This window comes from Micromonospora sp. DH13, from assembly GCF_020873825.1.
Taxonomy (GTDB): Bacteria; Actinomycetota; Actinomycetes; order Mycobacteriales; family Micromonosporaceae; genus Micromonospora; species Micromonospora haikouensis.
Window position 1 is genome coordinate 55,193 of record NZ_JAHWGR010000032.1, and the last position, 48,149, is coordinate 103,341.

Consider the following 48,149-nt stretch of genomic DNA (forward strand, 5'->3'; position numbering starts at 1 on the left):
CGAGAGTGCTCGTTCGGACACTCTGCGTGGCTTTACTTGTCTCTTGCGGAGTGGGGTACGCATGGTCGGGCACGGGGGCATACGCCTGTTGGCTGGTCCGGGGCGGCTGGTCGCGGTGGCCGTGGCGGCATCGTTGGCGGCGGGAGTGCTGTCCGGTGCTCCGGCGTCGGCGAGGCCCCTCGACGACGGCGGGCAGGCGAAGCTGCCCCCGGTGTCCCCCGGCCGTTCGGTCACCGGCGTGAAGCCGTTGCCGACGCGCTTCGTGTCACCGCCTGACGACGCGAGGTCCACCCATCGCCCGTCACGGACGGCGTGGCCGAAGGCCGCTTCAGCGCGGGTGGACCTGAGCGTGCCGGCGGCAGCCGGGGTACGAACGGCGGCGAAGGCGCGGGCGGCGGGGACGCCCGTGTGGGCGCAGCCGGTCGCCGAGGGTGGCCGGCACGCCGGCCCCCGCCGGCTCGACGTGCGCGTCGCGGATCGGGCCACGGCGGAGGCCGCCGGGGTCGACGGCATGCTGCTCACGGTCACCCCCTCGCCCGCAGCCGCCCCCGGGAGGGTGCGGGTCGGCGTGGACTATGCCGGCTTCGCCGAGGCGTACGGCGGGAACTACGGCTCGCGGCTGAGGCTGGTGCGCCTGCCCGCATGCGCCCTGACCACACCGGCGGCGGCCGGGTGCCGCACGGTGACGCCGCTGCCCTCGACCAACGACGTCACCGCCGAGACCGTTTCGGCCGAGATCCCGCTTGTGGGCACCGCAGCCGCCGGCCCGACGACCGTGCTGGCGGCGGTCGCGACCGCCGGGGACGAGGGCGGGGCGGGCGGCACCTACGCCGCGACCGACCTGTCGCCGTCCCAGTCCTGGAGCGCGGGCGGCAGCACCGGCTCGTTCAGCTACACCTACCCCGTGACGGTGCCGCCGACCCGCTCCAAGCTGGTGCCGAAGGTGGCCCTGTCGTACGACTCGGGCGCCGTCGACGGGCAGACCTCCTCGACCAACGCCCAGGCGTCGTGGGTCGGCGACGGCTGGACGACGCCGCGGTCGTACGTCGAGCAGACCTTCGTCTCCTGCAAGGACGACCCGGGTGGCAGCCCCTCCCCGGTCGAGACCCACGACCGCTGCTACGCCGGCCCCATCCTGACGATCGCGCTGAACGGTTCGTCGAGCGCCCTGATCTGGGACGCCACCAAGCAGGTGTGGAAGCTCCAGAACGACACCGGGGCCAAGGTCACCCGGGTGACCAACTCCGGCAACGGCAGCGGCACGCACGATGCCGACTACTGGCGGGTCACCGAGCGCGACGGCACCGTCTACGAGTTCGGCCGCAACCGCCTGCCCGGCTGGAGCTCCGGGAAGCCGGAGACGAAGTCGGTCGACACCGTCCCGGTCTACTCCCCGCACTCGGGCGACCCCTGCTACGACCCGGCCGGCTTCTCCTCCTCGGTCTGCACCATGGCGTACCGCTGGAACCTCGACCACGTCACCGACGTCCACGGCAACGCGATGGCCCACTACTACGACCAGGCCACCAACCGCTACGGCCGCAACATGGGCGCCACCGACGTCAGCTACGTCCGGGACAGCCACCTCGCCCGGATCGACTACGGCTTCCGCGACGGCTCGGCGTACGGCACGGTGCCGAACCGGGTCGTCTTCGCCACCGGAGACCGGTGTCTCGCCGGCACCTGCCAGCCGCTGAACTCGGCGAACAAGGCGAACTGGCCGGACGTACCCTTCGACCTGGTCTGCAACGCCGGCACCGACTGCCCGGCGTGGAGCCCGTCGTTCTTCTCCACCGTCCGGTTGACCTCCATCGAGACCCAGCAGTACGACACCGCCACCTCGACGTACCAGAAGGTCGACTCGTACGCGCTCGCGCACACCATGCCGGCGACCGGTGACGGCACGTCCCCGACGCTCTGGCTGTCCTCCATCACCCGCACCGGGCACGACACCACCTCCGGCGGATCCACCGCGCCCGTCGCGCTGCCGTCGGTGTCGTTCAGTGGCATCAAGCTGGCCAACCGCGTCGACGTCACCGGTGGCCTGCCGAGCTTCTACCGGCAGCGGATCTCGGCGATCACCACCGAGACCGGCTCGGTCGTCTCACCCAGCTACGAGCTGCCGCTGCCCTGCACCGCCCCCGTCACCACCAGCCCCGCCGCGAACACCAGGTCCTGCTACCCGATCCACTGGACCCCCGACGGGTACACCGACCAGATCCGGGACTGGTTCCACCGGTACGCCGTCACCCGGGTCACCGCCACGGACCCCACCGGCGGGGCCCCTGCCACGTCCACCAGCTACGAGTACGTCGGCGGCGCCGCGTGGCACTACGACGACAACGAGGTGGTCAAGGCCAAGTACCGCACGTACGGCCAGTTCCGCGGCTACGGCAAGGTCAGGGTGCGTGGCGGCGACGGGGTCAACGACCGCCGGACGTTGTCCGAGACGACCTACCACCGCGGCATGAGCCGCAACAACAACACCACGGTCGTCAACCTCACCGACTCCGCCGGCGGCGTCCACGAGGACGTCGACCAGCTCGCCGGCCGGGAGCTGGAGACCACCAGCCACGTCGGCGACGGCGGCCCCGTCGACAGCTCGACGGTCACCTCCTACTGGGTGTCCGAGGCGACCGCGACCCGCACGCGTACCGGACTGTCCCCGTTGACCGCGACGTTCGCCGCGCCCGCGCGGGTCTGGCGGCGGCAGGCGGTCACCACCGGCGGCGCGACGACCTGGCGGTACAGCGCGACCGACAACTCGTACGACGCGTCGACCAGCTCGGCCACCTTCGGGTTGCTGAGGCACACCTACGACCACACGGTCCCGGCGAGCGCCGCCTACGACCGGTGCACCACCACGTCGTACGCGGCCCCGAACACCGGCCTCAACCTCGTTGGGCTGACCAGCGAAACCGAGACGGTGGCGGTGGCCTGCGGCGGCTACGCCCAGGGCCCGTCGGCGTCGTCGCCGGGCAGCATGAACACGCTGACCGCCCCGACCACGGTCAACCGGCCTGCGCAGGTCGTCTCGCATGTCCGGACGTACTACGACGACCCGGCCTTCGCCACGACGTTCCCGCAGGCCGCCGCGCCCACCAGGGGCACCGTCACCATGGTCCGCAAGGCGTCCGGCTGGGCCTCCGGCGCGTACACCTACCAGACGACCGACCGCGCGGAGTTCGACGCGTACGGCCGGGCCACCGGCACCTGGGACGGCAACGGCCACAAGAGCACGGTCGCCTACACGGACAACGCCGTCGGACTCACCACCGGCCTGACCGTGACGAACGCGGAGGGCCACGCCACCACCAGCGTCGTCACGCCGATGCGGAACCTGACCACCAGCAGCACCGACGCGAACAACGTGGTGACCCGCACGCAGTACGACGCGCTGGGCCGCCGCACGTCCGTCTGGCTCGCCTCCCGGGCCACCAGCAGCTCGGCCCACCTCAAGCACACCTACACGGTGTCGAAGACCGGCCCGTCGGCGACCACCACCCAGACGCTGAACAACAGCGGTGGCTACCAGAAGACGACCACCATCTACGACGCCCTGCACCGGGTGCGGCAGGTCCAGGCGGACACCCCGCAGGGCGGGCGCATGGTCACCGACACGTTCTACGACAGCCGGGGCTGGGTGCGGGCCACGTACAACGGCTGGTGGGATGCCGCCACCACGCCGGACACCACCCCGGTGTACGCCGACAACCTGCTGAAGAAGGCGCTGAACCAGACCTTCAACACGTACGACGGACTCGGCCGGGTGATCCTGGCCGAGGCGGCCCGCGACGGCGTGATCAGGTCGGCGACCCGGACCGTGTACAACGGGGACCGGACGACGGTCGTCCCGCCGACGGGCGGCACCACCACCACGGTGGTGACGGACCCGATGGGCCGGACGCAGCAGCAACTCCAGTACACCTCGGCACCGACCCTGACCAGCCCGGCCGACCCGTTCACCGGGAGCTACCAGCTCACCGGCGGCACCACCGTCGCCACCGGCTACGGCTACGACGCGGGCGGCAACCAGTCCACCCTGACCGACCCGGCCGGCAACGTCTGGACCCGCCAGCACAACCTGCTCGGGCAGGTGGTGAGCCGGGACGACCCGGACGCCGGCACCAGCACGACGCGCTACGACGGCGTCGGGAACACCGTCGAGACGACCGACTCCCGGGGCAGGACGACGTCCTTCACGTACGACAAGATCAATCGCAGGACGGGCAGCTACGCCGCCGCCCTCTCGGCGCAGGCGACCGGCAACCGGCTCGCCGCCTGGGTGTACGACAACGACAACGCCGCCGAGCCGACGATGGCCAACCCGGTCGGCAAGCTGACCACGAAGATCGCCTTCCGCGGCGGCGCCGAGTACCGGACCCAGTGGACGGGCTTCAACGCGTTCGGCTCGTCGACCGGCGAGAAGATCGTCATTCCGGCGGTGGAGGGGCTGCTCGGCAACACCTACGGCTACACCCACAGCTACCACAGCTCGACGGGCAAGCCGCTCGGCGACACCTACCAGGCCCGGGGCGGCCTGCCCGCCGAGACGGCCATCCACGGCTACAGCGGCGTCCTCGACCTGCCCAGCACCCTAGGTGGCCTGGCCACCTACGCCAGCTCCACGGAATACGACGCGTGGGGCCGCGTCACCCGGGGCGTCCAGGGTCCCCCGACGAGCGCCGCGTCGCTCGTCAACACCTACGACGACCACAACGGCCGGCTGCTCCAGCAGAAGGTCACCAGGACCACGACCACGACCACCGACGTCGGCAGGCAGGACTACGCGTACGACCTGTTCGGGAACATCGTCAAGAACGTCGACACCCGCCACCTGCCGGGCACCGCCGCCGAGACCGAGTGCTACCGGTACGACGCGCTGCGGCGGCTCACGAAGGCGTGGACCGCGACCGACGACTGCGCCGCGACACCGGCGACCGGCAACCGCGCGACGGTCGGCAGCGGCATCGGCGCGACCAGCGCCTACTGGACCGAGTGGGAGATCGACCCGCTCGGCAACCGCACCAAGGAGACCCGGTACTCGCCGACCGGCGGCGCCGACACCGTCACCACCTACGCGTACGACGGCAACGGCGGCGGGCAGCCGCACACGCTGACGGGCACGACCACCAGCGGCGGGCTCACCGGCAGCACGTCGTACGCGTACGACAGCGCGGGGAACATGACCACGCGCCAGGCCGGGCAGGGCACCCAGAGCCTCACCTGGGACGACGCGGGCGAGCTGGCCTCGGTGACCGGCGGCACGGACGGGGACAGCTCGTTCCTGTACGACGCCGACGGCAACCTGCTCATCCAGCGGGACCCGGGCTCCACCACGCTCTACCTGGCCGGCGAGCAGATCACCCTGAACACCGGCACCCAGGCGCTGAGCGGCATCCGCTACCACGCCCTGCCCAGCGGCGCGGTGGCCTACCGGACGGGCAGCGGCACCGCGTACGGCTTCGTCCTGCCCGACCACCAGGGCACGCCCAGCCTGTACCTCAACAACACCGCGCAGGTGCCGACCTGGCGGCAGTACACCCCGTACGGCGCGCCGCGCGGCGCGACGGTGACGGCCCCCGACAATCGGGGGTTCCTCAACCAGCCGCTGAACCCGAACACGGGCCTGACCCAGGTCGGCGCCCGCAACTACGACCCGACGATCGGCCGGTTCGTCTCGCTCGACCCGCTCCAGGACCTGGCCGACCCGCAGCAGTGGAACGGCTACTCGTACGCCAACAACACCCCGGTCACCTCCAGCGATCCGTCGGGGTTGATCCCGGACGACTGCAGGTACTTCGACTGCTACGGGTACGACCCGAGCAAGGGCTGCCCGCACGGCTGCGGTTCGACGGACAACGTCACGTGGGGCGAGGAGAACGGTAAGGGAAGCTCCAAGCCCAACAAGGAGAACCACCCGAGGGACCTCGGCTACGGCATCCAAGTGCCGGAGAGCGTGCCGTTCGAGGAGTTCATGCGCCGCTGGCGCGAGCAGCGCGCGAATTGGTTCGCCACCATGAGCCAGGGCAACAACAAGGACTGGATGACGGCGGACACGGCCCGGCTCGCCATGAACATCTGCAGCGAGATGGGCAGACCGGGCGGATGCCAGCAGTGGATCGAGGAACTTTTCTGGTACGAGCATTTCCGGTGGGGCGCTGAGAATCTGCCCGGCGAAGAGCGGTTGATTCCTGGCATACCCGGCATGGGTGCGGGTGGCAAGGGGACCGGCGGCCGGGGCGTCAGGTCAGGCGGCGCGTGCAGCTTCGGTGGTGACACCGAGGTCCTGATGGCCGACGGCAGCACCAAGAAGCTCCAGGAGGTCCAGGCCGGCGACGAGGTGACGGCGGCCGACCCGGAGACGGGCGAGCAGGGTCCTCGCATTGTCACCCACGTATGGGTGCACGAGGACGACCTCGTCGACCTTCAGATCGAGGACGCCCTCGTCACCACCACGGAGGACCACCCGTTCTGGAACCACACGGACCGTGAATGGCAGCGCGCCGACGAACTCGACCGGGGTGACCTGACGCTCGGCCCTGACGGCAGGGCCCGCTCGGTCGGCGGACTCAAGCAGTACTCGGTGAACAGGGCTCTTGCTTACAACCTCACCGTCGACGGTGTCCACACGTACCATGTGATGGCTGGCGACACGCCGGTGCTGGTGCACAACACGAACGGCTGTGCTCCGGCGATGCTGGATGATGCTTCCGAGGCGTACGTTCGGGGCAAGCATATGCCGGGAGGATCGCAGGTCACGCGGGACAAGAGCATATTCGACGCTGATGTTGATTTGGATGGTCTCGTCGATCGTGCCAACGGCTGTGCTTGTCGTGGGCCCAACGCAAGTGGCTTTTATGAGCGGGATGTAAATGCGGGCAGAGTTATTGGTCGCACCTCGTTGAATGCTGGTGGGGTGCCTACGAGTTGGTACCGCCTCGTCCAGGACAAGTATGGTGGCGTAATCACCATGCATCCAATCCCTGCTCCTCGCTAGCGCATGTCGTAGAATGGGGACGCAAGTGGCTCCTAGCTGCGGCTACGCACAGGGGGGCACTTCCGTTCGATCTAGTTGTGGCGTGGATAAGAGGGGCTGGCTTCGATGGGCTTAGCAGTCTTCCTTGAGGATCAGATTCATAGGCGAACGTATTGTGGATCGGCGGCTGGGGAATCCCTTGAGAGGGTAATCGAAGGCTGCAGGGATAGCTCGCTCCTGGCGAACGTCCACCCATATGGCGACACGATGTTTAACACGATCCAGCTGCGTCAGCTGAAGGCTGAATTAGATGCGCGGGCCGATCCTCGCCCTGACCTTGAAGCCGATGTATCGACGCTAAAGGCGATTTTCGATCAGGCGATCAAGTCCAGGGGATACGTTTGGATTTCGGGCGACTGACTCTTCCGCCGAAGTTAACGGTAGGCACGAGTGTCCCACCTGTGGTGACAGTGCTGGTGCTCGACGTTCATGATCGACCGCTGTGCGGGCTAGCTCGGGCACCTGCGACACTGAAGCGCTCCCAGTGCGGGGCCCCGGTCCGCGTCCGGAAGCGGCCCCGGGGCCCCCGCCCGGTGGCTCCGGTGGCGCCGCCGGGGCCACCGGGTGCCTTGATCGACTCCATGTCGGCGACATGGCGGGGTCAGGGGTGCCCGGATACCGCAATGTCGCCGACATGGCGTAAGCCCAACCGGACGCCGGCCCCAGGCGGCCCCGACCGGTCCCGGGCGGGGCGAGAACGGCAGGCCACGGTCGGGGGAAACCCGTCTCCGGCGTGATCAACATGCGCGAAGGGATCGCGCCGGTCACAGCCGTCCCGCTACCGTACTGGTAACACGCGCGTAGCCCGTCCTGGCGGGAGGATCCCGTCCGGCGGCACGCGCCGGGGCATGGGATGGGGCGGTGGGCCATGACCGGTTCGCAGTCCGACGGCAGGCTGTCGGAGGTCAGGTTCCTCACCGTCGCCGAGGTGGCGACGGTGATGCGGGTGTCGAAGATGACGGTCTACCGGCTGGTGCACAGCGGTGAGCTGACCGCCGTGCGGGTCGGCCGGTCGTTCCGGGTGCCCGAGCACGCGGTGCACGAGTATCTCCGGGGTGCGTTCCAGGAGACCGCCTGATCCGCCTGCCGCTGTTCCGCCACCCGCCGAGGACACGGGGCGCCGCCCCGCACACGACACGGAGCGCCGCCCCGCAAAGGGCACCGAGTGCGACGTAACGGGCATCGACGGGGGCGCGTTGGTCCTGCTGAGCCTCTCCCGCTACCCTGGACCGGACCGTGACCGCACACCGGTGCGCCCGCCGCACGCCAGCTGGTCCGGCCCGTTGTCCGCAAGCGGCCCTCGACGCCACCACGTGGTGTCATCCGGTCCGCCCCGCACGTTGCATCGAAAGGCTGTCGTCGTATGGGCTCGGTGGTCAAGAAGCGCCGCAAGCGCATGGCTAAGAAGAAGCACCGCAAGCTGCTGCGCAAGACCCGCGTCCAGCGTCGCCGTCTCGGCAAGTGACCGGGGCCGGGCCCACCGTGGCCCGGCACCCCGTGTCGCTTGCCAACAGTCGACCCTCGGAGGCTCAGGTGATCAGGCCGCGGTTGCCCCGGCTCGATCCCATCTGCCGGGGTAGGTGCACGACGTGACCCCCGGTGGCACCCCAGGTGCCCCGGGGGTGGTCGTCGTCACCGGGGTCAACCGATACCTCGGTGCGCACGTCGCCGCCCGGCTCGCCGCCGACTCCCGCATCGAGCGGGTGATCGGCGTCGACCCGAGCGCCCCCAACCCCGAGGTGGCCGGCCTGCTCGACCGGGTCGAGCGCATCCGGCTCGACCTCGGCTCGCTCGGCGGCCTCCTCGCCGACCTCGACGTCGACGCCGTGGTGCACCTCGCCCTCGTCACCGCCCCCGATTCGCAGCAGGGCGGCCGGTCGGCGATGAAGGAACAGAACGTCATCGGCACCATGCAGCTGCTCGCCGCCTGCCAGCGGGCGCCCCGGCTGCGCAAGCTCGTCGTCCGCTCGTCGACCGCCGCGTACGGGGCGTCGTTCCGGGACCCGGCCGTCTTCACCGAGGAGACCGAGCCGCGCGAGGTGCCGCGCGGCGGTTTCGGCCGCGACATCCTCGACATCGAGGGGTACGTTCGCGGCTTCCGCCGCCGCCGGCCCGACGTCACCGCCACGGTGCTGCGCTTCGCCCCGTTCATCGGCTCCACCGCCGACACCACGCTCACCAGGTATTTCTCCCAGCCGTTCGTCCCCACCGTCTTCGGGCGCGACCCCCGGTTGCAGTTCGTGCACTTCGACGACGCGCTGGAGGTGCTGCACCGGTCGGTCGCCGAGGAGCACCCGGGCACGTTCAACGTCGCCGGGCCGGGTGTGCTGTCGCTGTCCCAGGCGATCAGGCGGGCCGGGCGGGTCGGGGTGCCGGTGTTCGAGCCGGGCCTGTCCGGGGCCGTCGCGCTGGCCCGCAGCCTCGGCTTCGGCCGGTACGGCCTGGACCAGGTCGACCTTTTCGTGCACGGTCGGGTCGTGGACACCTCCGCCCTCGAACGCGAGTACGGCTTCGCGCCCCGCTCGACCGCCGCCGCGTTCGACGACTTCATCCGCGCCCACCAGGGCGGCGTGGTGGTCACCCGGGAACAGTTGGCCGCCGCCGAGCGGGCCGTCCTCGACGGCATCCGCCAGGTGCGCGCGGTTGCGCGGGAGCGGTCGTGACCCCGCCGGACGAGGAGCGCGGGCGCGCCGGAGCCAACGGCCGGTACGACGTACCGCTGGTGGTGGCCGGTCCGGGCGCGGAGCCGGCGCGGCGCAACGGCCATCACCCTGCCCCGGGGCCCGCCGCTGACCCCGCCAGTGGCCCGGCGGACCCGCAGCCGACCCGGCGGGACCAGCCGGCGGAGCGGGAGCTGCCCGAGGCGGCGGAGCGGGAGCTGCCGGGGTCGGCGGCGCGGGCCCCACGGGACGCGGCGGTGCCGGACCAGCCCGGCGACGTGTGGGACCGGCGGGTCGCGTCGGGTCTGGCGTTCCTGCGTCGGCGGCTCTCCGGCGACTACCAGGTGGACGAGTTCGGGTTCGACCCGGAGCTGACCGAGTCCGTCTTCCACCCGATGCTGCGGCTGCTCTACCGGGACTGGTTCCGCACGGAGGTGACCGGGCTGGAGCACGTGCCGGCCGACGGTGCCGGCCTGGTGGTCGGCAACCACTCCGGCACGGTGGCGCTGGACGCGCTGATCCTCTCCGCCGCCCTGCACGACCAGCACCCGGCCCACCGCTACCTGCGGCTGCTCGGCGCGGATCTGGTGTTCCGGATGCCGGTGGTGTCCGAGATCGCCCGCAAGACCGGCGGTACGGTCGCCTGCAACCCCGACGCCGAGCGGCTGCTCCGCTCCGGCGAGGTCGTCGGCGTCTTCCCCGAGGGGTTCAAGGGCGTCGGGAAGCTCTACTCCGACCGCTACAAGCTGCAACGCTTCGGCCGGGGCGGGTTCGTCTCGGCGGCGCTGCGCACCGGCACCCCGATCGTGCCGGTGGCGATCGTCGGCGGCGAGGAGATCTATCCGATGCTCGCCGACATCAAGCCCCTCGCCCGGCTGCTCAAGCTGCCATACTTCCCGGTCACGCCGACGTTCCCGTGGTTGGGCCCGCTCGGGATGGTGCCGCTGCCCAGCAAGTGGCTCATCGAGTTCTGCCCGCCGATCCCGACCGCGCACCTGACCGACTCGGCCGATGACCCGCTGGTCGTGTTCAACCTCGCCGACCAGGTGCGGGAGACCATCCAGCAGACCCTCTACAGCCTGCTGGAACGCCGCCCGGACCCGTTCGGCCCCTGACCCGCCGGCATCCGTCGCGCCCCACCGGGCGCGGGGCGGCGGGTCGTCAGCGGAGGCGGCGGCGCTTCTGCAGCGCCATCCCGGCGCCGACCGCGCCCGCGAGCAGCCCGGCCGCTGCCGTCGACGGCACCGCGATCTTCACGGCCCGCCGGCCGGTGCGGAAGTCGCGTACCTCCCAGCCCCGCCGCCGGGCCTGCCGCAGCAGGGCGCCGTCCGGGTTGACGGCCACCGCCCGGCCCACGGCTGACAGCATCGGCAGGTCGTTGGCGGAGTCGCTGTAGGCGGAGCAGCGTGCCAGGTCCAGCCCCTCGACGGCGGCGAGCTGGGTAACCGCCTCTGCCTTGGCCGGCCCGTGCATCAGGTCGCCCACCAACCGTCCCGTGTACGCCCCGTCGACCACCTCGGCGACCGTGCCGATCGCCCCGGTCAGCCCCAGCCGGGACGCGATCACCCGGCCGATCTCGACCGGCGCGGCGCTGACCAGCCAGACCCGCTCCCCGGCGTCCAGGTGGCGCTGCGCCAGCCGGCGGGTGCCGGCCCAGATCCGGGGGGCCATCAGCTCGTCGAAGATCTCCTCGGCCAGCCGCTCCACGTCGTCGACCCGCCAGCCCTCGATGAACGCGAGCGCCGCCTCCTTCGCCTGTGACATGTCCCCGGCGTGCTCGGTGGCGAGCACCCGGAAGCGCAACTGCTGCCAGGCGAACCGGGCCAGGTCCCCGGTGGTGAAGTAGTTGCGGGCGGCGAGCCCGCGGGCGAACCAGTAGATCGAGGCGCCCTGCATCATCGTGTTGTCCACGTCGAAGAAGGCCGCGGCGGTCGGATCGGGGGCAACCGGGGTGGCGGGCGCGGCGTCGGTCTCGGCCCAGCCGGCGGTGTGACCGCGTCGGTCGGTGCTGACCGTCATCCTGCCGTTGCGGGCCACCCGACCTCCCTCGCTCGACGACCCCGACGAGTGCCTCCCCGCGAGCGTAGCCGGGCGTCCTGGTCGCCCCACCTGCCACGGCGAGAACTGTGGCGCGCGCTGCTCGGTAAGGAAGGGCACCTTGTTAACGCATAACGGTGTAGAGGGGCCCCTTCCTAACAGCAGGCGACGCTGGGAACGCAGCGGGAGCAGGAAGTAGGAAGCAGGAAAGCCGCGAAGCGGGAGATCGGGCGCTCAGCGGTCGCCGGGGCAGGCCGTCGGCGTCGGGCCGAGCGCGTCGCTGCCGGCGGGCGCGGGCAACTCGCACTCGATGGCGGCGCGCAGCCCGTCGGAGCGCTTGCGGATCGCGTCGAGCAGGGCGATCGACTCGCGGACCCGGTCCCGCTCCGCGCGGCTGGCCCCGTCGAGCAGGTCACCGACCGCGCGGCGCTGCCCCGTGACGAAGGCGTTCACCGAGTCCAGACCCGCCGGGTCGGAGCGCTGCGCAGCCGTGGTGGTGAGCAGGCGTACGCCCTGACGGGTGTCCGAGTCCATGTCGTCGAGGACGGCGTCGAACCCGAGCCGGTCCCCGCGCAGCGCGGCGGCCTCGCCGAGCCGGGTGCGGGCGAAGTCGAGGAAGAGCTGGCCGCGGCTGAGATCCGAGCTGGCCAGGGCGAGCTGGGCGCGCTCGGTCGAGCGCTTCATCCCGTAGAGGGCGTCGCCGGGCACGGCGTTCTCACTGGCGGCGGAGATGCCGGAGACGGCGATCGCGCCGGCGGTCACGCCGATGAGAATGGCACCCCGGGCCCGGGCCCGGCGGGCGGTCACGGCCGGCAGGAACGGGCCGCGTGGGCCGGCGCCGACGGTGCCGCGCTGACCGAGTCCGCCCCGTCGGGCGGCCGGCGCGGCCTCCGGGGCGCTGGCACCGGCCCCGACGCCCTCCCGCTCGGCGGCGGCGACGAGCATCGCCCGCAGGCCGGTGCGGAAGTCGGGGTCCACCGCGACGGGCGGAGGGTCGGCGTTGAGCTGCCGGCCGACCGCGACGAGCGCGGCGAGATGATCGTCGGCCCGGGACCGGACGTGGTGACGTCGGCCGCCGTTGGCTTCGTCGAGAAGCTGCGCGAAGCGCTCGGCGCGCCGGCGGGAGAAGAGGTTGCTGGTCACCGCAGGCACCTCCTCTCGCTGGTGGCGGCCGGTCGGTCGGCCGCTGTCGGCACCAGCGACCGGCGGCAGCGTGCACCCAGGACGAAGCTTGTGGCGGCTGCGCTGTCCGGACCGTCGGGCCCGGGAATGCCGGAGAACCACCGGTCGCACCGGGAGAAACGCTCCGCCCCGGGCACGGGTTACGGGGCCGACGGGAGCGAAATCACGAAGAGTGATGGCCATCACGCCGCCGCGGTCGGCGCTCCCGTCCGCGCCGCGCGCCCCGGCTGGCGTACGGGCGTGAACCGCCGTCGGGGCCGGACCCCTCGCGGACGCCGCCGGCCGGGCGGTCGGCCTCGCGCGGGGGAGGACGAACCGCCGGGCGGGGTGGCACGCGGGGTGGGACGGGCGGGGCGAGGCGGAAGGGCGCAGCCGGTGGCGGCGGTCAGGGCTGGAAGCCGTCCGGCAGCAGCCGGGCCAGCGCGCGGACCGCGCGGTACTGCAACGCCTTGATCGCGCCCTCGTTCTTGCCCATCGCCCGCGCCGTCTCCGCCACCGAGAAGCCCTGGAGGAACCGCAGCACGATGCACTCCTGCTGTTCCGGGTTGAGCTGCTTGACGGCGGTGAGCAGGGCGACGTTGGTGATGTGTTCGACGACCGCCGCCTCCGGGCTGCCCTCGGGGCCGCGGTCCTCCCGGTCGGCGTCCAGCACGTCGCCGGTGGTGACCTCCAGCCGGTACCGGCCGGACTTGAAGTGGTCGGCGACCAGGTTCCGGGCGATGGTGACCAACCACGCGCCGAGGTCCCGGCCCTGCCAGGTGAAGCTGCCGATGCGCTTGAGGGCCCGCAGGAAGGTGTCGGAGGTGAGGTCCTCGGCGAGCTGCCGGTTGCCCACCCGGAAGTAGACGAACCGGAAGACGGTGTCGACGTACCGGTCGTAGATCAGCCCGAACGCCTCGGCCTCGCCGGCCTGGGCGCGTTCGACCAGCTTCCAGACCTCGGTGGCCGGGTCGGACGGGTCGGGGCGGCTCGGGAAGCCCGTCGGCGTGCCGCCGCCCGGGGGCCCGGGGGGCGGCGGGGGCGGACCGGCCGGCACCGCCGGCAGCACCGCCGTCTCGCCGGCCGACGGATCGGTCACCGGCGGCGTGTCGCCACTGCGCCGGCCCTGCGCCGGCATGGTCGGCCGGGCGGGTGACGCGACCCGTCCGCCGTTGCCCCCCGGCGTCGCCGGACGGGGCAGCGCCTCGTTGTGATGGGACCGGTTGCGTAACCGTCTGGATGCCCCGTCGCCGCGTACGGCGAGGCTGGACCCGTCGTCCGCGGGGCTCCGGCCGACGCCCAGCCGTTCGTTGAGGACGGCACGGGCCGCCGCGGCCAGCCCGACCGGTCGTTGCGCGTAGCCGAAACTGGTCACCGTGCCTCCCCAATCGGGGTCGCCGCGGACCGCTGGGGCGCCCCGGCGCGGGCGCGGCCGGGGCCGTCGGTCAGGGCTCGTCCGGGACGTGCCGACGGGCGGCAGATCCCCTTGAGGTACGGGTCCAATGCGCTCACAGGCACGGGGGGCCTCCTCGGGCTGAGGGGTGTCGACTCACGGCAAATGGGGTGAGTCGACCCGAGTGATAATAGGGCCAACGTCACCCGCGCGTGGCAAGTCCGTTACACAGAGCAGAAGTATTTGCTTCCCGGTCGCACCGGTGCCGGACCGGTTGTCCGTCGGGGGAGGTTGACTTTCGCGCGTCGGGCTGGTTAGGGATAACCCCAGCTCAGCGCCCGATCGGCCCGCTCGGCGAGGGGCCGGGACGACGGCTGCGACGCCTGCCCGCACGGGGTGGCGCCGGCGCTCCCGCGCGTCCGCAGGGGCGCGTCCGCGTACGGTGCGTGGCCGAGTCGGCGGTACCGGGTGTGTCGCACCGACGGGTCGGGGGAGACTGTCCGGGCGCGGGCCGCCGCAGGGCGGTCCCGGCTGACACCCGCACGGAGGTTTCCCGATGTCCAGTGACGCCCGGCTCACCCTGATCACCCGCCCCGGCTGCCACCTCTGCGAGGACGCGAAGGCGGCGCTCGGCCGGGTGGTCGCGGTCACCGGCGACCGGTGGATCGAGAAGGACGTGACCACCGACGTCGAGCTGGAGCGCGAGTACGGCGACCGCCTGCCGGTGGTGCTGCTCGACGGCAAGGAGCACGGGTACTGGCGGGTGGAGGAGGAGCGGCTGTTGCGGGACCTGACCACCCCGCAGCTCTGACCGCGGCGGCGCAGCTCCGACCGCGCCCCGCCGCGCTGACCGCGATCCCGCAGCTCCGACCGTGCCCGCCGCATCGACGGAGACCCGGCGGTCCCCACGGTGGCCGTCCGCCGCCTATCGTGCTCGGATGACCTCTGCGCGCCCCCACCTCGTCTGGGACTGGAACGGCACCCTGCTCAACGACCTCGACCTGGTGGTGGCGGCCACCAACGCGGCGTTCGCCAGCGTGGGCGGGCCGGCGGTCACCGCGGACGAGCACCGGGTGCGGTTCCGCCGCCCGATCGCCGACTACTACGCCGGGGTGCTCGGCCGGGCGGTCGACGACGAGGCGTTCGGCGAGCTGGACCGGATCTTCCACGACGCGTACCGCAGCGGGTTGACCACCTGCGCGCTCGCCGACGACGCGGCGGCGGCGATGTCGACCTGGCCGGGCAGCCAGTCCCTGCTGTCCATGTGGTTCCACGACGAGCTGGTGCCCGCCGTGCACTCCTACGGGCTGACGGGGCGGTTCGCCCGGGTCGACGGGCTGCGCGCCACCGTCGGCGGCGACCGCAAGGCCGAGTCGCTGGCCAAGCACCTGTCCGAGCTGGGATTGGACGGCCGGGCGGTGGTGCTGATCGGGGACTCGATCGATGACGCCGACGCCGCCGAGTCGGTGGGCGGCCGGGCGGTGCTGTACACGGGGGGCTTCACCGACGCGACCCGGCTGCGGGCCTCCGGCCACCCGGTGGCCGACACGCTCACCGAGGCCGTTGCCCTGGCCGCCGCCCTGCACTGACCGCGAGGCCGGCTGGGCGCAAGGGCGGTGCGGCGGTCAGCCGCGCAGGTAGGCGAGGACGGCCAGGACGCGCCGGTGCTGGGCGGTGTCCGGGGGCAGGCCGAGCTTGGTGAAGATGTTGCGGACGTGCTTCTCCACCGCGCCGTCGGTGACCACGAGGGCCCGGGCGATGGCGGTGTTGGAGTGCCCCTCGGCCATCAGGGCCAGCACCTCGCGCTCGCGCGGGGTCAGCTCCCGCAGCGGGTCGTCGCGCCGCCGGCGGACCAGCAGCTGGCCGACCACCTCCGGGTCGAGCACGGTGCCGCCGGAGGCGACCCGGGCCAGCGAGTCCAGGAAGTCGTCGATGTCGGCCACCCGGTCCTTGAGCAGGTAGCCCACCCCGCCGCCGCCCCCGCCGGTGGTGGCCAGCAGGTCGTCGGCGTACGACACCTCGACGTACTGGGACAGCACCAGGACCGGCGTACGGGGGACGAGGCGGCGGGCCTCGACCGCGGCGCGCAGTCCCTCGTCGGTGTGCGACGGCGGCATCCGCACGTCGACGATCGACACGTCGGGCCGGTGGGCGACGACCGCCCCGACCAGGGCGTCGCCGTCACCGACGGCGGCCACCACCTCGTGCCCGCGCTCGGTCAGCAGCCGGACCAGCCCCTCCCGGAGCAGCACGGCGTCGTCGGCGATCACCACCCGCATGATGCTGCTGTCTATCACGCCGTGGCCCTCGACGGCGTCGCCGGGAGCGCCTGCGGCGCTGTCGGGGGTGTCGCGGGGAGCGCCTGCGGTGCCGTCGCCGGTGGCCGCCGGGATCGCCGTCGTCACAGCGGGAGGTCCGCGCGGACCTCGGTGGGCCCGCCGGCCGGGCTGAGCACGTCGAGCCGGCCGCCCGCCGCGCGCACCCGGTCGGAGATTCCCGTCAGGCCGTGCCCCTTGGCCAGGTGCGCGCCGCCGTGGCCGTCGTCGGCGACGGCGACCACCAGCCGGTCGTCGGCGTGGGTGACCTCGACCCGGCACTCCGTCGCCCCGCTGTGCTTGGCCACGTTGGTCAGCGCCTCGGCGACCACGAAGTAGGCGGTGCTCTCCACGGCCGGGTCGAGTCGCCCGCCCGGGGCGTCCAGCCGGGGGTCGAGGCGCAGTTCGATCGGGATCAGGCCGCGTCCGGCGAGGGCGGCCAGGGCGCTGGGCAGACCCCGGTCGACCAGGATCGGCGGGGCGATGCCCCGGGACAGGGCGCGCAGCTCGGCGAGGGTGTCCCGGGTCTGGGCTACGGCCTCGTCGAGGGTCCGGCCGGCGGCCTCCGGGTCGTCGGCGAGCTGGTGCCGGGCCCGGCTGAGGTCCATGGCGAGCCGGACGAGGCGCTGCTGGGGGCCGTCGTGGATGTCGCGTTCCAGCCGTCGCAGCGCGGTGGCCTCGGCGGAGGCGGCCGCCCGCCGCCGCTCCTCCAGGACGGTGATCCGGCTGCGCATCTCGGCCACCCCGGTGAGCAGCGCGCGGGCGAAGCCGGCCTTCAGGCGCGCGCACCCCCGCACCACGAGCGGCAGGGTGACCAGGAAGAACAGTCCGGCGGCGGTGTTGATCGCGATCCGGGCGGCGGCCGAGTCGCCCAGGCCGAGCAACTCGCTGAGGGGCTGGTCGTCGGGCGGGTGCGGCAGCGCCCAGTCGTAGACCGAGTAGAGCGTGCCGACGAGCGCGGCGGCCCACCAGGTGACGGTCACCACGAAGGTGACGAGGGCCACGACCAGGTTGAAGATGCCGTGGGTCAGGTCGAGCCAGGACTGCACGTCCCCGATGGGTACGAGGATCCGCCGCCAGGCGCCGGCACCCGCCTCGGCCCGGCGGTACTCGGGCCGCACCCGGTCCTGCCCGAGCACGGCGGTCAGCCGCAGCCGCTCCACGTCGGCGAAGCCCCGGGCGGCGTAGAGGGTGGCGGCGAGGACGGGCAGGCCGATCACGGTCACCACCAGTCCCACGCCCAGCGCCAGCCCCGCCACCAGGACCGCGAAGCCGGCCACGGCGAGGGGGAGGCCGAGCAGCACGTACCCGGAGTCGCGCAGGAGTTGGCGGGGGACGCTGGGCGGGAGGGCGGCCGGTTCGGCCGTGGTGGCGGCGGTCATGGTTCGAGGCTAGGGACGTCGGCCCCGCCGTCGGAATCCCGTCGGCCGTCCTCTTGCTGGTGGTGCCAGCCCTACCGCCGGCCGGGCGCGCCGCTGGGCGGGACGGGCCGGCGGCGGGCGCGGCGCTCGCGCGATTGGTGACGGAAGTCGGGAATGAGCAATAATCGGCGCGGGCCACGCGAGGCGCCGGATCGATCTTGGGGGGTGGAGGGGCAGGTGGAGGCGGGTCGCTGGTCTTCAAGATCGCGATTTGTGCGTGTCTTCACAAGCGCCTACTCTGTAGTTCCGACGCGTCCTGCTAGCACAGCCGGCAATCTCGGTCGCCAGCGGGAGTCCCGATACGGCAGGCCGCTGAAGCCGGCCGAGGATCGCACCGCACGGAGTCTCATGAGTCAGCAGCACCGTCACCCTGGCGCGTCCGGCCGCGCCGGTGCCGTACCGGCGCTCCCGGACCTGCCCGAGGCGACCGTCGCGCGGCTGCCCGAATACCTCCGCGCCCTGCACAACCTCGCCGAGTCCGGTCACGAGACCGTCTCCAGCGAGGGCCTGGCCAGCGCCGCCGGGGTCAACTCCGCCAAGCTCCGCAAGGACCTGTCCCATCTCGGCTCCTACGGCACCCGCGGGGTCGGCTACGACGTCGCCCTGCTGGTCGAGCAGATCGAGTTCGTGCTCGGGCTCACCCAGCGGCGGGCCGTCGCCCTGGTCGGGGTGGGTAATCTCGGTCACGCCCTCGCCGGCTACGACGGCTTCGCCAGCCGCGGCTTCCGCATCGCCGCCCTGCTGGACGCCGACCAGGGGCGGGTCGGCGAGGAGATCAACGGCCTGGTCGTGCGGCACGTCGACGAGCTGCCCCGCATCGCCGCCGAGGAGCCGATCGCGATCGGCGTGATCGCCACCCCGGCCCGGGCCGCCCAGGCGGTCGCCGACCAGCTCGTCGCCGTCGGCGTGACGAGCATCCTCAACTTCGCGCCGTGCGTACTCTCGGTCCCGGACGGGGTCGACGTGCGCAAGGTCGACCTCGCCATCGAGCTGCAGATCCTGTCCTTCCACGAGCACCGCAAGGCGTCGCTGACCGCGCTGCCCGCCACCGGCGGCACCGCCCTCACGGCCCTGCCCGGCGGGCTCGCCGCCACCGACCCCCAGGAGGCGATCGGCACGTGAAACTGCTCGTCGTCGGCGCGTCCTACCGCACCGCTCCCGTCGCCACCCTGGAACAGCTGGCGGTCGGCCCGGCCGACCTCACCCGCACCCTGGACCACCTGCTCGCCCAGCCGTACGTGAGCGAGGCCGTCCTGGTCTCCACCTGCAACCGGGTGGAGGTCTACGCCGCCGTGTCCGGTTTCCACGGCGGCCTCGGCGACATCTGCGCCGTCCTCGCCGAGCAGGCCGGCACCCTGCCCGCGAGCCTGGCCAACCACCTCTACGTGCACTACGACGCCGCCGCCGTCGACCACGTCTTCCGGGTCGCCGCCGGGCTGGACTCGATGGTCGTCGGCGAGGCGCAGATCCTCGGCCAGCTCCGCGACGCATACCACTGGGCCAGCGGCGCCGACTCCGCCGGCCGGCTGCTGCACGAGCTGATGCAGCAGGCACTGCGGGTGGGCAAGCGCGCGCACGCCGAGACCGGGATCGACCGGGCCGGCCAGAGCGTGGTCAGCGCCGCGCTCGACCTGGCCGCCGGCCACCTCGACGGCGCGCTCGCCGGCCGCCCGGCCCTCGTGGTGGGCGCCGGCGCGATGGGCGCGCTGGGCGTGGCGACGCTCTCCCGGCTCGGCGCGGGGCCGCTCACCGTGACCAACCGGGGGGCCGACCGGGCCGTGCGGCTGGCCGAGTCGTACGGGGCCAGCGCCGCGCCCATGGCCGGGCTGACCGACGTGCTCTCCACAGTGGACATCGTAGTGGCCGCCACCGCGGCCACTGAACCGGTCCTCACCCGCGAGGTGGTCACCCGGGCGCTCGCCGACCGCGACCCCGACCGGGGCCCGCTCGTGCTGCTCGACCTCGCCGTCCCCCGCGACGTCGAGGCCGGCGTGGCCGGGCTGCCCGGCGTCGAGGTGATCGACATCGACCGGATGGCGGCCGTCCTGGCCGGCGGTCCCGCCGCCGCCGAGGCCGCCGCCGTCGAGCGGATCGTCACCGCCGAGGTGGAGTCCTTCCTCACCTGGCTGCGCGGCGCCGACGTGGCCCCGACCGTGGCCGCCCTGCGCGGCCGGGCCGAGGACGTGGTCGCCACCGAGCTGCGCCGGCTGGCCCAACGCCGCCCCGACCTCAGCGACGACCAGCGCGCCGACGTGGCCCGCACCGTGCACCGGGTCGTGCAGCGGCTGCTGCACCAGCCCACCGTGCGGGTCCGCCAGCTCGCCGCCGAGCCCGGCGGCGACCAGTACGCGGCGCTGCTGCGCGAGCTGTTCGACCTCCAGGTCCCGCAGACGTCCCCCGTCGACACCGTCCCCGACGTGGTCGACACCGACCCCACCCCGTACCCCGGAGGCGAGAGATGACCGCCCCCCTGCGCCTCGGCACCCGGGGCAGCACGCTGGCGATGGCCCAGTCCGGCCAGGTCGCCGCGGCGCTCACCGAGGCGACCGGCCGCGAGGTCGAACTCGTCGAGGTGGTCACCGCCGGCGACCGCTCGTCCGCCCCCGTGCACCGGCTCGGCGTCGGCGTCTTCGTCTCCGCGCTGCGCGACGCCCTGACCGCCCGCACCATCGACCTCGCGGTGCACTCCTACAAGGACCTGCCCACCGCGGCGGCCCCCGGGCTGCACGTCGCGGCGGTGCCGCCCCGCCAGGATCCGCGCGACGCGCTGGTCGCCAAGGGCGGACGTACCCTCGCCGAGCTGCCGCCCGGCGCCGTGGTCGGCACGGGCGCGCTGCGTCGCATCGCCCAGCTGCACGCACTCGGGCTGCAACTGGAGGTCACCCCGATCCGCGGCAACATCGACACCCGCCTGGCGCGGGTCCTCGGCCCGGACGCCGACCTCGACGCCGTGGTCCTGGCCCGGGCCGGGCTCGCCCGGATCGGCCGCACCGACGTGATCACCGAGACGCTCGACCCGATGCTCATGCTGCCCGCGCCCGCCCAGGGCGCGCTGGCCGTGGAGTGCCGGGCCGACGACACCGACCTGGTCGAGCTGCTCGCGGTGCTCGACCACGCACCGTCCCGGGCCGCGGTCATCGCGGAACGGGCGCTGCTGGCCACCCTGGAGGCCGGGTGCAGCGCACCCGTCGCCGCCTATGCGGAACTCGCCGAAGGCGACGCCGGCGATGAGATCTACCTGCGCGGGGCGGTGATCAGCCCGGACGGCACGCGAGACCTCCGGCTGTCCCGCACCGGAACGCCCGCCGACGCGGCGGAGATCGGCAAGGCACTCGCCGCCGAACTCCTCGAACTCGGCGCCGACTCGATCCTCGGCCACGAAGGAAACGCCGGTCCGGGGACCCAGCAATTTGGGAGCACAGAATGACCCGCACCCGTAAGCCCGTCGGCCGTATCGCGTTCGTCGGGGCCGGCCCCGGCGACCCGGGCCTGCTGACCCGCCGGGCGCACGACGCCCTGGTCGACGCCGACCAGGTGGTATACGACCGGGGAGTCCCCGAGTCGCTGCTCGACGCCGTGCGCGCCCAGGCCAAGTCCGATGCCCAGTTCTCCCCGGCGGAGGGCGTGCCGGGTGACGTGGCGAAGGTGCTGATCTCGGCCGCGAGGTCCGGCCTGAACGCCGTGCACCTGGTCGCCGGGGACCCGTTCGGCCACGACTCCGTGGTCAAGGAGGTGCAGGCGGTCGCCCGGACCGCCGCGCACTTTGAGGTGGTGCCGGGCGTCGGGCAGGCCGAGGGCGTCGCCACCTACGCGGGCGTGCCGCTGCCGGGCGTACGCACCGCCGCCGATGTCGAGGACGTCACCACGCTGGACTTCGACGCGCTCGCCGCCGCCGTCGGCCGGGGCTCGCTGGCGCTCGCCGTGGACGCCGGTGACCTGGCCGCGATCCGCGACGGCCTGCTCGCCGCCGGGGTCGACGGCGCCACCGGCGTCGGGGTGACCGGCGACGGCACCGGGGAGACCCAGTACACGACCACGTCGACCGTCGACTCGTTCGTCGCGGCGGCGCTCGGCTTCACCGGCCGGGTCGTGCTCACCGTCGGCGAGGGCGTCGGCCAGCGCGACAAGATGAGCTGGTGGGAGAACCGCCCGCTGTACGGCTGGAAGGTGCTGGTCCCGCGCACCAAGGAGCAGGCCGGGGTGATGAGCGCCCGGCTGCGCGCGTACGGGGCGATCCCGTGCGAGGTGCCGACCATCGCGGTCGAGCCGCCGCGTACCCCCGCCCAGATGGAGCGGGCGGTCAAGGGCCTGGTCGACGGCCGGTACGCCTGGGTGGTCTTCACCTCGGTCAACGCCGTCCGCGCGGTGTGGGAGAAGTTCGCCGAGCACGGCCTGGACGCCCGGCACTTCGGCGGCGTCAAGATCGCCTGTATCGGCGAGGCCACCGCCGACGCGGTGCGCGCGTTCGGCATCCAGCCGGAGCTGGTCCCCGCCGGGGAGCAGTCCTCCGAGGGGCTGCTCGCCGAGTTCTCGCCGCATGACGAGATCCTCGACCCGGTGGGCCGGGTGCTGCTGCCGCGCGCCGACATCGCCACCGAGACCCTCGCCGCCGGGCTCACCGAGCGCGGCTGGGAGGTCGACGACGTGACCGCGTACCGCACGGTCCGGGCCGCCCCGCCGCCCGCCGAGATCCGGGACGCGATCAAGTCGGGCGGGTTCGACGCGGTGCTGTTCACCTCGTCCTCCACGGTCCGGAACCTGGTCGGCATCGCCGGGAAGCCGCACGCGCGTACCGTTGTCGCGGTCATCGGGCCCAAGACGGCGGAGACCGCGACGGAGTTCGGCCTGCGGGTCGACGTCCAGCCTCAGCACGCCTCGGTGCCCGATCTCGTGGAGGCGCTCGCCGCCTACGCCGTCGAGCTGCGCGAGAAGCTGGCCGCCATGCCGGCCAAGCAGCGCCGGGGCTCGAAGGTGCAGGGGCCGACCGCCCTGCGGTTCCGCTAGCCGCACCGGCTGCGCGGCTCGCACGGTTCGTCCAGCTCGTTCAGGGAGGCCCCTCATGCCGTACCCCGAGATCCGGCCCCGCCGGCTGCGCCGCAACGCGGCCGTGCGGCGGCTGGTCTCCGAGACCCGCGTCGACCCGGCCGAGCTGGTCGTGCCGATGTTCGTCAAGGAGGGGCTGACCGAGCCGCGGCAGATCGCGTCGCTCCCGGGGGTGCTCCAGCACTCCCGGGACTCGCTGCGCAAGGCCGCCGCCGAGGCGGTGCAGGCCGGCGTGGGCGGGATCATGCTCTTCGGGGTGCCGGCGACGCGGGACGAGCGGGGCTCCGGCGGCATCGACCCGGGCGGCATTCTCAACGTCGCCATCGCCGACGTGGTCGCCGAGGTGGGCGACGCGACCGTGGTGATGAGCGACCTGTGCCTGGACGAGTTCACCTCGCACGGGCACTGCGGCCTGCTCACCCCCGACGGCGAGGTGGACAACGACGCCACCCTCGCCGCGTACGCCGAGATGGCGGTGGCCCAGGCCGCCGCCGGGGTCGGGGTGGTCGGCCCGTCCGGGATGATGGACGGGCAGGTGGGCGTGGTCCGCCGGGCCCTGGACGCCGCCGGTCACACCGACGTGGCGGTGCTCGCGTACGCGGCGAAGTACGCCTCCGCCTTCTACGGCCCGTTCCGGGACGCGGTGGAGTCGTGCCTCGACGGGGACCGGCGCACCTACCAGCAGGACCCGGCGAACCTGCGGGAGTCGCTGCGCGAGGTCGCGCTCGACGTCGCCGAGGGCGCCGACATCGTGATGGTCAAGCCGGCCCTGCCCTACCTCGACGTGGTGGCGGCGGTGCGCGCGGCGGTCGACGTCCCGGTCGCCGCCTACCAGGTCTCCGGCGAGTACGCGATGGTCGAGGCAGCCGCCGCGAACGGCTGGATCGACCGGGAGCGGGTCATGCTGGAGACACTGACCTCGATCCGGCGCGCCGGGGCGCAGATCATCCTCACCTACTGGGCGGTCGAGGCCGCCCGCCTGCTCCGCGAGCGTTACTGAGCGCATCTGGGGCTGCGCGCCCTCGTTTCCCTTCCGCTCCCTGCTGTCCCTTTTGTGCGCCCTTTGCGTCGGGCCCCAACCCTCTTTTCCGCCCCCTTTGCTCTGCACCCACGGGCGCAACGCTCACCTAGGGTGACTGCTGCGTCGGTGGGTGCAGAGCAAAGGGGCCGAGGGGAGTGGTTGCCTGCGCCGCGATCGGCCCCGGCCCTCACGCCGGTCCCCGGCCACAGCCCAGCCACATCCGCAGCCGCTGCGGACGGCGGGGTTACCGCCAGACGCCCGGTTATCCACAGCCGCGCGGGGCGGGGTTGCGACCGGTCCGCGCGGCCGGGGAACGTGAACCCATGGCAGCCCACACTGCGCCACAACAGCCGGACGACGCCCCCGGAGGCGACGACGCCGAGTCCGGCGACCCGACAGCCGGCGAGGCCACGGACGCCGACCCGACAGCCGGCGGGGCCACGGACGCCGACCCGGCAGCCGGCGAGCCCACAGCCGGCGACGAGCCGCCGGTGATGCTGACCGAGCCGTTCGACATCCCGTGGCCGGCGGCCGGCATCATCCGGGCCGTGCGGCGGCGGGCCGACGCCAGCCAACGCGAGCTGGCCGCCTACGCAGGGGTGCACCCGTCCACGATCGGGCGGATCGAGGCCGGCGCGCTGACCCCCAGCATCGCCGTGCTGCGCCGGCTTCTCGCGGCGGCGGGCTTCCGGCTGGCCGTGGTGGACGAGTTCGGCCGGGTGCTCCAGCCGATGCGCGACCGCGACGACGCCCGCGACGGGGCCGAGCGGCGCTACCCGTCACACCTGGACACCATTCTCGACCCCGAGCCGGGGGAGTGGTGGGCCGACGTCTACGGCCTGGCCCGCCCGCCGGAGACCTTCTACCGCAACCGCTCCTACCGGGACGCGATGCGCCGCCGCAGCCGGTGGGAGGTCCGGGTCGCGAAGCTCAGGCACGTGCCGCCACCGCCGCGCGCCGTCCCCCCGTACGGCTGACGGCCCGCCGCCCGGCCAGGAGCCGGGTGACGGGCCGCCGTGGGGCCGCCGTGCGGGTCAGTCGTCGTTGGCGATGGTGCCGACGGCCAGCGGGTCGGCCAGGTGCAGGCCGGGCACGCCGGCCACGAGCAGGTTCACCTTCTCGTCGGCCTCGCGCTTGCGGTCACCGCGCACGGTGACCGCGAAGTTCAGCGAGGTCTGCCCGGCCGCGAGGACCTTGCAACCGACGTACGGCTCGTAGTCCGACCCGGCCTGCGCCGTGGTGCCGTAGGTGGCGGCGCAGATCAGGGCCGGCTGGGACAGCGGCCGGGACACGGTGACGGTGAAGGTGAGCGGGCGGGTGCCCTTGTCGCCCTCGACCACCGTGGCGTCGGCGACGCTCAGCGACGCGCGGGAGCGGAACCGGGCCACCTGCGGGTCGTGGTCGCTGGAGCCGCGCGACCCGTCCCCGGTGAACTCCGCCGGCCAGTCGGCGTTGACGTGCGCCGCCCGCACCTGGACCAGGTCGTCGCGCAGCGCGTCGTTGACGAACAGGTGGTCCAGCGTCTGCGCCTGCCCCTGGAAGCTGTACGAGTACGCCGACGACGGCACCTCGGCGACCAGGTCGTCCCACAGGCTGTGCAGGCCCGCGTCGTAGAGCGCGGCGAGCTGGTCCGACGGGGTCGGGTCGGCCCCGGTGGCGATCGGGTCGTCGGGGCGGGGGAAGACGTTCAGGTCCCCGCCGTACACCACCCGGGAGTTCGGGTCCGCGTTGTGGATCGCGGTGACCAGCGCGGCACCGTAGCGGGCCTGCTCGGTGCGCTGGCCGACCCGGCTGTCCGGCCCGGACGAGAAGTGGTTGCTCAGCGCCCACAGGTGGTAGCCCTCGGACGAGCCCGGGGCCGCCTTGACCCAGAACCTGCCAAGCTGCGGGGCCCGGGTGTAGACGTTGTTACCGTCCTTGCCGGTGGAGGTGTCGGTGTCGGCCGGCAGCACCGCGTTGAGCGCCTTCGGGTTCTGCACGTCCGCGTTGGACGGCAGCCCCGCCGACCGGTACGGCACCGTCGGCGCGGAGCCGAGCAGCGGGTCGGTGGCGGTCGCCTCGGGCAGCGACAGCCGGTCGGTGCGGTACAGGAACCCGGCGGTGATGCCCCGCGCGTCCGCGCCGGTCCGGTCGTACGCGGCGGCGTACGCCGGCCCGCCCGCGGCGGCCACGGCCAGCGCCAGCTCCTGGAGGGTGTCCGGCGCGCCGTCGGCGTCGTTCGTGTCGCCGCACACCAGCGCGCCGCCGGAGACGGAGCAGATGTCCTGGTCCTCGGCCTCCTGCACCAGGATCAGGTCCGGCGCGTGCAGGTCGGTGCGGATCTGGTCGGCGAGCGCGGTCAGGTGCTCCCGGTAGTCGGCCTCGCTGGCCGGCACGTAGTCGAACGGCGGGCTGACCCCGGTGCAGCCGGCATTGCCGGTGAAGTCGCAGCCGTCGAACGGGTCGTCCCGGTAGTCGTACAGGTTCTCCACGTTGTACGTGGCGACCGCGATCTCCCGCGACCGGTCGGCCGGCTGCGGCGGGTTGTTCTTCGACGGGTCGGCCCCGGCCGCGAAGGCGGCCCGCTCGACCTGGACGCCGTACTTCTCGAAGGAGAAGTAGAGCGCGCCGTACGCGTCCTCGGTGAGGGTGTCGAAGGTCCGGGCCGGCGGCAGCAGCGCGGCGTTGTCCCCGGCGGTGGCCTTGACGCCCATGGTGCCCAGCATGATCCGCTGGCCGTTGCCGTCGTCGAAGCGGCGGGTCGCGTCGTTGTCCAGCGGGTGCGCGTCGCGGAACACCCGGCGGGCGTACGCGTCGGCGCGGCCCAGCAGCGGGTCGTCCCGGTCGACCACCCACACCTCCGAGTCGGCCGTGGACGCGAACACGTCCCGGCCGCTCACCGCGCCGCTGCCGGCCCGGACCCGCACCCGCGCGCCCTCGTGCCGCTCCCAGAACCGCTGCGCGGCGGCCAGGTCGGCCGGGGGCACCGCGTCGTCGACGGCGACGACGGCGTTCACGTCGAGCCCGGAGGCGACCTTGCGCACCAGGGAGGCCCCGGAGAGCTGGGTCATGTTGTAGTACTCGGACACCCGGGCCCGCAGCACCACCTCGTCGCCCACCGTCGGCACGTAGCCGCCGATCAGCGACGTGAACGCGCCCATGAAGACGAAGACGCCGTCGGAGGAGTTCGGGTCGCCGTCGGTGTCGTCGGCGCGGCTCTGCAGGAAGAAGCCGTACTGGTCGGCCCCGGCCGACGTCCGGGCCAGGGTGCGCTGGGTGATCACGCCCCGCACGTCGTACAGCGTGCTGCTCGTGCCGTTGCCCGAGGCCGGCGCGAGCGGCGACCGGTCGGCGGGGCCGGACTCGGCGTCGGTGGTCGGGCCCTGCACCTCCCCGACGGTCAGCTCCCGGGTCACGGCCACGGCCAGCGCGCAGGTGGCGGTGGCGCCGTCCGCGTCGGTCGCCGTCACGGTCACGGTGTACGCCCCGGCGGCCAGGTCGGCGCTGGTGGCGACCGTGGCGCGGGCGGTGCCGCCGACGGCGTCGGCCGGGGTGAACCCGGTGCGGCTGATCGTGCCCGTGGCCGGGGCCGGCGCGACCGAGGTGACCGCCAGGTCGACGATCGTGTCGTCCGGGTCGGTGGCGGTGACCTCGCGGCTGGCGGCGGTGCCGGCGGACGTGGTCAGCGCCCCGCCGCAGGTGACGGTGGCGGGCTGGTCGACGGGGCCGCCGCCGTCGACGGTGTGCGCGCCCAGCCCGTCGAACGTGTCGGTGGCGAAGCCGGCCCACTGCGCGGCCGGGTCGAAGGCGTCCGACGGGTCGGTGTCGCCGGAGGTGACCGTGGGCAGCCGCCGCAGCGTGTTGTCGGCGGTGCTGGTCAGGCCGCTGCCCCACTCGGTGCCCGGGTCGACGCCGACCTGACCGATCGAGTCGAGCACCGTCGTGCCCCGGCGCAGCACGATCGCGTCGTCGCCGTTGAACAGGCTGGCGGTGGTCGTCTGGTCGGCCTGGGCGAGGATCGCCGGCGCGGCCGAGGCGGCGGCGAAGACGAACGTGTCGCCCGCCGCCACCGTCCCGGTGAGGGCCAGGGAGGTGGCCGTGGTGTTGCCGTTGAAGTAGAGCAGGAGCTGGTAACCACCGGCGGTGAGGTCGACGGGGGCACCGGTGCCGTTGTACAGCTCGATCGCCTTGTTGTTGGACGAGCCTTCGACGTACTCCGAGATGAACAGGTCGGTGGGCGCGGCGCTGGCCGCGGTGGGTGCGACGCCGATGACCGGGATGGTGACGGCTACGGCGGTCGCGAGCGCGGCAGTTCTGCGGCGCGGGCGCATGGGGCCTCCACGATGGGTGGACGTGAACGAACGCACGTTAAGCGGCGGCGCTGTCCGCCGTCCATCCCCCACGGGGCGCTTTGGTGAATAGCCGACTCAGCCGCCGAGGCGGTGCACCAGCTCGGCGACGTCCACGCCGTATTCGCACCACTCCCGGTCCGGTTGGTATCCCAGCTCGGCGTTGACCTTCAGCATCGCCTCGTTGGCCTGGGCGTTCCAGGTCTGCACCTCGGTCAGGGTGGGCTCGGCCGAGCGCAGCTCCAGCAGCATCCGGGCCTTGATCGCCCGGTCGATGCCGTAGCCCCGGTGCTCCTGCACCACGATCGTGTCGTACTGGTCGGCCCGGGTGGGGTGCTGCGCCGGCACCACCACCTCGGTCAGCCCGGCCACCTCCCCGGTGCGGTCGTGGGTGGCGAGCACGATGTACGGCTTCATGCCGCGCCGGTGCAGTGTGGCCAGGCTGTCCCGCAGCCGCTGCGGGTCGTACGAGCTGGGGCGCAGCTCGCCGTCGTCCACGTCGCGCACCTCGGCCTTCGCCCGCGCGTACGCCTCGATGAGGTCGTCCGGCGGGCCGCCCGGGCAGAACCGGACCTGGTATCCCGCGCCGACTCCCGTGGCCATCTCGGCCAGCGCCGACCAGTCCACCCCGGACAGGTCGAGCACACTGCGGGTCTCCACGTACTCCCGGGAGAAGCCCAACGCCTCGTAGAACGCCACGGCCGGGGTGCCGCCGACGACCTCGACCCCGATCGACTGGAAGCCCTCCTGGTAGACCCGGCGGGCGGCAATCCGGGCGAGGTCCCGGCCCAGGCCGGTGCGGCGCACCGACGGATGCACCAGCACCTCCAGCACGCCGATGTCGCCGAGCAGCAGCACGTGGACGTGGCCGAGGATCGGGCCGGGCGCGCCACCGGCGGCCGGGTCGGCCTGGGCCACCCAGGAGATCCGCCGCTCGCCGGGCATCACCTCGGAGAGGTATTCCCGCAGGTGGGTCCCCCGCCACGGCGGGTCCTGCGGGAGGTCGGCCGCCAGCACCGCGTTCAGCGTGTCCAGCAGCGACGCGAGCTCGGCGGGCGACGCGGTCCGGGGGTCCCATTCGCGCACCATCACCCGTCTAGCTTGCCGCTTACGGCAGCTTGACGGAAGTGTCCAGTTCCTGGACGCGCCCGGTTTCTCCCGCGGGCCCGGCGGTCACCTCACAGGCGGCGGCTGGCCAGCCCGTACTCGTTGGCCTTGTCGAAGACGTCCTGGGCGTAGCGGCGCACGTCGTTGTACGACAGGATGGCCCCCCACCAGTCGCCCGGGACCGTCATGTTCCGGCCGCCCTTGCACAGGTAGTTGCCGGCGGCCAGGGCCGCGTCGTCCAGGTCGTGCGGGTTCTTGCGCCCGTCGTTGTCGGCGTCCGCGCCGATCTCCTGCCAGGTCGTCGGGATGAACTGCATCGGCCCGATCGCCCGGTCGTAGACGGTGTCGTCGTCGTACAGCCCGCGGTCGGTGTCGGTGATCCGCTGCCGCCCGCCCTTGCCGTCGAGCGCGTCGCCGATGATCTCCGGGAGCGCCTGCCCGTCCGGGCCCAGGGTCGCGCCGTTGGCCTGGCCGTGGCTCGACTCGACGTACCCGATCGCGGCGAGGGTGGTCCAGCTCAGCCGGCAGCCCGGGGTGGTCTGGGCGAGCGCCAGCTCGGCGTACCCGTACGCCTGCATGGCCACCGGCGAGATGCCGACCTTCGCCCCGGTCTGCTGGGCCCACGCGGCGAGCGCGTCCGCCGGCCGGCCGTTCGGCACCGGCACGACCGGCCCCGCGCTCGCGCCGGGCACCGCCGTCGCGCCGGGCGGCAGAGGGGTGGCCGACCCGCCGGGCAGCAGCCCGCCCTGCGGCGTCGCCGTGCCGGCCCCCGGCGTGCCGGCGGTGCCGTCCACCGCCACCGGGCGGGGCTTCGGCGCGGACGCCGGCACCAGCAGCGCCCCGGCGGCGGCCGTGCCGGCGACCAGCGCGAGCAGGAACAGGCCGGGCAGGGTGAGCCGGCCGCTCGGGCGGCGGGACCAGGCCCGGGTGGCGCGGGCGGCGGCGACCGCCGCCTGCCGGGGCGGCGGCATGCGTACGGCGTGGGCGAACGGCACCCGACGCCGGCGGGCCGCCCCGGTCGGCTTCGCCGCCCCGGGCCCGGCCGGCTTCTCCGGCTCGGCCTCCGGTTCGGCCGGCTTCTCCGCCTCCGGCTCGGTGGCTTCCTTCGCCGTCGACTTGGTCGTCTCGTTCGCTTCCGGCTCGGCCGGTTCCTTCGCCGTCGGCTCGGCCGGCTCCGTCTTCAGCTCGGCCGGCTCCGTCTTCACCGGTTCGGGCTTCGCCGGCTCCGGTTCGGCCGGCGGCGGGGCGTCGGCGGTCGGCGGGGCTGCGGTGGGCGGTGGGGCGTCGGCGGGCGACTCGCCCCGCAGCCAGGGTCGGCGGGGGCGGGGCACCCGGGCGCGTGGCGGCACACCACCCGGGCCCTCGGGCGGCGCGGCCGGTCGCAGGGGCCGAACCGTCGCTCTGTCCTCGCCGTCCACCACCCGTCGAGTATCACCCATGTCCCGCCCGGAGTCAGGCCCGGCCGTACCCTGGTGCCATGCCCCGGTACGAGTTCCGCTGCCGCGCGTGCGGCGACACCTTCGAGGTCAACCGTCCGATGGCGCAGGCCGGTGCGCCGGCGTCCTGCCCGAGCGGGCACGCCGACACCGTCAAGCTCCTGTCCACCGTGGCCGTGACCGGCCGTGGCGGCGCGGGTGCGGCCGCACCGGCCCCCTCCGCCGGCGGCGGTGGCGGCTGCTGCGGTGGCGGGTGCGGCTGCTGACCCCGCCCCGAACGGCCCCGCCCCGGACGACCCCGGCCCCCGGGCCGACCCGTCGCGTCCGGCCCAGGCCCGCCCGACCTGGCCCGACGGGGCCGTAACGGCCCGGGTCCTGCCGTTTCCGGCCCCGGTTGGCACCTTGGGGCGGATTTCGCCCATCCGTTCTCACGATGCGTGACGGCACGACCATAGGGCAGCATGTACCCGTCGTCACGGGGGCGGAGGTTCGACGCATGTCGCCAGTGGTCCACCTCCCGAGCGGATGGGTGACCTTCGTGTTCACCGACATCGAGGGTTCGACGCGCCTGGCCCAGCTGCTCGGTCCCGGGTACCGTCCGGTGCTGCGGGAGCATCGCAGGCTGCTGCGGGACACGTTGGCCCGCACCGACGGCGCGGAGCTGCTCACCGAGGGCGACTCGTTCTTCATCGCGTTCCCCGACGCCGGTGCCGCGCTCACCGCCTGCCTCACCGCGCAGCGCGCGCTCGCGACGCACGACTGGCCGGCCCCGGAGGCCGCGCCCCGCGTCCGGATGGGCCTGCACACCGGCTGGGCGGAGCCCCGCGACGGCGAGTACGCCAGCCACGAGGTGCACCGGGCCGCCCGGGTCGCCGCCGCCGCCCACGGCGGGCAGGTGCTCTGCTCGGCGGCCACCGCGCGGCTCGCCTCCCCGCTGCCGGCGGGCGCGTCCCTGCTGGACCTCGGCCTGCACCGGCTGCGCGGCTTCGACGACCGGGAGCGGCTGTTCCAGCTGCTCGCGCCCGGCCTGGAGCGGCAGTTCCCCCGGCCGCGCACCGCCGACGCGGTGGCGCACAACCTGCCGACCCAGGTCACCTCCTTCGTCGGCCGGGAGGCGGAGCGGGCCGCGCTGCGCCGGCTCACGGCGGGGCACCGGCTGGTGACCGTGCTCGGGGCGGGCGGGGCCGGCAAGACCCGGCTCGCCGTCGAGCTGGCGGCCGGCATGGTGGAGGAATATCCGGACGGCGTCTGGTTCGTCGACATCGCCACGGTGACCGACCCGGGGCTGGTGGCGTTCGCGGTGGCCGCCGTGCTCGGGCTGCGTCCGGAGCCCGGCCGCCGGATGGTGGACACCCTCGTCGAGTACGCCGCCGCCCGCCGGATGCTGATCCTGCTGGACACCTGCGACGCCCAGCCGGCCGCCTGCGCCGAGCTGATCTCCCTGCTGCTCGCCGGCGGGGGCGGGGTCCGGGTGCTGGCCACCAGCCGCGAGTCGTTCGGCCTGCCCGGCGAGGTGGTGTGGCGGATCCCGCCGCTGTCCGTGGAGCCCCGGCCGGGCGGTGCGGAGAGCGACGCGGTGGCGCTGCTGCTGGACCGCACGGCGGCGGCCCGGGGCGGCCGGGAGCCGGCCCCGGTCGAGTCGGCCGACCTGCGGCGGGTGGTACGTCGGCTCGACGGGCTGCCGCTCGCCATCGAGCTGGCCGCCGCCCGGCTGCGGGTGCTCTCCGTCGGGCAGCTCGCCGAGCGCCTCGACGACGTGCTCGGGACCCTCGACGCCGGCCGGGACGCCGCCCCCCAGCCGCCCCGGGACGAGCCTGGCTGGACGGGCAACCAGCAGGACACCGTCGACCTGGTGGCGGCGTCCCGGGGCAACGCGCCGCCCACCCCGGCGACCCGGGCCGTGCAGCGGTCGGCCGCCGAGCGGCACCTCACCATGCAGGCCACCGTCACGTGGTCGTACCGGACGCTCGGGCCCCGGGCGGCCCGGCTGCTGCGCTGGCTGGCGGTCTTCGCCGGCCCGGTGGACCTGCCGACGGTGGAGTGGCTGCTCGACGACGACCCGCTCGACCCGCTGTCGGTGCTGGTGGACAAGTCGATGATCCTGGCCGAGCCGCACGCGTCGGGCAGTACGTACCGGATGCTCGACCCGATCCGGGCGTACGCGGCGCGGCGGCTGGCCCAGGCGGGTGAGGAGCGGGCGGCCCGGGACCGGCACCTGGCCTGGTCGACGCGCGCGCTGCGGCGGGCCTACCTCGGGCCGGACGGCCGGCCGACGACCCTCTCCCTGTACGCCCTCGACCCGCTCGCCGGCGAGCTGCGCGCCGCGCTGCGCTGGTGCGCGACCGGCGGCAGCGCCCGCAACGGGCTGTGCCTGGCCGGCGGGCTGGACCAGTGGTGGCGGGAGCGCGGGCTGGCCCGGGAGGGACGCCTCTGGCTGTTCCGGCTCTACGGCCGGATGGCCGAGACCGGGGAGCACGTGCCGGACGCCGAGCTGGCCGCCGCGTACTACATGCACTCGCTGCACGCCGGCGCGGACGGCGAGTTCGCGGAGGAGCTGCGCTACTCGCAGCAGGCCGAGGCGGCGGCCCGCCGGGCCGGCGACGCCGGCCTGCTGGCCCGGGTGCTGGCCGGGCGGGCCGCCCCGCTGGTCGACATGGGGCAGTTCGCCGACGCCGAGCGGGCCTGCCGGGAGGTCATCGCCTGGGCGCACGAGCGGGAGGTGGCGGGGGACGCCCTGTTCGCGGTGCTCAGCCTCGCCGAGCTGCTCTGGCGGCGCGGCGCGCTGGCGGAGGCCGCGGAGCTGCTCGGCGCGGCCCGCCCGGTCGAGGCGGCCCGCCCGGCGGACCGGGGGCGCCGGTCGGTGGACATGCTGCTCGGCATGGTGGCGCTGGCCCGGGGCGACCTGGTGGCCGCGCACGAGCACCTGCTGGTGGCGTTGCGCTCCCGGATGAGCCACGGCTTCCACCGCCGGGCCTGCGACACGCTGAACGCGATCGCGGTGCGCTGCGCGGCCGGCGGCGATCCGCTGACCGCCGCCCGGCTCTTCGGCGCGGCGCAGGCGACCCGGGAGAGCCTGCGGTCGACCCCGGGCATCTACGGGGCGTACTGGCTGGAGCGGCAGGCCGCGCTGCGTCGGGAGATGGGCGACGTGGCGTTCGACGAGGCGTACGCGCAGGGGAGCGAGCTGGGGCTGGAGGAGGCGGCGGCGCTGGCGTTGGCGGTGGAGCACCCCGACCTCGGGGTGGACTCGACGCGCTTCGCGGCCACCGGCATGCCGGCACCCGCCCCCGCGCCCGCCCCTGCCCCTGCGCGCCCCGCCGAGGGCTGCGGTTAGGAAGGGACCCCTGCTATGCAGAATGCGTTAACAGGGGGCCCTTCCTTGCGCCTCAGCGGGCGGCGGCGGCCTTGATGCGGGCGGCGCGGTCGATGTCGGCCTGCCGGACCGCCGCGACGGAACCGAAGATGCTGACCGCCTCGTAGTAGGTCCAGGCGAGGCTGTAGCAGGCGGGGCGGACCACCGAGCTGTACGTGGCGCAGGCCCGCTTCAGGTCCTCGTAGAAGGCGCTGTCCACCCGGGCCTTGTTGGCCGGGAACTGGCCCATCTCCTTGTAGTTGCGGTAGCCGAAGTCGTGCCGCTGGCAGGAGAGCTTGAAGTTGAACCCGAGCGGGTTGTCCGGGCTGGACGAGCAGTAGTCGGTGGACCAGTTGAAGGCGTACTCGGCCCAGGCGGACTGGTTCTGCCGGGCCGAGTTCCAGGTGTTGTAGCTGCTGGCGCTGGTCTGCGTCCAGCTCGACAGCACGCTGAGCTTCTGGCTGGTGCTGACGGCGGCGGTCGCGGGGGAGGCGACCGCGAGCGCCGCGAGCAGGGCGAGCGCGCCGGAGGCGAGGACTGTGGCGAGGCGTCTGGGCACGGGGGGACCTCCGCGGGGGTGTGCGGTGTGGCTGGTTACCGGCGGGTCACCGGATTCGACAAGTGTCGATCACATCGCGGAGGGTCGAGTACGTCATAAACCAACATCTGGTGACATCAGTTGAAACAGACGAATGCCCCGGACGCTGGGGCGTCCGGGGCACTCGTCCGTGCCGCCAGCCCTCAGCGCACGACGCGCGGCGGGCTGACGGGGCTCTCGTTCGACAGCCGGTCCAGCGCCGTCACGTGGTACGTGTACCGCGCGCCGGCCTCGGCGGTGACGTCCACCCAGGACTGGGTCGCGCCGGGGGTGGCCCGGACGGTGCCGACCAGGTGGGACGCGTCGGCGAAGCCGCACGCCCCGGCCGGGCCGGTCCCGTCGAACCGGTAGACCGCGTACGACGTGGCCCGGCCCAGCGGGCCGACGCCGTCGGCCGGCTGCCGCCAGCTCAGCCGCACCCCGTCGGCCTGCCGCTGCGCGCCGGTGACCACCGGGGGCAGCAGCGGCTTCGCCGGCAGGTGCGGCATCGCCGGCACCAGGGCGGGGCGCGCGTAGTGCTCGGCGGCGTAGAGGTCGGTCGCCCCGAGCCGGTTCGCCCGCACCTGCACGGCCGAGAAGTGCACGTTGCCCCGCACCTCCGGGTACGCCCGGTTGAGCGTCAGGTGGTCGGACAGCTCGCGCGGGTTCATCCAGAACGACCCGTACGCCGGGTCGCCGCTCTTGTAGTCGGCCTGGCCGATGTAGAGCTGCACGCGGGTGCCGCGCACCGTCTCGGCCCACCACGGCACCAGCCGGGCGTAGTCGGCCGCCGGGTACTGGCCGATGTACCAGTAGAGCTGCGGCACGATGTAGTCGATCCACTCCTGCTTGACCCACTTGCGGGTGTCGGCGGAGATGATGTCGTACGACTGGCTGCCGGTGGTGTCCGAGCCGTTCGGGTCGGCCGAGGCGTTGCGCCAGATGCCGAACGGGCTGACGCCGAACTTCACCCACGGCTTCGCGGCCTTGATCCGGTCGTTCATCTCCCGGATCAGCAGGTCGATGTTGTCCCGCCGCCAGTCGGCCCGGTCGGTGAAGCCCCGGTTGAACTCGGCGAACGTCGCGTCGTCGGGCACCTGGTAGCTGCCGCTCGGGTAGGGGTAGAAGTAGTCGTCGAAGTGCACGCCGTCGACGTCGTACCGGGTGACGGCGTCCATCATGGCGGTCTGGACGAACTCGCGGACCGCCGGGACGCCGGGGTTGTAGTAGAGCCGGCTGCCGGCGACGCCGGCCGGCGGGTACGCGAACGTCCACTCGGGGTGCTGGCGGGCCGGGTGGTCGGGCGCGAGCTGGGTGAGGTCCGCGCCCGCGCCGCCCGGGGCCGGCATGGAGATCCGGTACGGGTTGAACCAGGCGTGGAACTCCAGGTTGCGCTTGTGCGCCTCGTCGACGAGGAACGCCAGCGGGTCCCAGCCCGGGTCCTGCCCGCGCACCCCGGTCAGGTACTCCGACCACGGCTCGTGCGGCGACGGCCAGAACGCGTCGGCGGTGGGCCGGACCTGCACCACCACCGCGTTGTGGTGCAGCCGCTGCGCCAGGTCGAGCCAGCCCAGGTATTCCGCCCGCTGGGCGGCGGCGCGGTCCGGGGCGGTCTGCGACGCCTTGGTCGGCCAGTCGATGTTTACCACCGACGAGATCCACATGGCCCGGAACTGCCGCTTCGGGGTGGCCGGGTCGGTGGTGCAGGAGGTGGTGGCGCCGGCCTGCGTGGCGGTGCCGCCGCCGTTCGCGGCCGCAGCGGCGGCGGTCGGTGGGGCGGCGGCGAGCGCGCCGAGCAGGGCCACGGCCAGCCCGGCGGCTCTGAGCCGAGTTGCCTTCATCCGGTGCGTCCCTTCGGTGGGGCTCGGCGGGCGGGCGCGATGCTTGCTGCGGCAAGAACCGCCGCAGTCAATCTTTCGCTGGTAGGAAATTTTCACACCGGGCGGGCCCGGCGCAAGACCTCCGGCCGGATCGATGCCCTCCCGGCCTCGAACGCCGCCCGACGCGCCCCGGGCCGCGTGGCGGACCGTGACCGTATCGACACCCGAAGTCGTGATTCGTGGGTCGCCGGGCTGGGTAGCTTGGCCGGTCACCGGCCGCCACGGTGGTGGTCGCACGGTGGGAGGGGTGAGCGCGGTGTCCGTGCTGCGTACCAAACCGATCAAGGACGTGATAGCCCAGGGCGAGGCGGACGGCGAGGACGGCGGCCTCGGCCTCAAACGCCGCCTCGGCGCGCGTGACCTCACCGGCTTCGGCATCGGCATCGTCATCGGCACCGGCATCTTCACCCTCACCGGCATCGAGGCCCGCGACAGCGCCGGACCCGGCGTGGTGATCTCGTTCGCCATCGCCGGAGTGGTCGCGCTGCTCGCCGCGCTCTGCTACGCCGAGCTGGCCTCCAGCGTGCCGACCGCCGGCAGCGCCTACACCTACGCGTACGCGACGATGGGCGAGATCGTCGCCTGGATCATCGGCTGGGACCTGCTGCTGGAGTTCGCCCTCGGCGCGGCCGTGGTGGCCCGCGGCTGGTCCGGCTACCTCGCCGAACTGCTCGGCCTGCCCACCGCCTGGTTCGGCGAGGAGGGCAGCATCGTCAACGTCGGCGCGATCGCCGTCGTGCTGCTGCTCGGCGTCGTGGCGATCGTCGGCATCCGCGAGTCCGCCCGGGTCACCAACCTGCTCGTGCTGGTCAAGGTGGCCATCTGCGTCTTCATCGTGGTCGCCGGCCTGTTCTTCGTGAAGGCCGCCAACCTCACGCCGTTCATCCCGCCGGCCGAGCCCGCCGGCGCCGGCGACGACGGGATCAAGCAGCCCGTCACCCAGGCCCTGTTCGGGCTGGAGCCGTCCGTGTTCGGGTTCGTCGGCGTGCTCAGCGCCGCCGCCGTGGTCTTCTTCGCGTACACCGGCTTCGAGGCCGTGGCCAACCTCGGCGAGGAGACCCGGCGGCCCAAGCGGGACCTCACCCTCGGCCTGCTCGGCACCCTGCTGATCTCCACCGTGCTCTACATCGGCGTCTCGCTGGTCGTCGTCGGCATGGTCCCCTACACCGAGATCGACCGGGGCGCGCCGATCGCCTCCGCGTTCAACGCGGTCGGGGCCGAGTGGGCCGGCATCCTCGTCTCCATCGCCGCCGTCGCCGGCCTGACCAGCGTGATCCTCGTGGACCTGGTGGCCATGGGCCGGATCGGCTTCGCCATCAGCCGCGACGGGCTGATCCCGCCGTCGGTGGCGAAGGTGCACCCGCGCTGGGGCACCCCGTACCGGATCTCGGCCGTCATGACGGTGGCCGTGGCGCTGCTCGCCGGCTTCCTGCCGCTGTCGGCCCTGGCCGACCTGGTCAGCATCGGCGCGCTCTGCGCGTTCGTGCTGGTCTCGGTGGCCGTGCCGATCCTGCGCCGCAAGCGCCCCGACCTGGAGCGGCCGTTCCGGGTGCCGTTCTCGCCGGTGCTGCCGATCGTCTCCGCGCTGGCCTGCCTCTACCTGATGCTCAACCTGTCGGTGGAGACCTGGATCCGGTTCCTGATCTGGATGGTGCTCGGCGGGATCATCTACTTCGGCTACGGCTACCGCCGCAACCGCCTGGCGCGCAAGGAAGGGCCCCCTGTTAACGCCTGAGGTAGAGAAGGGTCCCCTTCTCACCCGCCCTCACCGGTGCTACGTGGGCGTGGGCGTGAAGCGCAGCAGGTTCCAGGAGACCGCCGGCAGCAGCACCGCGCAGCGACCCCCGTCGAGGGTGGGTGCCGCCAGCTCCCGGGGCGTGACCCGGTCGGGCTCGGCCTCGGTGTTGACGGCGTCCGGGTCGTCCCCGGCGGCGAGGGTCAGGTGGGCCGCCCCGGCCAGGCCGGGCAGGCCGCGCAGGTCCAGGTCGAGGGGGAGGTCGGCGGTGCCCCGGTTGACCGCGAGCACGGTCAGCGCGCCGGCCTCCTCGTCGTGCACCGCCACGGTGTCCAGCACCGGCACGTCGCCGTAGCGCTTCGTGGCGTACGTCGGGCAGACCGGCTCGGTGCGCAGCACCGTGCCGCGGGCGTACCGGGCGGTGAGGGCGAACGGGTGGAAGATGCTCTGCCGCCAGGCGGGACCGCCGGTGCGGGTGCGGATCGGGGCGATCACGTTGGCGAGCTGCGCCTGGCAGGCCACCCCCACCCGGTCGGCGTGCCGGAGCAGGGTGATCAGCAGGTCGCCGACGACCACCGCGTCGACGGCCGTGTAGTCGTCCTCGATCAGGGTGGGGGCCTCGACCCAGCCGCGCCGGTCCAGGTCGGCCTGGAGGCGGGACTGGTACCAGACGTTCCACTCGTCGAACGAGATCTTCAGCTTGCGCCGGTGCCGCTGCTTGGCCGCCACGTGGTCGGCGGTGGCCACCACCTCGGCGATGAAGTGGTCCATGTCCACCGCCGAGGCCAGCAGGCTGGCCCGGTCGCCGTCGGCGGGGTCGTAGTAGGTGTGCGCGGAGACGTAGTCCACCAGCTCGTAGGTGTGCTCCAGCACCGTCGCCTCCCAGGAGGCGAACGTCGGCATGCCCCGGCCGGAGCTGCCGCAGGCGACCAGGCTGATCGACGGGTCGATCATCTTCATCGCGCGGGCGGTCTCGGCGGCGAGCCGGCCGTACTCCTCGGCGGTCTTGTGCCCGACCTGCCACGGGCCGTCCAGCTCGTTGCCGAGGCACCACAGCTTCACCCCGTACGGCTGCTCCGCGCCGTGGGAGCGACGCAGGTCCGACAGCCGGGTGCCGCCGGGGTGGTTCGCGTACTCCAGCAGGTCGCAGGCCTCCTGCACGCCCCGGGTGCCGAGGTTGACGGCCATCATCGGCTCGACGCCGGCCACCGCCGCCCAGGTCATGAACTCGTCGAGGCCGAAGGCATTGGTCTCGATCGTCTTCCAGGCGAGGTCGAGCCGGCGGGGCCGGTCGGCGACCGGGCCGACGCCGTCCTCCCAGCGGTAGCCGGAGACGAAGTTGCCGCCGGGGTAGCGGACCACGGAGACGCCCAGCTCCCGGGTCAGCTCCAGGACGTCGCCGCGCAGGCCGTGCGGGTCGGCGCTGCGGTGGCCGGGCTCGTAGACCCCGCCGTAGACGCAGCGCCCCAGGTGCTCGACGAAGGAGCCGAAGATTCGGCGGTCGGCCGGGCCGATCGCGAAGGCCGGGTCGATGGTCAGCTTCGCGGTCACCGGGGAATCCGCCTTTCGTCGATGTCCCGTCGGTTCTATAACGTTGTACTCGACGTGTAAAGGGGCGCTCGCGGCACCAGCGCGGAGGTGGCGGTGCGACACCGGCTCAAGGACGTGGCGGAGCGCGCGGGCGTGTCCGTGAAGACCGTCTCCAACGTCGTCAACGGCTACCAGCACGTGCGGCCCGACACCCGGGCCCGCGTCGAGCAGGCCATCGCCGAGCTGCGCTACCGGCCCAACCTGTCGGCGCGAAACCTGCGCAAGGGACGTACCGGGATGATCGCCCTGGCCGTGCCGGAGCTGGACGCCCCCTACTACGCCGAACTGGCCCGGCACGTCGTCACCGCCGCCGCCGAACAGGGCTGGACGGTCCTGATCGGCCGGACCGGCGGCGGCACCGAGCGGGAGCGGGCCGTCGCCGCCGGCATCGGCGGCCACCTCATCGACGGCCTGATCCTCAGCCCGCCGGCGCTCGCCGCCGAGGACCTCGCCAACCTCCACGACGGCACCCCGACGGTGCTGCTCGGCGAGCGCGTCGCCCCCGGCCCCGCCGACCACGTGACGATCGACGACGTGGCCGCCGCCCGCGAGGCCACCGCCCACCTGATCGCCCTCGGCCGTCGCCGCGTCGCCGCGATCGGCGCGCGGCCCACCGCCGAGGGCACCGGCGCCCGGCTCCGCCTCGCCGGCTACGCCGCCGCGCTCGCCGAAGCCGGAATCGCCTACGACGAGCGCCTCGTCGCGTCCGCGCCGGCCTGGCGTCGCGCGGACGGCGCGGCGGCCGTGCGCCACCTGCTCACCTCGGGGGTACGCCCCGACGCCGTCCTCTGCTTCGACGACACCCTCGCCCTCGGTGCCCTGCGGGCGCTGCACGAGGCCGGCCTGCGCGTCCCCGCCGACATGGCGGTGGCCGGCTTCGGCGACATCGAGGACGGCCGTTTCTCCACCCCCACCCTCACCACCGTCGCCCCCGACAAGGAACGCCTCGCGCGGCTGGCCGTCGACCTGCTGGCCGACCGGATCGACGGGGACCGGAGCGGCCCGCCCCGCGCGCTCACCGTCCCCTACCGGCTCGACACCCGGGAGAGCACCCTCGGCCGCTGACCCCGCCCGAGGCGTCTGTTCGTCCACATGCGACAGTCGTGCCGCCGGCTGACGCCGAACAGGGGATGGGCGCGGTGACGGCGAGTCGCGATGATGTGGCGGCACGTGGGGACGAGCAGAAAAGTGGGGGCGAGATGAGCGCCGATTCGAGCTGGGGCGACTACCTGTCCGCTGACACCTCCGTCACGGACGCCGGCATCGCCACCTTCGACCAGCCGGTGGTCGAACCGATCGCGATCGAGCCGGTGCTGCCCGAGCCGGTGCTGCCCGAGCCGGTGCTGCCCGAGCCGGTGGCGGACGCCGTCGAGAGCGAACTGGCCGGGGCGGCTGCCGACCAGGACTGGTCGGCCTGGCATGCCGACAGCGGCGACCAGTGGGCCGACTCGGCGCAGGACTGGGTCGACTACGCCAACGAGAACCTGGCCGCCGGCAACACCGACATCGCCGCCAGCGCCTTCGACACCGCCGCCAACCACGCCGACCTGGCCGGCGGCAACTACGACGTCTCGTTCGACTACGCCGCCCAGGCCGGCACCCACCTGGACACCGCCGTCGCGGAGGTCGCCCCCTACGACACGTACGACGCCGGGACGAGCTTCGACGCCGGCACGAGCTTCGACGTCGCGGAATGAGCTGGGCCGACGACAACGACCCCGGCAGCCGGCCGCAGCCGGCCGTGCTGGCCGCCGAGGCCGGCCGGCTCGCCGCCGGCGCGGAACGCCGGGTCGCCGCCCCGGCGAGCGTGGCCCGGCAGCACCTGCTCCGCGTCATCCGGGACCTCGCCTTCGACCTGCGCGCCGAGCAGCTCAGCCTGCTGGAGGCGGTCCGCGGGTCGAAGCTCGGCGGGGTGACCCTCTCCGCCACCCGGGTGCCCGTCTTCCTGCGGGTCGGTCTCGAAGCCGACGCGGCCGGCACCCGGGTCACCGTCCTGCTGGCCGACCGCTGGGTCGGCAAGGTGGGCCGGAACTGGGGTCTGACCTCCGTCTACGTCGAGCTGTTCGGGTCCGTCCTCAGCGCCGTCGACGGCGTGCTGGGCCGGCTCGACCCGGCCGCCGCCGCCGCGTTCGCGCCCTGGTGGCGGCAGACCGGCCCCGGCGACGTGGCGATCATGCAGAACGCGGCCGGCATCGCCAACCGGGCCCAAGCGGTGCTGTCCCGGCACGCCTCCCGCCTGCTCGACGGGGACGCCGCCACCCCGCGCCGAGCATCGGTCAGCCGCGCCGGCACCGAGACCTTCACCTTCGAGACACCGCAGGCCGTCGCGGAGGTGCCGGCCGAACTGGCCGACGGCATGCTGATGGTCGGCACCCTGGTGGCCAGCCGCCCCGACGGGATGCCACCCCACCTGGTGGCGCAGGTGCAGTCACTGGTCGTCCGGATCGAGGAGCACCTCGCCGCGGTCGCCGGCACCGTCGGGTCGGCCCCGGCCGCCCGGTTCACCGTCGACCCGGCGGACGTGCCGGTGGTGACCTTCCTGCACCAGCAGGCGCGGATCCGGGGCATGCTTCCGGTGCGGACCCTGCGCACCTGCACCACCTGCCGGCTGGAGAAGGTCACCAATCCCGATCTGGAACGGTTGCAGGAACGCACCCGCAGGACGCGGGACCTGGCGAGCAGCATCAGCGCGGTGGTCACCCCGTACGTGCTGGCCGGACGGCTGGTGCAGCTCAACGGCAAGGGGCCCAGTTTCGCCTGCCCGCGCTGTCAGGGCATGGACGCCGACGAGACGGTGGTGACGTACTGCCAGCGGTGCGGCGACCGCCGGGCCGAGACGGCCCTGCGGACCTGCCCGAAGTGCCAGTTCGACTTCCGCAGCCTGCTCGCCGGTGACAGGCCCTGGCAGCCGCGCGCGACGCAACCGACGGGCGTGGCCGCCCCGGCCACCGCCGCCGCCCCGGGCCCCGCCCCGGAGCCCGCGCTGCCGCCCGCACCGCCGGCCCCGACCGTCGCCCCGTCCCCGCCGTCCCCCGGAACGTTCCGACGGGTGGATTCCGAGGCGGAGCAGTGGCCCCGCCCACCGGGGTACGCGCCCGGCTGACCGGCACCGGGCCACCGGGACCGGGGCAGCCGGGCCGACCGGGTGTCAGCTGAAGAAGCGGGCCAGGTGCGGCGGCTCCGGTGCCGGGTCGTCCGCGCCCAGCGGGGTCAGGTCGGCGAAGATGCTGGCACCGTCGCAGCCCACGTGCAGGGGATGCCAGCGCGGGGTGCCCGGCGGGCGTTGCAGACAGATGCCCTTGACCGTCTGCACGTCCAGCAGCCGCACGTGCGTCGGGTCGGCCACCGCGTTCACGTGCCCCCACCAGGGGCTCATCACGTGCAGCACCCCACCCGGGCGCAGCACCCGGTGGCACTCGTCCACCAGCGGCAGGAAGTCGATCAGGTGCTCCAGGATGTGCACCGCGAACAGCACGTCCACCGAGTCGTCGGCCAGCGGCAGCGACCCGGACAGGTCGGCCACCGCGTCCACCCCCGGGGCGGGGTAGATGTCCAGCCCCAGGTTCTGCGGATACTGCTTGGTGCCGCCGCAGCCCAGGTCCACCACGACCGGTTCGCGGCCGGCGACCCGCACCCGGCCCCAGACGCCGAACACCCCGGCGAGCCGGCCGACCAGCTCCCGCACCAGGCGCAGCTGCGCGGCGTCGGCGACCTCCCCGGTCAGGTGGGCCACGCCCCGGTCGAAGCGCACCCGCACCGCCAGGTCACGCAGCCGGGCGTCGTGGGCCGCCTGATCCGCCCACGCCTCGGCGAGGAACTCGTCGACCGCCCGCAGCCGTTCGGCCGAGGGCGCGGTCAGGGCCGTCGCGACCATGGGCCACCTCCGGTGCGCCCGTACCCGGCTGGGCGGGCGCTACACCCCGACCGGGCAACGTCCCCCGAACGAGGACGGGCCGTCAGCCGGTGATGCGCCGGGCGGCCCTGCCCACGCCCCGGATCCGCTGCCGGGGCGGCGCGGAAGCCGCCTTCGGCCGCTTGAGGTGGTACCGGTGCAGCTCGCTGCTGCCCGGCTGCGACGGGTCCTCGCTCATCCCGACCAGCTCCCAGCCCTGGTCGCCGGCCCGGTTCAGGTGCGCCAGCGCCGTGTCCCCGTACGGGGTGACGTCGACCATCGAGCCGTCCGGGCCGTACCAGACGAACACCAGCTCCCAGCCGACGTCCGTGCTGGCCGCCTGGCGACGCCGGACCAACAGCGCGTACTCCCACTTGAGCATGGAGTCATTGTCACCCCGCCGGCCCCGGTCGGCACGCCGTCGGACCTGGCGAGCCGCCCGGCGGCGGAACGGCGCGATCCGCCCGCCGTCAGTCCTCGGTGATCCGGCCGGCGTCCACCCGCACCCGCCGGTTGACGGCGACCGCGTCCAGCATCCGCCGGTCGTGCGTCACCAGCAGCAGCGTCCCCGGGTAGCCGGCCAGCGCCGACTCCAACTGCTCGATGGCCGCCAGGTCCAGGTGGTTCGTCGGCTCGTCGAGCACCAGCAGGTTCACCCCGCGCCCCTGCAGCAGCGCCAGCGCCGCCCGGGTCCGCTCGCCCGGCGACAGCGACGCCGCCGTCCGCAGCACGTGATCGGCCCGCAGGCCGAACTTGGCCAGCAGCGTCCGCGCGTCCGCCGGCGACAGCTCCGGTACGGCCAGCCGGAACGCGTCCAGCAGCGGCTGCTCGCCGAGGAACAGCCCCCGGGCCTGGTCGACCTCGCCGACCACCACCCCCGGGCCCAGCGAGGCGTGGCCCGCGTCCAGCGGCAGCCGCCCCAGCAGCGCGGCGAGCAGCGTCGTCTTGCCGGACCCGTTCGCCCCGGTGATCGCCACCCGGTCCGCCCAGTCGATCTGCAGGGTCACCGGGCCGAGGGTGAAGCTTCCCCGGCGTACCACGGCATCGCGCAGCGCGGCCACGACGGCGCCGGCGCGGGGCGCGGCGGCGATCTCCATCCGCAGCTCCCACTCCTTGCGCGGCTCCTCGACCACCTCCAGCCGCTCGATCAGCCGGTCCGTCTGCCGGGCCTTCGCCGCCTGCTTCTCCGACGTCTCGCCCCGGTGGTGCTTCACGTGCTTGTCCCCGTCGGTGGCCTTGCGGCGGGCGTTGCGCACGCCCTTCTCCATCCACGCCCGCTGGGTGCGGGCGCGGGCCTCCAGCGCGGCCCGGGTGTCGGCGTACTCCTCGAACTCGGCGCGGGCGTGCCGGCGGGCCACCTCCCGCTCCTCCAGGTACGCCGCGTAACCGCCGCCGTAGTGCCGGACGAGCTGCTGGTGCAGGTCCAGCTCCAGCACCCGGGTCACCGTGCGGGTGAGGAACTCGCGGTCGTGGCTGACCAGCACCGTGCCGGCGCGCAGCCCGGAGACGAATCCCTCCAGCCGGTCCAGCCCGGCGAGGTCCAGGTCGTTGGTGGGCTCGTCGAGCAGGAACACGTCGTAGCGGCTGAGCAGCAGCGAGGCCAGCCCCGCACGGGCCGCCTGACCGCCGGACAGGGCCGTCATCGGGTGGTCCAGGTCGACGGTGAGCCCCAGCTCGGCGGCCACCTGCTCGGCCCGCTCCTCCAGGTCCGCCCCGCCCAGGCCCAGCCAGCGCTCCAGCGCCTCGGCGTACGCGTCGTCGGACCCGGCCGCCCCGGCCGTCAGCGCCTCGGTCGCCGCGTCCAGGGCCGCCTGCGCCGCCGTCACCCCCGTCCGCCGGGCCAGGAAGTCCCGCACGGTCTCCCCGGGCCGGCGCTCCGGCTCCTGCGGCAGGTGCCCGACGGTCGCGGTGGGCGGGCTCAGCGTGACGCTGCCGGCCTCGACGGGCAGCAACCCCGCGAGGGTACGCAGCAGCGTCGACTTGCCCGCCCCGTTCACCCCGACCAGGCCGACCACGTCGCCCGGGGCGACCACCAGGTCCAGCCCGGAGAAGAGCAGCCGCTCGCCGTGCCCGGCCGCAAGATCCTTGACCACCATCGTCGCGCTCATCAGCACCCGAGCCTATCCACCGCGCTACGCGCGTAAGGAAGGGCACCTTGTTAACGCCTTTTGTATAGGAAGGGCCCCTTCCTAACACCTCGTCCGGCTGCAACTTCCTGTGGCGGAACACTCGCGGTCCGGCCGGTGTTGTGCCAGCGTCGGATCAGGTGCCGGCGCGAGACGAGGAGGTGGGTCGATGGACCTTCTGGCGGACTACCGACGGGCGACCATGTTCTTCGAGATGGGTGACGCGTCCGGGGCGGTGCGGCTGCTGGAGCCGATCGTCGAGGCCGAGCCCGGCAACTCCGCGGTGCGGCAGCTGCTGGCCCGCGCCTACTTCCAGACGGCGCAGCTCAACCGCGCCGAGGAGCAGCTGCGCGAGCTGGTCGACCGGGACCCGAGCGACCACTACGCGCACCACGTGCTGGGCCGGACGCTGGAGCGGATGAACCGCCCGGCGGACGCGCTGCGGCACCTGCGCATCGCCGCCGCGATGTACTCGACGAACACCGACTACACGACCGCGCTGCGCCGAGTGGAGAACCGGGTCAGCGGCGGCCACTGACCGCGCCGCCGGGGGAGGGACAAGGCGCCCTCTCCCCGGCGCGCGCCGCCTCCGGCCGGGTATCCCCGCCCGCTGATCGGCGCCCACGCCCGCCGCCGCGCACCAGGTGCGCCGTGACTCTTCGTGACTGCCCCCTGGCCTCAACTACCATCTCGTTCCCCCTTTGCTCTGCACCTACCGACGCACACCCCTTGCTGAACTGGGAATATGCGGGCCTGGGGGCGAGGAACTGGCCATGGTGGCGGTTACTTTCAGTGGCTGTTGCGCGCGTGGGTGCAGAGCAAAGGGCATGCTGGCGGTGGTGCCGCCGGGCGGGATCGCTCGCGTGGTGTCCCGCTGTGCCGCGGGCCTACCATGGGCTGCCATGGGAGTCGCGCAGGTGGTGGAGGCGGGATGAAGCTCAAGCTGGACCTGCACGAGATCTTCAACAAGGGCCACGACATCGACCGGGCGCTGCGCGGGATCATGGACGAGGCAGTGGCGAAGAAGGCCACCCTCGTCGAGATCATCCCCGGCAAGGGCTCCGGCCAGCTCAAGAAGCGGGTGCTGCGCTTCCTCGACCAGAAGGACGTCAAGCAGCTCTACCACCGGGTGGAGAAGGACTCGAAGAACTTCGGCCGGCTCTTCATCCACTTCCGCTGGAAGTAGCCCCGGTGTTCCTGCTGGCCGGAATGCCCGCAGTCAGGGCTGACGCCGCGCGAAGAGAAACGCGCCCTGCGTGCTCTCGTCCCGCTGGTGCAGCACCTCAGCCTCGACGGCGAAGCCGGCGTCGCGAAGCCAGCCGCTGACCCGTTCGGTCGGACGCCGGTGGACGTACACCTTCATCGGGTGGCCGCCGTAGCCTTCCGTCTTCAGCCGGCGTCCGTCGCCGACGTGGAAGCCGAGCAGCAGGACGCCGCCGGGGCGCAGCACCCGATGGAACTGCCCGAGAACCGCCGGGACCTCGTCATCGGGAACGTGGATCAGGGAGAACCAGGCGAGGAGACCGGCGGCGGACGAATCGGCGAGGCTCAGGTCGGTCATGGAGCCCACCGCGAACCGTAGGCCTGGATGGTCACGTCGGGCGCGGTCGATCATGGCAGGCGAGAGGTCGATCCCGAAGGCGTCGACACCGAGGCTGCGCAGGTGGGCGGTGATCCGCCCAGGCCCACAGCCGACGTCCGCCACCGGTCCATCGCCACCGGCCCGCACCAGCTCCGCGAACAGCGCCAAGACCCCCCGCTCGTACGGCGCCGCGGCGAGGGCGTCTCGCAGCAGATCGGCATAGCTCTCCGCCACCGTGTCGTAGGACACCCGAGTGTCGATGAGCCGCCCCTGAGCAACCACGCCGGTCACAGTAGCCCGCCGGCCGGCACGGACCGGGACGACATGAGGGGTTCGCCGGGGCCCGCCCGCGGAGGGATCAAGCCTGACTGTGAGGCTAGCCGTGTCGGCTCGGAAGGTGATGGGCTGATGCCTGGTGGCAGTAGATGTGACTCTAACCCTGACTGGCTTTGTG

36 protein-coding genes and 1 pseudogene are annotated in these 48,149 nt (G+C 73.6%); 22 read left to right on the top strand and 15 right to left on the bottom strand.

Annotated elements, in window-relative coordinates; translation table 11 throughout:
* Positions 1-349 precede the first annotated feature (349 nt).
* From LPA42_RS34590 to LPA42_RS26010, 6 genes are all read left to right on the top strand, one after another.
* On the top strand, positions 350-7,000 hold the full coding sequence (locus LPA42_RS34590; protein ID WP_158229431.1) for an RHS repeat-associated core domain-containing protein: 6,651 nt from the start codon (positions 350-352) through the stop codon (positions 6,998-7,000).
* A gap of 246 nt (positions 7,001-7,246) precedes the next feature.
* Positions 7,247-7,399: a hypothetical protein gene (locus tag LPA42_RS25990; RefSeq protein ID WP_158229432.1), complete on the top strand. Its 153-nt coding sequence runs from the start codon at positions 7,247-7,249 to the stop codon at positions 7,397-7,399.
* Positions 7,400-7,907: 508 nt separating this feature from the next.
* Positions 7,908-8,117 (top strand): helix-turn-helix domain-containing protein, encoded by a 210-nt coding sequence (locus tag LPA42_RS25995; RefSeq protein ID WP_007073166.1) that lies wholly within the window; start codon positions 7,908-7,910, stop codon positions 8,115-8,117.
* 285 nt (positions 8,118-8,402) lie between these two features.
* Positions 8,403-8,504: an AURKAIP1/COX24 domain-containing protein gene (locus LPA42_RS26000; protein WP_007465623.1), complete on the top strand. Its 102-nt coding sequence runs from the start codon at positions 8,403-8,405 to the stop codon at positions 8,502-8,504.
* A gap of 124 nt (positions 8,505-8,628) precedes the next feature.
* Entirely contained in the window at positions 8,629-9,702 is a 1,074-nt protein-coding gene (locus LPA42_RS26005; RefSeq protein WP_077938204.1) for an NAD-dependent epimerase/dehydratase family protein, read from the top strand.
* 215 nt (positions 9,703-9,917) lie between these two features.
* A complete protein-coding gene (locus LPA42_RS26010; protein ID WP_077938205.1) occupies positions 9,918-10,814 on the top strand; it encodes a lysophospholipid acyltransferase family protein in 897 nt (298 codons plus the stop codon).
* Positions 10,815-10,860: 46 nt separating this feature from the next.
* Here LPA42_RS26010 and LPA42_RS26015 read toward each other — a convergent pair whose 3' ends face one another.
* The 3 genes from LPA42_RS26015 to LPA42_RS26025 form a co-directional block, all read right to left on the bottom strand.
* Entirely contained in the window at positions 10,861-11,718 is an 858-nt protein-coding gene (locus LPA42_RS26015; protein WP_228986929.1) for an HAD family phosphatase, read from the bottom strand.
* Positions 11,719-11,970: 252 nt separating this feature from the next.
* Positions 11,971-12,879 carry a DUF5667 domain-containing protein gene (locus LPA42_RS26020; RefSeq protein WP_077938198.1) on the bottom strand — a complete coding sequence of 303 codons (909 nt, stop codon included), beginning with the start codon at positions 12,877-12,879 and terminating at the stop codon, positions 11,971-11,973.
* A 424-nt stretch (positions 12,880-13,303) separates the two neighbouring features.
* The gene (locus LPA42_RS26025) at positions 13,304-14,272 is read right to left on the bottom strand and encodes an ECF subfamily RNA polymerase sigma factor, BldN family (RefSeq protein ID WP_091276667.1); all 969 of its coding nucleotides are present in this window, start codon (positions 14,270-14,272) and stop codon (positions 13,304-13,306) included.
* Positions 14,273-14,846: 574 nt separating this feature from the next.
* Between LPA42_RS26025 and LPA42_RS26030 the strand changes: the two genes are divergently transcribed.
* Positions 14,847-15,101 carry a glutaredoxin family protein gene (locus LPA42_RS26030; protein ID WP_043965311.1) on the top strand — a complete coding sequence of 85 codons (255 nt, stop codon included), beginning with the start codon at positions 14,847-14,849 and terminating at the stop codon, positions 15,099-15,101.
* 127 nt (positions 15,102-15,228) lie between these two features.
* Positions 15,229-15,879 (top strand): HAD family hydrolase, encoded by a 651-nt coding sequence (locus LPA42_RS26035; RefSeq protein WP_077938207.1) that lies wholly within the window; start codon positions 15,229-15,231, stop codon positions 15,877-15,879.
* Between the two features lie 36 nt (positions 15,880-15,915).
* Here the strand turns inward: LPA42_RS26035 and LPA42_RS26040 are convergent, their stop codons facing one another.
* On the bottom strand, positions 15,916-16,569 hold the full coding sequence (locus tag LPA42_RS26040; protein WP_077938209.1) for a response regulator transcription factor: 654 nt from the start codon (positions 16,567-16,569) through the stop codon (positions 15,916-15,918).
* A gap of 122 nt (positions 16,570-16,691) precedes the next feature.
* Positions 16,692-17,987, bottom strand: a complete 1,296-nt coding sequence (locus LPA42_RS26045) for a sensor histidine kinase (RefSeq protein WP_228986922.1) — start codon at positions 17,985-17,987, stop codon at positions 16,692-16,694.
* A 387-nt stretch (positions 17,988-18,374) separates the two neighbouring features.
* Here LPA42_RS26045 and LPA42_RS26050 point away from each other — a divergent pair, with 387 nt between their 5' ends.
* The 6 genes from LPA42_RS26050 to LPA42_RS26075 all read left to right on the top strand — a co-directional run bounded on the left by LPA42_RS26050 (position 18,375) and on the right by LPA42_RS26075 (position 25,067).
* The gene (locus LPA42_RS26050; RefSeq protein WP_077938210.1) at positions 18,375-19,148 is read left to right on the top strand and encodes a redox-sensing transcriptional repressor Rex; all 774 of its coding nucleotides are present in this window, start codon (positions 18,375-18,377) and stop codon (positions 19,146-19,148) included.
* Positions 19,145-20,488, top strand: a complete 1,344-nt coding sequence (locus LPA42_RS26055) for a glutamyl-tRNA reductase (RefSeq protein ID WP_077938211.1) — start codon at positions 19,145-19,147, stop codon at positions 20,486-20,488. The genes LPA42_RS26050 and LPA42_RS26055 overlap by 4 nt, the downstream gene beginning before the upstream one ends.
* Entirely contained in the window at positions 20,485-21,453 is a 969-nt protein-coding gene (gene hemC, locus LPA42_RS26060) for a hydroxymethylbilane synthase (protein ID WP_077938212.1), read from the top strand. The genes LPA42_RS26055 and hemC overlap by 4 nt, the downstream gene beginning before the upstream one ends.
* Positions 21,450-23,030 carry a uroporphyrinogen-III synthase gene (locus tag LPA42_RS26065; RefSeq protein WP_077938213.1) on the top strand — a complete coding sequence of 527 codons (1,581 nt, stop codon included), beginning with the start codon at positions 21,450-21,452 and terminating at the stop codon, positions 23,028-23,030. The genes hemC and LPA42_RS26065 overlap by 4 nt, the downstream gene beginning before the upstream one ends.
* Positions 23,031-23,085: 55 nt before the next feature.
* On the top strand, positions 23,086-24,069 hold the full coding sequence (gene hemB, locus LPA42_RS26070) for a porphobilinogen synthase (RefSeq protein ID WP_077938214.1): 984 nt from the start codon (positions 23,086-23,088) through the stop codon (positions 24,067-24,069).
* Between the two features lie 344 nt (positions 24,070-24,413).
* Positions 24,414-25,067, top strand: a complete 654-nt coding sequence (locus LPA42_RS26075; RefSeq protein WP_077938215.1) for a helix-turn-helix domain-containing protein — start codon at positions 24,414-24,416, stop codon at positions 25,065-25,067.
* Positions 25,068-25,124: 57 nt separating this feature from the next.
* Here LPA42_RS26075 and LPA42_RS26080 read toward each other — a convergent pair whose 3' ends face one another.
* From LPA42_RS26080 to LPA42_RS26090, 3 genes are all read right to left on the bottom strand, one after another.
* Positions 25,125-28,400, bottom strand: coding sequence for a lamin tail domain-containing protein (locus LPA42_RS26080; protein ID WP_077938216.1), 3,276 nt, complete (start codon positions 28,398-28,400; stop codon positions 25,125-25,127).
* A 96-nt stretch (positions 28,401-28,496) separates the two neighbouring features.
* Positions 28,497-29,507, bottom strand: a complete 1,011-nt coding sequence (locus tag LPA42_RS26085) for an N-acetyltransferase (RefSeq protein ID WP_077938217.1) — start codon at positions 29,505-29,507, stop codon at positions 28,497-28,499.
* Positions 29,508-29,596: 89 nt separating this feature from the next.
* Positions 29,597-30,946, bottom strand: a complete 1,350-nt coding sequence (locus tag LPA42_RS26090) for a lytic murein transglycosylase (protein WP_228986923.1) — start codon at positions 30,944-30,946, stop codon at positions 29,597-29,599.
* Between the two features lie 56 nt (positions 30,947-31,002).
* Between LPA42_RS26090 and LPA42_RS26095 the strand changes: the two genes are divergently transcribed.
* Together LPA42_RS26095 and LPA42_RS26100 are read left to right on the top strand one after the other, a co-directional pair.
* Positions 31,003-31,227, top strand: coding sequence for a zinc ribbon domain-containing protein (locus LPA42_RS26095; RefSeq protein WP_091276636.1), 225 nt, complete (start codon positions 31,003-31,005; stop codon positions 31,225-31,227).
* A 230-nt stretch (positions 31,228-31,457) separates the two neighbouring features.
* Positions 31,458-34,226: pseudogene (locus tag LPA42_RS26100) on the top strand (adenylate/guanylate cyclase domain-containing protein); the annotation flags it as partial.
* A gap of 121 nt (positions 34,227-34,347) precedes the next feature.
* On the opposite strand, the gene LPA42_RS26105 reads toward LPA42_RS26100, so the two are convergent.
* Both LPA42_RS26105 and LPA42_RS26110 read right to left on the bottom strand, forming a co-directional pair.
* A complete protein-coding gene (locus LPA42_RS26105) occupies positions 34,348-34,872 on the bottom strand; it encodes a phospholipase (RefSeq protein WP_077938219.1) in 525 nt (174 codons plus the stop codon).
* 182 nt (positions 34,873-35,054) lie between these two features.
* Complete coding sequence (locus tag LPA42_RS26110; RefSeq protein WP_077938220.1) at positions 35,055-36,731, bottom strand: glycoside hydrolase family 10 protein; 1,677 nt, start codon at positions 36,729-36,731, stop codon at positions 35,055-35,057.
* A 295-nt stretch (positions 36,732-37,026) separates the two neighbouring features.
* On the opposite strand from LPA42_RS26110, the gene LPA42_RS26115 reads away from it, so the two are divergent.
* Positions 37,027-38,505 (top strand): amino acid permease, encoded by a 1,479-nt coding sequence (locus LPA42_RS26115; RefSeq protein WP_077938223.1) that lies wholly within the window; start codon positions 37,027-37,029, stop codon positions 38,503-38,505.
* A 39-nt stretch (positions 38,506-38,544) separates the two neighbouring features.
* Here the strand turns inward: LPA42_RS26115 and LPA42_RS26120 are convergent, their stop codons facing one another.
* A complete protein-coding gene (locus LPA42_RS26120) occupies positions 38,545-40,056 on the bottom strand; it encodes an alpha-N-arabinofuranosidase (protein ID WP_077938221.1) in 1,512 nt (503 codons plus the stop codon).
* A 93-nt stretch (positions 40,057-40,149) separates the two neighbouring features.
* Here LPA42_RS26120 and LPA42_RS26125 point away from each other — a divergent pair, with 93 nt between their 5' ends.
* The 3 genes from LPA42_RS26125 (at position 40,150) to LPA42_RS26135 (ending at position 43,198) form a co-directional block, all read left to right on the top strand.
* Positions 40,150-41,160 carry a LacI family DNA-binding transcriptional regulator gene (locus tag LPA42_RS26125; RefSeq protein WP_077938224.1) on the top strand — a complete coding sequence of 337 codons (1,011 nt, stop codon included), beginning with the start codon at positions 40,150-40,152 and terminating at the stop codon, positions 41,158-41,160.
* Between the two features lie 134 nt (positions 41,161-41,294).
* Positions 41,295-41,792, top strand: a complete 498-nt coding sequence (locus LPA42_RS26130; RefSeq protein WP_077938222.1) for a hypothetical protein — start codon at positions 41,295-41,297, stop codon at positions 41,790-41,792.
* A complete protein-coding gene (locus LPA42_RS26135; RefSeq protein WP_228986926.1) occupies positions 41,789-43,198 on the top strand; it encodes a hypothetical protein in 1,410 nt (469 codons plus the stop codon). Before LPA42_RS26130 ends, LPA42_RS26135 begins: the two co-directional genes overlap by 4 nt.
* A gap of 45 nt (positions 43,199-43,243) precedes the next feature.
* Here LPA42_RS26135 and LPA42_RS26140 read toward each other — a convergent pair whose 3' ends face one another.
* From LPA42_RS26140 to LPA42_RS26150, 3 genes are all read right to left on the bottom strand, one after another.
* On the bottom strand, positions 43,244-43,969 hold the full coding sequence (locus LPA42_RS26140; RefSeq protein ID WP_077938225.1) for a methyltransferase domain-containing protein: 726 nt from the start codon (positions 43,967-43,969) through the stop codon (positions 43,244-43,246).
* Between the two features lie 82 nt (positions 43,970-44,051).
* Positions 44,052-44,369: a hypothetical protein gene (locus LPA42_RS26145; RefSeq protein WP_077938226.1), complete on the bottom strand. Its 318-nt coding sequence runs from the start codon at positions 44,367-44,369 to the stop codon at positions 44,052-44,054.
* An 88-nt stretch (positions 44,370-44,457) separates the two neighbouring features.
* Complete coding sequence (locus LPA42_RS26150) at positions 44,458-46,095, bottom strand: ABC-F family ATP-binding cassette domain-containing protein (RefSeq protein ID WP_077938228.1); 1,638 nt, start codon at positions 46,093-46,095, stop codon at positions 44,458-44,460.
* A 187-nt stretch (positions 46,096-46,282) separates the two neighbouring features.
* Between LPA42_RS26150 and LPA42_RS26155 the strand changes: the two genes are divergently transcribed.
* Positions 46,283-46,651 (top strand): M48 family metallopeptidase, encoded by a 369-nt coding sequence (locus LPA42_RS26155; protein ID WP_043965357.1) that lies wholly within the window; start codon positions 46,283-46,285, stop codon positions 46,649-46,651.
* A gap of 393 nt (positions 46,652-47,044) precedes the next feature.
* Positions 47,045-47,299 (top strand): Smr/MutS family protein, encoded by a 255-nt coding sequence (locus LPA42_RS26160; RefSeq protein ID WP_077938227.1) that lies wholly within the window; start codon positions 47,045-47,047, stop codon positions 47,297-47,299.
* Between the two features lie 33 nt (positions 47,300-47,332).
* On the opposite strand, the gene LPA42_RS26165 is transcribed toward LPA42_RS26160, so the two are convergent.
* Positions 47,333-47,944 (bottom strand): class I SAM-dependent methyltransferase, encoded by a 612-nt coding sequence (locus LPA42_RS26165; RefSeq protein ID WP_308291158.1) that lies wholly within the window; start codon positions 47,942-47,944, stop codon positions 47,333-47,335.
* Positions 47,945-48,149: the final 205 nt, after the last annotated feature.

What these genes read in the sequence shown, in the direction of transcription:
- LPA42_RS25990 (WP_158229432.1), top strand. Translation starts at nt 7,247, where the DNA reads ATGTTTAACACGATCCAGCTGCGTCAGCTGAAGGCTGAATTAGATGCG.
- LPA42_RS25995 (WP_007073166.1), top strand. Translation starts at nt 7,908, where the DNA reads ATGACCGGTTCGCAGTCCGACGGCAGGCTGTCGGAGGTCAGGTTCCTC.
- LPA42_RS26000 (WP_007465623.1), top strand. Translation starts at nt 8,403, where the DNA reads ATGGGCTCGGTGGTCAAGAAGCGCCGCAAGCGCATGGCTAAGAAGAAG.
- LPA42_RS26015 (WP_228986929.1), bottom strand. Translation starts at nt 11,718, where the DNA reads ATGACGGTCAGCACCGACCGACGCGGTCACACCGCCGGCTGGGCCGAG.
- LPA42_RS26030 (WP_043965311.1), top strand. Translation starts at nt 14,847, where the DNA reads ATGTCCAGTGACGCCCGGCTCACCCTGATCACCCGCCCCGGCTGCCAC.
- LPA42_RS26035 (WP_077938207.1), top strand. Translation starts at nt 15,229, where the DNA reads ATGACCTCTGCGCGCCCCCACCTCGTCTGGGACTGGAACGGCACCCTG.
- LPA42_RS26040 (WP_077938209.1), bottom strand. Translation starts at nt 16,569, where the DNA reads ATGCGGGTGGTGATCGCCGACGACGCCGTGCTGCTCCGGGAGGGGCTG.
- LPA42_RS26045 (WP_228986922.1), bottom strand. Translation starts at nt 17,987, where the DNA reads ATGACCGCCGCCACCACGGCCGAACCGGCCGCCCTCCCGCCCAGCGTC.
- LPA42_RS26050 (WP_077938210.1), top strand. Translation starts at nt 18,375, where the DNA reads ATGAGTCAGCAGCACCGTCACCCTGGCGCGTCCGGCCGCGCCGGTGCC.
- hemC (WP_077938212.1), top strand. Translation starts at nt 20,485, where the DNA reads ATGACCGCCCCCCTGCGCCTCGGCACCCGGGGCAGCACGCTGGCGATG.
- LPA42_RS26065 (WP_077938213.1), top strand. Translation starts at nt 21,450, where the DNA reads ATGACCCGCACCCGTAAGCCCGTCGGCCGTATCGCGTTCGTCGGGGCC.
- hemB (WP_077938214.1), top strand. Translation starts at nt 23,086, where the DNA reads ATGCCGTACCCCGAGATCCGGCCCCGCCGGCTGCGCCGCAACGCGGCC.
- LPA42_RS26075 (WP_077938215.1), top strand. Translation starts at nt 24,414, where the DNA reads ATGGCAGCCCACACTGCGCCACAACAGCCGGACGACGCCCCCGGAGGC.
- LPA42_RS26080 (WP_077938216.1), bottom strand. Translation starts at nt 28,400, where the DNA reads ATGCGCCCGCGCCGCAGAACTGCCGCGCTCGCGACCGCCGTAGCCGTC.
- LPA42_RS26085 (WP_077938217.1), bottom strand. Translation starts at nt 29,507, where the DNA reads ATGGTGCGCGAATGGGACCCCCGGACCGCGTCGCCCGCCGAGCTCGCG.
- LPA42_RS26095 (WP_091276636.1), top strand. Translation starts at nt 31,003, where the DNA reads ATGCCCCGGTACGAGTTCCGCTGCCGCGCGTGCGGCGACACCTTCGAG.
- LPA42_RS26110 (WP_077938220.1), bottom strand. Translation starts at nt 36,731, where the DNA reads ATGAAGGCAACTCGGCTCAGAGCCGCCGGGCTGGCCGTGGCCCTGCTC.
- LPA42_RS26130 (WP_077938222.1), top strand. Translation starts at nt 41,295, where the DNA reads ATGAGCGCCGATTCGAGCTGGGGCGACTACCTGTCCGCTGACACCTCC.
- LPA42_RS26135 (WP_228986926.1), top strand. Translation starts at nt 41,789, where the DNA reads ATGAGCTGGGCCGACGACAACGACCCCGGCAGCCGGCCGCAGCCGGCC.
- LPA42_RS26140 (WP_077938225.1), bottom strand. Translation starts at nt 43,969, where the DNA reads ATGGTCGCGACGGCCCTGACCGCGCCCTCGGCCGAACGGCTGCGGGCG.
- LPA42_RS26145 (WP_077938226.1), bottom strand. Translation starts at nt 44,369, where the DNA reads ATGCTCAAGTGGGAGTACGCGCTGTTGGTCCGGCGTCGCCAGGCGGCC.
- LPA42_RS26150 (WP_077938228.1), bottom strand. Translation starts at nt 46,095, where the DNA reads ATGAGCGCGACGATGGTGGTCAAGGATCTTGCGGCCGGGCACGGCGAG.
- LPA42_RS26155 (WP_043965357.1), top strand. Translation starts at nt 46,283, where the DNA reads ATGGACCTTCTGGCGGACTACCGACGGGCGACCATGTTCTTCGAGATG.
- LPA42_RS26160 (WP_077938227.1), top strand. Translation starts at nt 47,045, where the DNA reads ATGAAGCTCAAGCTGGACCTGCACGAGATCTTCAACAAGGGCCACGAC.